A 57,671-nucleotide genomic window follows, 5' to 3' on the forward strand; every position below is an offset into this window, starting at 1 on the left:
CTGCGAGGGCTACCGCCGCCCCGACGCGGGCACCGTCCGCGTCCTGGGCCTGGACCCGGTCGCCGACGCCGCGGCGCTACGCCCCCGTATCGGCGTGATGCTCCAGTCCGGCGGCGTCTACGCGGGCGCCAGGGCGGAAGAGATGCTGCGGCACACCGCCAGCCTGCACGCGCACCCTGTCGACGTGGACCTGCTGATGGACCGGCTCGGCCTGGGCAGTTGCGGCCGTACGAACTACCGGCGGCTGTCCGGCGGACAGCAGCAGCGGCTCGCGCTGGCCATGGCCGTCGTGGGCCGCCCCGAGCTGGTCTTCCTGGACGAGCCGACGGCCGGGCTGGACCCGCAGGCCCGGCACGCCACCTGGGACCTCGTACGGGAACTGCGCACCGACGGCGTCAGCACCGTACTGACCACCCACTTCATGGACGAGGCCGAGCAGCTCGCCGACGATGTCGCGATCATCGACGGCGGCCGGGTGATCGCCCAGGGCAGCCCGGAGGAGCTGTGCAAGGGCGGCGCCGAGAACACCCTGCGCTTCACCGGACGGCCCGGCCTCGACCTGGGCGCGCTGCTCAAGGCGCTGCCCGCGGACAGCGCGGCGGCCGAGCTGACGCCCGGCACATACCGGGTGACCGGCACGATCGATCCGCAACTGCTGGCGACGGTCGCCTCCTGGTGCGCGCAGCACGGCGTGCTGCCGGACGCCATAGCGGTCGAGCGGCACACCCTGGAGGACGTCTTCCTCGAACTGACCGGCAAGGAGCTGCGTTCATGACCGCCACCGGCACGACGGACGGGGGCGGCGCGGCCGTCGCCGGCACCTTCGCCCCCCGGCCCGGCGCGGCCCCGCTGCCCCGGATGATCCGCGCGCAGGCCCTCCTGGAAACGAGGATGCTGCTGCGCAACGGCGAGCAGCTGCTGCTGACCGTCGTCATTCCGACGCTGCTGCTGGTGCTGTTCTCCGCCGTCGACATCGTCGACACGGGCGCCGGCAAGGCGGTCGACTTCCTGGCGCCAGGCATCCTGGCGCTGGCCGTGCTGTCCACCGCCTTCACCGGGCAGGCCATCGCGACCGGCTTCGAGCGCCGGTACGGGGTCCTGAAGCGACTGGCCGCGTCGCCGCTGCCGCGCTGGGCGCTGATGACGGCGAAGACCTGCTCGGTGCTGGTGACCGAGATCCTCCAGATCGTGCTGCTGACGGTGATCGCGTTCGTGCTGGGCTGGTCCCCGCACGGCAACCCGCTGTCCGTGGTGCTGCTGCTCGTCCTCGGTACGGCGGCGTTCTCCGGCCTCGGCCTGCTGATGGCGGGCACCCTCAAGGCGGAGGCGACGCTGGCGGCGGCCAACCTCGTCTTCCTGCTGCTGCTGGTGGGCGGCGGCGTGATCGTGCCGCTGGACAAGTTCCCGGACGCGGCGCAGTCGGTGCTCGGGCTGCTGCCGATCTCCGCGCTGTCGGACGGCCTGCGGGACGTCCTCCAGCACGGCGCGGGCATGCCGTGGGGTGACCTCGGCATCCTCGCGGTGTGGGCGGTGCTCGGGCTGGGCGCGGCGGCCAGGTTCTTCCGCTGGGAGTAGCGGCTCTGCCCGGTTCCGGTCCCTGGACCTGGACCTGGACCTGGAGCGGTTCTGCCCGGTACCGGCCCCTGGGCCAGCCCGGTCCGGCGCTGGGACCGGGCGTGACCTGCGGGTACGTAAGAGACCCGCGCGTTGCCCACCCCCTCGTGAAACTTTGCACAAGCCGCCGCCTACGATGGCTGCGTGCCGAACACGTGGAACCCCTTTGAGCTGATCGCGCGCCGCTGGCAGCCCAGCGCCGCCTTCGTACGGCGGGCCGCGCTGGCCACCGTCGTGATGTCCGTCGTCATCGTGGTGACCGGCGGCGCCGTCCGGCTCACCCAGTCCGGGCTGGGCTGCTCGACCTGGCCCAAGTGCACCCCCGACAGCCTGACGCCGACCTCCGCGATGGGCATCAACGGCCTCATCGAGTTCGGCAACCGCCTGCTGACGTACGTGCTGTGCGCGTTCATCGGCGTGTTCATCATCGCGGCGCGGGCGCGCGCGCCGCGGCGCCGCTCGCTCACCCGGCTCGGCTGGGCGATGTTCTGGATCGTCATGGGCAACGCCGTCTGGGGCGGCATCGTCGTCCTGACCGGCCTGAACCCGTACCTGGTCGCCGCGCACTTCCTCCTCACCACCGCCCTGCTCACGGTCTCCGTACTGGCCTGGCGGCGCGCCGCCGAGGGCGACGAGGAGCCGCGCGACCTGGTCGCCCGCCCGGTGCGCCAGCTCGCCGGGCTGCTGGTCCTGGCGACCGGCGTGCTCACCGTCGTCGGTACGGTCGTCACCGGCGCCGGGCCGCACGCGGGCGACGCCAAGAAGGTCCACCGCATCCCGGTGGACTGGCACGAGATCACCCAGTTGCACGTCGACTTCGTCTACATCGTCGTCGGCCTGTCCGTGGCCCTGTGGTTCACGCTGCGCGCCGTCAAGGCACCGGCCGCGCCGCGCCGCATGATGCTGGAGCTGTTCGGTTGCATCCTGCTCCAGGGCGTCATCGGCTACATCCAGTACTTCGCGGGCCTGCCGGAGATCGTCGTCGGCCTGCACATGCTGGTCTCGACGCTGGTGTGGATCTGCGTCCTGCGGATCCACCTGGCGCTGCGCGACCGGGGGCCCGTACCGGCCGGTGAAGGGGAGACGGCCGCGCCCGGCACCGAGGTCCCCGCCCCCGCCGCCGAGCCCGCGGGGGCCACCGGAACCGCCGGTGCCGCCGCGCCTCAGCCGGCCGCCGGCGCCTCCGCCTCCAGCCGGTAGACGCGGCGCGCGGTCCCGGACGCGACCATGGCGGTGATCCGCCCCGCGTCCGCCCGCGCGCACATGCCTTCCTCGGCCCACTCCCGTACGACCCGCTCGACGGCCCGTACGAAGAAGCGCGCGCCCGTCACGTACAGCTCGGGCAGCGCCCGCGCCCCCGTGGAGAACATCAGCTTGCCGAACGGGGCCTGCCTGAGCGTTTCCGCGGGGTCCGGCCCGGCGTCCGCGTAGACGTGCGGATGGACGGCGGCCAACTGCGCCGCACGGCGGTGGTGCGGCGGCCGGGGCAGCAGCACCAGGTCCGTGCCGATACCGGTGGTGGCCTGCATGAACCCCGCCAGCGGCAGTGGATCGGGGCAGTGCAGCTGTACGGGTACGCCGGTGGCGACCGCGCTCCACAGCAGGTGCCGCAGCAGCGCCGGCTCGGTCAGCCGCTCCCCCGGCCTGCGGTCCCGCAGCCACCGTTCGGCCGCGCGCCGCACCTCGGCCGCCTCGGGGGCGCGGCCCTCGCAGAAGGTGGTGCCGGAGGCGAAGGCGGTGGCGTCCTGGGCGGCCGCGTAGATCGCTTCGGCCGTGTAGCCGACGAAGGAGTCGACGCTGCCGGAGGTGTCCGCGATCTGCTCGGCGAGCGGTTCGAGCCGTACGACCTCGTGGGCGCGGGCCTCGGCGGCGGCGGCCAGCTCACCGGCCGTGGTCAGCTCGCTGGGGGCACCGGTCTCCAGCAGGAACGTACCGATACCGGTGCCGCGCAGCAGCAGACGGCTCGCGTGGAAGGCGCCCAGCTCCCGCCTGCGGGCGAGGTAGCGGGCGGGTGGGCAGTGCGCCTCCAGGCCCAGCAGGGGCGGGCACCAGCGGCGTACGCCGAGGCCGGTCCAGCTGTCGAAGAAGGTGGTGCCGGCCGGCGCCGGGCCGTGGCCGCCGGAGGCGGCGGCCAGATGCGCCTCGAAGGCGCCGAGCCCCAGGTCTCCGTGGAGCGCGCCGTGGCTGTGCTGGTCCACGAGCCGTGGCAGTCGGTCCATCCGCCCCTCCTCGCCGAAGCCTAAGGCGCCCGCGGCGCCGAAAGCCCACCCGGCGCGGCACGGACGCCGCCCCTGGTGGGCTCAACGGACGACGCGGTCGTCAGGTAGCGGGCCCGGCCCGGCCCCGGCTTCAGGGGTTGGCCGGGCCACCCACCTGGATGCCCGCCATCCGCGACCATTCGTACGGACCGGTGCGCACCTTGGCCGCGAGGTCGCCGTCGAATTCCTCGTGCAAAGTGACTCCGGCCCGCTCGGCCGCGGCCCGCGCGACGTCCTGCGTCCCTGCGACGAGGTTGCCCCACTGGCCGTCCGCGCCGACCAGCGCGATCCGGACGCTGCCGCGGGCGATGTGGGCGAGCTGGCCGTCGGCGCTGCCGCCGTGGGAGGCGGCGAAGGCCGCGATCTCCTTGGCCAGCCGGGCGGTCCGCCGCTCGGCCCGTTTGTCCGCCCGGCCCGGCGCGGGCTGCCCGCCGGTCTGCTGGTCCGCCGCGTCCGCCTGCTGTGTGTCTGCCATGGACAGGATGCTACCCGTCGGTAATCAGCGGGGGAAGAGCCGTCCGGGGCAGCGCGCACACGCCGCGGGCCCGCCACGAACGGATCGTGACGGGCCCGGCGATACGTCTGCGCGGAAGCGCCCTACCGCAGGAACGGGTCCACGGCGATGGCGACGAACAGCAGCGACACATAGGTGATCGACCAGTGGAACAGCCGCATCTCCTTCAGCTTGGCCCCGGTGATCCCGGCCTTGGCGCGGGCCTGGAGACCGTGCGCCTCCTTCAGCCAGAAGGCGCCGCACAGCACCGCCACCACCGTGTAGAACCAGCCGGTGTAGCCGAGCGGCTGGAGCAGCAGCGACACCAGGACCATCACCCAGCTGTACGCCACGATCTGCCGCGCCACGGCCTTGTTACCCGCGATGACCGGCAGCATCGGCACGCCGACCCGCTCGTAGTCGTCCTTGGCCTTCATCGACAGCGGCCAGTAGTGCGGCGGCGTCCAGAAGAAGATGACGAGGAAGAGGACGGCCGAGGCCCAGGAGACGGTGTTGGTCACCGCGGACCAGCCGATGAAGACCGGCATGCAGCCCGCGATGCCGCCCCAGACGATGTTCTGCGCGGTACGCCGCTTGAGGATCATCGTGTAGACGACGACGTAGAAGAGCAGGGCCCCGAGCGAGAGCATCGCCGACAGCGGGTTGACCAGGAACCAGAACCAGGCGGTCGAGCCGACCGCCAGTGCGGTCGCGAAGACCAGGCACTCGCGGGGGGAGACCATTCCGGTGACCAGCGGCCGCTGCGAGGTGCGGTCCATCAGGGCGTCGATGTCGCGGTCGATGTACATGTTGTACGCGGCCGCGCCGCCGGCGGAGAGATAGCCGCCCACGCAGGTGGCCAGCACCAGCCAGAGGTCGGGGACGCCACCGGCCGCCAGGAACATCACCGGCACCGTCGTCATGAGCAGCAGCTCGATGACGCGCGGCTTGGTCAGCGCCACGAACGCCTTGACTCGGGCCCCGAACGGACGGTGACCTGAACCCTGCGGGCTCGTTGTGAGCACCCCCGCAGGACGGGATTCGACGGCCGTCACGCACACCCCTGGAAGTAACATCAGCGGCTTGCGCCGCGAAGATAAGGCCAGCAAGCGTTCCCGGCCGTGAAGACCCGGTTAAGGCTTGCGCGTACCACGCCACTTTAGACGTTGGCCATACGACGGCCTTCGCGGGGGTGGGGTCGTGTTGAGGGGGTACCGGGGCCATTGGGGCCGTACCCCCCGATGGCTCGTTGGGCGCGCCGCGCCCCGGTCCCGGCACCCGCCCGTACCCCGCCACCACTCCGCACGGGCGCGCCTCCGCAGGCGCTTCGCCCGCCGTTCACGCCGTTCAGGAGGCGAAGGCGGGCACCGCCCGGCAGTCTGGAGTGGTGGCCGTCTCGTCCGGGGCGGGAATGTCCGGAGTCCGGATTTGGTTGCCTAAGGCGTCGAGTTTTCTCATGGTGAGCCGTCGACGCTCCGTCGAAAAGACGGCCGTAGATGCAGGGGTAGGCTCGACAACGCCCGGCGGACAAACCGTCCCCGGCATTCGACATGTGGAGAGGAGCCCTGACTCAGGGTGAGCACCAAGCCGACCACCACAGATTTCGAGTGGACCGACCTGGACCAGCGGGCCGTCGATACCGTCCGCGTCCTGGCCATGGATTCCGTGCAGAAGGTCGGTAACGGCCATCCGGGTACCGCCATGAGCCTCGCGCCGGCCGCTTACGTTCTCTTCCAGAAGCTGATGCGGCACGACCCGGCGGACGCGAAGTGGACCGGCCGCGACCGGTTCGTCCTCTCCGCGGGCCACTCCAGCCTGACCCTCTACATCCAGCTCTACCTGGCCGGCTACGGCCTGGAGCTGGACGACCTGAAGTCCTTCCGCACCTGGGGCTCCAAGACCCCCGGCCACCCGGAGTACGGCCACACGGTCGGCGTGGAGACCACGACCGGCCCGCTCGGCCAGGGTGTCGCCAACGCGGTGGGCATGGCCATGGCCGCCCGCTACGAGCGCGGTCTGTTCGACCCGGAGGCCGCCCCCGGCACCTCGCCGTTCGACCACACCGTCTGGTGCATCGCCGGTGACGGCTGCCTCCAGGAGGGCGTGTCGGCCGAGGCCTCCTCGCTCGCCGGCCACCAGAAGCTCGGCAACCTCGTACTGCTGTGGGACGACAACCACATCTCCATCGAGGGCGACACCGAGACCGCGATCTCCGAGGACACTCTCAAGCGCTACGAGTCGTACGGCTGGCACGTCCAGCGCGTCGACCAGCTCCCCAGCGGCGACCTCGACCCGGTCGGCCTGGCCCGCGCGCTGAAGGCGGCCCAGGAGGAGACCGAGCGTCCCTCCTTCATCGCGGCCCGCTCGATCATCGCCTGGCCCGCCCCGAACGCCCAGAACACCGAGGCCGCGCACGGCTCCGCGCTGGGTGACGAAGAGGTCGCGGCCACCAAGAAGGTGCTCGGCTTCGACCCGGAGAAGTCCTTCGAGGTCTCCGACGAGGTCATCGAGCACACCCGCGCCGCCTGGAAGCGCGGCAGCGAGGCGCACGCCGAGTGGGACCGCAAGCTCGCCGCCTGGCGCGAGGCCAACCCGGAGCGCGCCGCCCAGTTCGACCGCATCCAGGCGGGCGAGCTGCCGGACGGCTGGGAGAAGGCGCTGCCCGCCTTCGAGACCGGCAAGGGCGTCGCCACCCGCGCCGCCTCCGGCAAGATCCTCCAGGCGCTGGGCGCGGTCGTGCCCGAGCTGTGGGGCGGCTCCGCCGACCTCGCCGGCTCGAACAACACCACGATCGACAAGAACTCGTCGTTCCTGCCCGAGGGCAACCCGCTGCCCGAGGCCAGCCCGTACGGCCGCACGGTCCACTACGGCATCCGCGAGCATGCCATGGGCTCGACCATGAACGGCATCGCGCTGCACGGCAACACCCGCATCTACGGCGGCACCTTCCTGGTGTTCTCCGACTACATGCGCCCCGCCGTCCGGCTCGCCGCGCTCATGCAGCTGCCGGTGACCTACGTGTGGACGCACGACTCCATCGGCCTCGGCGAGGACGGCCCGACCCACCAGCCGGTCGAGCACCTGTCCGCGCTGCGCGCCATCCCGGGCCTGAACATCGTCCGCCCGGCCGACGCCAACGAGACCGCCACCGCCTGGGCCGAGATCCTGCGCCGCCACCAGAGCAAGCCGGCGCCGCATGGCCTCGCGCTCACCCGCCAGGGCGTACCGACGTACGAGGCGAACCCGGCCGCGGCCAAGGGCGGCTACGTGCTGTTCGAGGCCGAGGGCGGCGAGCCGCAGGTCATCCTGATCGGTACCGGCTCCGAGGTGCAGCTCGCCGTCGAGGCGCGCAAGGCGCTGCAGGCCGAGGGCATTCCGACGCGCGTCGTCTCGATGCCGTCCGTCGAGTGGTTCGAGGAGCAGGACCAGGGGTACCGCGACAGCGTGCTGCTGCCGACGGTCAAGGCCCGGGTCGCGGTCGAGGCCGGCATCGGCCTGACCTGGCACCGCTACGTGGGCACCCAGGGCCGCATCGTCTCGCTGGAGCACTTCGGTGCCTCGGCCGACGCCAAGGTCCTGTTCCACGAGTTCGGCTTCACCGCCGACGCGGTCGCCACGGCGGCCCGGGAATCGCTCGCAGCGGCCCAGCGCTGACGCCCGTACACGAACAAGTAGGAGATGCAAACCCCATGACAGACGCACTCAAGCGCCTCTCCGACGAAGGCGTCGCGATCTGGCTGGACGACCTGTCCCGCAAGCGGATCACGTCCGGCAACCTGGCCGAGCTGATCGACCAGCAGCACGTCGTCGGTGTCACCACCAACCCGTCGATCTTCCAGAAGGCCATCTCGCAGGGCGACGGGTACGACACCCAGCTCACCGACCTCGCGGCCCGCAAGGTGACCGTCGAGGAAGCCATCCGGATGATCACCACGGCGGACGTCCGGGACGCGGCCGACATCCTGCGCCCGGTCTTCGACGCCACCGACGGCCAGGACGGCCGGGTCTCCATCGAGGTCGACCCGCGCCTGGCGCACGACACCCGCGCCACCGTCGCCGAGGCCAAGCAGCTCGCCTGGCTGGTGGACCGCCCCAACGCGCTGATCAAGATCCCGGCCACCAAGGCGGGCCTGCCGGCGATCACCGAGACGATCGCCCGGGGCATCAGCGTCAACGTCACGCTGATCTTCTCGCTGGAGCGCTACCGCGAGGTGATGGCCGCGTACCTGGAGGGTCTGGAGAAGGCCAAGGCCGCCGGCCTGGACCTGTCCAAGATCCACTCGGTGGCGTCCTTCTTCGTGTCCCGCGTGGACACCGAGACCGACAAGCGCCTGGACGCGATCGGCACCGACGAGGCCAAGGCGCTGAAGAGCAAGGCCGCCGTCGCCAACGCCCGGCTGGCCTACCAGGCGTACGAAGAGGTCTTCTCCTCGGACCGCTGGAACGCGCTGGAGAAGGCGCACGCCAACAAGCAGCGTCCGCTGTGGGCCTCGACCGGCGTCAAGGACCCGTCGCTCAAGGACACCATGTACGTCGAGGAGCTGGTGGCGCCGAACACGGTCAACACCATGCCCGAGGCCACCCTGGAGGCCACCGCCGACCACGGCGAGATCTCCGGTGACAAGGTGCGCGGCAGCTACGAGCAGGCGCAGGCCGACCTCGACGCGCTGGCGAAGCTCGGCATCTCGTACGACGACGTCGTGCAGGTGCTGGAGGACGAGGGCGTCGAGAAGTTCGAGGCGTCCTGGAACGACCTGCTCAAGTCCACTGAGGCGGAGCTCAAGCGCCTCGCTCCTTCGGAGGGCTGACCCACCTTGTCCAGCAGCAATCCGCTGCGTGACGCCGCGGACCGACGGCTCCCGCGTATCGCGGGGCCGTCGGGCCTGGTCATCTTCGGCGTCACGGGCGATTTGTCCCGTAAAAAGCTGATGCCTGCTGTCTACGACCTGGCCAACCGCGGGCTGCTGCCGCCGGGCTTCTCCCTCATCGGCTTCGCCCGCCGCGAGTGGGAGCACCAGGACTTCGCGCAGGAGGTGTACGAGGCCGTCAAACAGCACTCCCGTACGCCCTTCCGCGAAGAGGTCTGGCAGCAGCTCGTCCAGGGCTGCCGGTTCGTCCAGGGCAACTTCGACGACGACGAGGCCTTCGAGACCCTCAAGGACACCATCGAGGAACTCGACAAGGCCCAGGGCACCGGCGGCAACTTCGCCTTCTACCTGTCCGTTCCCCCCAAGTTCTTCCCCACCGTCGTCCAGCAGCTCAAGAAGCACGGCCTGGCCGACCAGCAGGGCGACTGCTGGCGCCGCGCCGTCATCGAGAAGCCCTTCGGGCACGACCTGGCCAGCGCCAAGGAGCTGAACCGGATCGTCCACGAGGTCTTCCCGCCCGAGTCGGTCTTCCGCATCGACCACTACCTGGGCAAGGAGACGGTCCAGAACATCCTGGCGCTGCGCTTCGCCAACACCCTCTTCGAGCCGCTCTGGAACCGGTCCTACGTCGACCACGTCCAGATCACCATGGCCGAGGACATCGGCATCGGCGGCCGCGCCGGCTACTACGACGGCATCGGCGCCGCGCGCGACGTGATCCAGAACCACCTCCTCCAGTTGCTCGCGCTGACCGCCATGGAGGAGCCCGCCTCCTTCGACGCGGACGCGCTGGTCGCCGAGAAGACCAAGGTGCTCGGCGCCGTACGGCTCCCCGCCGACCTGGGCAAGGAGACCGTGCGCGCCCAGTACGCGGCCGGCTGGCAGGGCGGCGAGAAGGTCGTCGGCTATCTGGAGGAGGACGGCATCGACCCGAACTCCCGGACCGACACCTACGCCGCGATCAAGCTGGAGGTGGACAACCGCCGCTGGGCGGGCGTCCCCTTCTACCTGCGCACCGGCAAGCGCCTGGGCCGCCGCGTCACGGAGATCGCGGTCGTCTTCCAGCGCGCGCCGCACTCCCCCTTCGACCACACCGCCACCGAAGAACTGGGCGCGAACGCCCTGGTCATCCGCGTCCAGCCGGACGAGGGCGTGACCATGCGCTTCGGGTCGAAGGTGCCCGGCACCTCCATGGAGGTACGGGACGTCTCGATGGACTTCGCCTACGGCGAGTCCTTCACCGAGTCCAGCCCGGAGGCGTACGAGCGCCTGATCCTGGACGTCCTGCTCGGTGACGCCAACCTCTTCCCGCGCGTCGAGGAGGTCGAGCAGTCCTGGCGGATTCTCGACCCGATCGAGGAGTACTGGGACCAGCACGGCAAGCCCGCGCAGTACACGGCCGGAACCTGGGGACCGGACGAGGCGGACGAAATGCTCGCACGAGACGGACGGAGCTGGCGTCGGCCATGAAGATCGACCTGACGGAAACCACGGCCAGCAAAATCAACAAGGCGCTGGTCCAGGGCCGTCGTACCATCGGCACCCCCGCCATCGGCATGGTGCTCACCCTCGTCATCGTCACCGACGAGGAGAACGCCTACGACGCCCTGAAGGCCGCCAACGAGGCGTCCCGCGAGCACCCCTCGCGCACCCTCGTCGTCATCAAGCGCGTCAGCCGGTCGCCCCGCGACCGCGCCAAGGCCCGCCTGGACGCCGAGGTCCGCGTCGGCGCGGACGCCGGTACAGGTGAGACGGTCGTCCTGCGGCTCTACGGCGAGGCCATCAACCACGCCCAGTCCGTGGTCCTGCCGCTGCTGCTGCCGGATGCCCCGGTCGTCGTGTGGTGGCCGGTCAACGCCCCGGTGGACGCGGCACGCGACCCGCTCGGCGCGCTCGCCCAGCGGCGCGTCACCGACATGTACACCGCCGAGAACCCGATCCGGGAGCTGGCCGAGCGCGCTGACGCGTACTCGCCCGGCGACACGGACCTGTCGTGGACCCGCATCACGCCCTGGCGCTCGATGCTGGCCGCGGCGCTCGACCAGCTGCCCTGCAAGGTCGCCGAGGTCGAGGTCGAGGGCGAGGAGTTCAACCCCAGCGTCGAACTCCTCGGCATGTGGCTCGCCGACCGGCTGGGCGTACCCGTACGGCGGCTGCTCTCGGCCGGTCCCGGCCTGACGGCCGTCCGGATGGAGACCGACTGCGGCCCGGTCGCGCTGGACCGCGCGGACGGCTCGCTGGCCACCCTCGCCATGCAGGGCCAGCCGGACCGCAACGTCGCGCTCAAGCGGCGCGAGACCGCCGAACTGCTGGCGGAGGAGCTGCGTCGGCTCGACCCGGACGACACGTACGCCTCGACGCTGAAGTACGGCGTCGACCGGCTCGGTGAGCCGCAGCGGGCCCAGACCCCGCTGGCGGCGAAGGCGGCCGAGTCCTCCGACGAGCCGGCGGCCGCGGCGGATCAGCCGAAGACGGCGGACGCCAAGTCCGAGGCGCCGGAAGGCTCCGAGCCCTCCGACACCAAGGCCAAGGCCCCCGCCAAGAAGTCCGCTTCCAAGAAGGCGGCCTCCAAGGCGGCCTCCGAGTGAGCGCGCCGCAGGTCGTCGTCCACCGCGACAAGGAGCTGATGGCCAAGGCCGCGGCGGCCCGGCTGATCACGAAGATCGTGGACGCCCAGGCCGCCCGCGGCTCCGCCTCCGTCGTCCTGACGGGCGGCCGCAACGGCAACGGGCTGCTCGCGGCTCTCGCCGAGGCGCCCGCCCGGGACGCGGTCGACTGGTCCCGCCTCGACCTGTGGTGGGGCGACGAGCGGTTCCTCCCGGACGGCGACCCGGAGCGCAACTACACGCAGGCCCGCGAGGCCCTGCTGGACAGCGTTCCGGTGGACCCGGCGCGGGTGCACGTGATGGCCCCGTCCAACGGCCCGTACGGCAACGACGCGGACGCCGCGGCGGAGGCGTACGCGGTCGAGCTGAGCGCCGCGGCGGGCCCCGAGGACCACGGTCCCGTCCCGTCCTTCGACGTCCTCCTGCTGGGCGTCGGCCCGGACACCCACGTCGCGTCGCTCTTCCCCGAGCTGCCCGCCGTACGGGAGACGGAACGCCCGGTCGTCGCCGTGCACGGCGCCCCCAAGCCCCCGCCCACCCGCCTCTCCCTCACCCTGCCCGCGATCCGCGCGGCACGGGAGGTCTGGCTGCTCGCGGCGGGCGAGGACAAGGCGAAGGCCGCGGCGATGGCGCTCTCCGGCGCCGGGGAGATCCAGGCCCCGGCCGCGGGCGCGTACGGCCGCAGCCGCACCCTGTGGCTCCTCGACGAGGCAGCCGCCTCGCAACTGCCGCGCGGGCTGTATCCGCCGGCTTCGGCCTGACACCGCTGTACGACGGACGGCCCCGTTCCCGGGTGGGAGCGGGGCCGTCCGCCGTGGTGTCCAACTGCCCAAGAGACTTTCGCCGCCCGACGGCGGGCCGGCCACCATGGCCGACTCCCCGCCCGTACCGGGCCGCGCTCTCCCCGGCCCGACCACGGGCCCGGGCCCTCCAGACTCCGTCCTACGGCCCGCCCCCTCCCGCCGCACAGCGACCAACGGCCGGTAGGGGCAGACGTCCCCCCACCCACACCGCGAAAGCCGAACGCGTACGGAAGGGCGCGGGACCGGAGGACGAAGTCTGTAGGGCCCGGGCCCGCACCACCATCGAGCTGCCCGCAGTCGGGACAGGGTTTCGGCGCCCGACGGCGGGCCGGACTCCGTAGCCGACTGGCAGGCCGTGCCGGGTGGCGCCCCCGCAGCCCGGACACGGGACCGGCCCTCCAGACTCCGTCCTACGGCCCGCCCCCTCCCGCCGTACCGCGACCAACGGCCGGTGGGGGGGCAGGCGTCCCCCCACCCCCGTACGTGTCAGCGTGGCGCGTACGGGAGGGTGCGGGACCGGAGGACGAAGTCTGTAGGGCCCGGGCCCGCGCCACCGTGAATCGGGAAGCCGGCCCGCGAGCGGGCCCCCGCCTCAGCCCGTCACGACCGTCGTTCCTGCTCCTGGCGGACCATCGCGTTGGCGAGGTGGCCGGGGTCCTGGAGGTCACCCACCGCGACCCCCGACACGTCAGTGTCATGCGTGTCGTACCGGCCCAGGCCGTGCTCCTTGTCGCCCTGGACGGCTTCGAGGTGACGGGTCGCCACGTCGCGCTGTTCGGCCTCCGGGAGGCTCCGGAGCCATTCCCGGTTCTCCGGGGTCAGCAGGTCCAGGAACCCGGGGAGCACCTCGTCGTCGGCCGCCATCAGCGGCCTCGCATCGCGCGGTACGTGGCGACCAGGGACTTCGTCGAAGCGTCCAGGCCCTCGACCTCCGCGCCTTCGGTCAGCGCGGGCTCGACCCGCTTCGCGAGGACCTTGCCGAGTTCGACGCCCCACTGGTCGAAGGAGTCGATGTTCCAGATCGCGCCCTGGACGAAGGCCTTGTGCTCGTACAGGGCGATGAGCTGGCCGAGGACGGAGGGGGTCAGCTCCTCGGCCAGGATGGTGGTGGTGGGACGGTTGCCGTGGAAGGTCTTGTGCGGGACCAGTTCCTCGGGTACGCCCTCGGCCCGTACCTCGTCCGGGGTCTTTCCGAAGGCCAGCGCCTGGCCCTGGGCGAAGAGGTTGGCCATCAGCAGGTCGTGCTGGGCCACCAGGCCGGGGTGGAGGTCCTCGACGGGCTTGGCGAAGCCGATGAGGTCGGCGGGGATGAGCTTCGTGCCCTGGTGGAGGAGCTGGTAGTACGCGTGCTGCCCGTTGGTGCCGGGCGTGCCCCACACGACCGGGCCGGTCTGCCAGTGCACCGGGTTGCCCTCGCGGTCCACGGACTTGCCGTTGGACTCCATGTCGAGCTGCTGGAGGTACGCGGTGAACTTGGAGAGGTAGTGGCTGTACGGCAGGACCGCGTGCGACTGGGCGTCCCAGAAGTTGCCGTACCAGACGCCCAGGAGACCGAGCAGGAGCGGGACGTTCTCCTCGGCGGGAGCGCAGCGGAAGTGCTCGTCGACGAGGTGGAAGCCGGCCAGCATCTCGCGGAACCGCTCCGGGCCGATCGCGATCATGAGCGAGAGGCCGATGGCGGAGTCGTAGGAGTAGCGGCCGCCGACCCAGTCCCAGAACTCGAACATGTTGTCGGTGTCGATGCCGAAGTCGGCGACCTTCTCGGCGTTGGTCGACAGCGCGACGAAGTGCTTGGCCACCGCGTCCTCACCGGCCCGCAGGCCGGTCAGCAGCCAGTCGCGGGCGGAGGTGGCGTTGGTGATCGTCTCGATGGTGGTGAAGGTCTTCGAGGCGACGATGAAGAGCGTCTCCGCGGGGTCGAGGTCGCGGACGGCCTCGTGCAGGTCCGCGCCGTCCACGTTGGAGACGAAGCGGAACTGCATGTCGCGGTGGGTGTAGGCGCGCAGCGCCTCGTACGCCATCGCCGGGCCCAGGTCGGAGCCGCCGATGCCGATGTTGACGACCGTCTTGATGCGCTTGCCGGTGTGGCCCTTCCACTCGCCCGAGCGCACCCGGTCGGTGAAGATCTGCATCTTGCGCAGCACGGCGTGCACGGCGGGGGCGACGTTCTCGCCGTCGACCTCGACGGTGGCGGACTCGGGGGCGCGCAGCGCGGTGTGCAGCACGGCCCGGTTCTCGGTGACGTTGATCCTGTCGCCGCGGAACATCGCGTCCCGGAGTTCGGCGACGCCCCGGGCCGCGGCGAGCTCGCGCAGCAGACGCAGCGTCTCGTCGGTGACCAGGTGCTTGGAGTAGTCCAGGTGCAGGTCGCCGACCTTGAGGGTGTAGCGTCCGGCGCGCTCCGGGTCCTGGTCGAACAGCTCGCGCAGTCGCACCTCCCCGAGCTGCTCCCGGTGCTTGTTCAGCGCGGTCCACTCAGGCGTCTGGTCGAGCCTGTTGCGGCCTTCTGCGTTCATCTCGGACATCAGCCTTCTTCTTCTCGTACCGGCCCCGCCGTCTCCCAACCTAATTGATCAGGGAGCGGGATGAGGTGTCCCCCCGCTGTCGGCCGCCCCGGCGAACCGTTTCAGCACCTCCGCCGGTACCCCGCCGACCGGCCCGGTACGCGGACGGCCCGGCCAGGAGGGGGGCGTCCCCTCCGGCCGGGCCGGTCGTGGTGTGTGCTGGTCCGTCAGATCTCTCCGCGAAGCTTGGCGAGGGCCTCGGCGAGGATCGCCTCACCGTCGGCGTCGCTCCGGCGCTCCCGGACGTACGCGAGGTGCGTCTTGTACGGTTCGGTGCGCGGCGGGTCCGGCGGGTTGTCCCGGTCCTTGCCTGCCGGGAAGCCGCAGCGCGGGCAGTCCCAGGTGTCAGGAATCTGCGCGTCGCCGGCGAAGCTGGGCTGAGTCTCGTGCCCGTTCGAGCACCAGAAGGAGATGCGGATGCGCGGCGCGGACTCGCCTCGCTCGGCCTCCCCCATCGGCCCCGCCCCGACCCGACTTCCTCGGATCGCGTTGCCACTTGCCACGGTTGTAACTCCCTGCGTAATGGTGCTGCGAAGCATCGAACAGCAGTCGCGCTGCGAGCGCCCCAGTCTACGTAAGGCCCAACGCGCGTCCAGTGACAGGAGTTACACCCCCACCGAGGACGCCGCCTTCATGATAGGCCGCGTCCTCGACAGTTCGTCAGCTGTCCAGCTTCATCAGGACGCCGAGTACGACGATGCAGGCGAACCAGAGCAGGGCGATCACGATGGTGATGCGGTCCAGGTTGCGCTCCGCGACGGAGGAGCCGCCGACCGAGGACTGCATGCCGCCGCCGAACATGTCGGACAGGCCGCCGCCCTTCCCCTTGTGCATGAGCACCAGCATCATCAGCAGCAGGCTGAAGACGATGAGGGCTACCGAGAACCCGATGACCACGGCTGGACCAACTCTCTAGGACTGACGGACGGGACGTACCGAAGAAGATCGAATGGTACGGGGCCGGGCGGCGCACATGGCACCGGGCCCGGCCCCGACAGGGTACGACGGGCCTGGCCCGTCGTCATAGCTGCTACTGGTCGCGGAACCGGACGATCTTGACGAACTCGTCCACGTCCAGCGCCGCGCCGCCGATCAGGGCGCCGTCCACGTCCGGCTGCGCCATGATCGCGGCGACATTGCCGGACTTGACCGAGCCGCCGTACTGGATGCGGACCTTGTCGGCCAGCTCCTGGCTGTACAGCTCGGCGAGACGGCGGCGGATCGCGCCGCAGACCTCCTGCGCGTCCTCGGGCGTGGCGACCTCGCCGGTGCCGATGGCCCACACGGGCTCGTAGGCGATGACGATGGTCTCGGCCTGCTCGGCCGGTACGTCCTTCAGGCCGCCGTCGACCTGGGCGAGGGTGTGCGCGACCTGGTTGCCGGCCTTGCGGACGTCCAGGCCCTCGCCGACGCACAGGATCGGGGTGATGCCGTGCTTGAAGGCGGCCTTGACCTTGGCGTTGCAGATCTCTTCGTTCTCGCCGTGGTACTGGCGGCGCTCGCTGTGCCCGACGGCCACGTAGCTGCACTTGAGCTTGGCCAGCATGCCGCCGGAGATCTCCCCGGTGTACGCGCCGGAGTCCTGCGCCGAGAGGTCCTGGGCGCCGTACTTGATCTTGAGCTTGTCGCCGTCGACCAGCGTCTGCACCGAACGCAGGTCGGTGAAGGGCGGCAGGACCGCGACCTCGGTGGCCTCGTAGTCCTTGTCGGCGAGTGCGAAGGCGAGCTTCTGGACGTGCGCGATGGCCTCGAGGTGGTTGAGGTTCATCTTCCAGTTGCCCGCCATCAGCGGGGTACGGTCAGTCACGGTTCTTCAGTCCTCCAGAGCGGCGAGACCGGGAAGCGTCTTGCCTTCGAGGTATTCGAGGCTGGCGCCGCCGCCGGTCGAGATGTGGCCGAAAGCATTTTCGTCGAAGCCGAGCGAGCGCACGGCGGCGGCCGAGTCGCCGCCGCCGACGACGGTGAAGCCGTCGCAGTTCAGCAGGGCCTGCGCGATGGCGGTGGTGCCACCGGCGTAGTCGGGGTGCTCGGCGACGCCGACCGGGCCGTTCCAGAAGACGGTCTCGGCGTCGGCGATCTTCGAGGCGAACAGCTCCCGGGTCTTCGGGCCGATGTCCAGGCCCTCCTTGTCGGAGGGGATCTTGTCGGCGTCGACCGTGACGTAGTCGGCCGGGGCCTTCGTCTTCAGGTCGGGGAAGTCGGCCGAGGCCAGGATGTCGACCGGCAGCACCAGCTCGACGCCGTTCTTCTCGGCGCGCTCCATGTACTCGGTGACGGTCGGGATCTGGTCCTCCTGAAGGAGGGAGATGCCGACCTCGTAGCCCTTGGCCTTGAGGAAGGTGTACGCCATGCCGCCGCCGATCAGCAGCCGGTCGGCCTTGCCGAGCAGCTCGTCGATGACGGCGAGCTTGTCGGAGACCTTGGCGCCGCCGAGCACGACCACGTACGGGCGCTTGACGTCCTCGGTGAGCTTCTTCAGGACGGTGACCTCGGCGGCGATCAGGTCGCCCGCGGCGTGCGGCAGGCGGGCCGGCAGGTCGTAGACGGAGGCGTGCTTGCGGTGCACGGCGCCGAAGCCGTCGCCGACGTACACGTCCGCGAGGGCCGCGAGCTGGTCTGCGAAGGCGCCGCGCTCGGCGTCGTCCTTGCTGGTCTCGCCCGGGTTGAAGCGCAGGTTCTCCAGGACGGCGACCTCGCCCTCCCCGAGGCCCTCGACGACGGAGCGGGCGGAGTCGCCGACCGTGTCCGTGGCGAAGGCGACCTCGCGGCCGATCAGCTCACCCAGCCGCGCGGCGGCGGGGGCGAGGGAGAAGGCCGGGTCCGGGGCGCCCTTGGGACGGCCCAGGTGGGAGGCGACGATCACCTTGGCGCCGAGCTGGGCGAGCTTGGCGATCGTCGGCTGCACGGCGCGGATGCGGCCGTCGTCGGTGATGGTGGTGCCGTCCAGCGGCACATTGAGGTCCGCGCGGACGAAGACCCGCTTGCCGGACAGCCCTTCCTGGGCGAGATCGTCGATCGTCTTCATGCGAAGTGACTCCGTTGCGTAGGTCGGTCATGGGAGGGGGCCCGTACGGCGCTTCGGTGCGCCCTACGAGCCCCTTCCGCACATCTACGTGCCCTGGCCTTGATCAGGCAGGTGTCAGAGCTGGCCGCCGACGAAGGTGGTCAGGTCCACCAGGCGGTTGGAGTAGCCCCACTCGTTGTCGTACCAGCCGATGACCTTGACGCTCTTGCCCTGCGCCATCGTCAGGGAGGAGTCGAAGGTGCAGGAGGCCGGCCAGTTGACGATGTCCGAGGAGACGATCGGGTCCTCGGTGTACTCCAGGATGCCCTTGAGCTGGCCCTCGGACGCCTTCTGGAACGCGGCGTTGACCTCGTCCTTGGTGACCTCGCGCTCCAGCTCGATGACCAGGTCGGTCACGGAGCCGGTGGGGACCGGGACGCGCATGGCGATGCCGTCCAGCTTGCCCTCGAGCTGCGGGAGGACCAGCGCGGTGGCCTTGGCGGCACCGGTCGTGGTCGGGATGATGTTCTCCGCGGCGGCGCGGGCGCGGCGCAGGTCCGAGTGCGGGAAGTCCAGGATGCGCTGGTCGTTGGTGTACGCGTGGACCGTCGTCATCAGGCCCTTGACGATGCCGAAGTTCTCGTCGAGAACCTTGGCCATCGGCGCCACACAGTTGGTGGTGCAGGAGGCGTTGGAGATGACGTGGTGGTTGGCCGCGTCGTACTTGTCCTGGTTGACGCCCATCACGATCGTGATGTCCTCGCCCTTGGCGGGCGCGGAGATCAGGACCTTCTTGGCGCCGGCCTGGATGTGCTTCTCGGCGTCGGCCTTCTTGGTGAAGATGCCGGTCGACTCGATGACGATGTCGGCGCCCAGCTCGCCCCAGGGCAGGTTGGCGGGGTCGCGCTCGGCCATCGTCTTGAAGGTCTGCTTGCCGACCGTGATGGTGTCGTCGGTGTGGCTGACGTCGTGCTTCAGGCGACCCAGGATGGTGTCGTACTTCAGCAGGTGAACCAGGGTGGCGTTGTCGGTCAGGTCGTTGACACCGACGATCTCGATGTCCGCACCCTGCTCCAGGAGCGCGCGGAAGTAGTTGCGACCAATGCGGCCGAATCCGTTGATGCCTACGCGGATCGTCACGAACCGATCTCCTCGTTGGTGCGCCGGTGCAGTACCGGCGAGCTGTATGGGATGTCCCCGACCGCCTCCGACCCTACCCCCAATACGAGACGTACGTGACATTGACAGGGGCGGTCCGGGCCCACTCTGGGGCCACGGACCGCCCTGTTCGCCGAGAGAGGACGGGTGCGGTCAGCCGTCGAGGGCCTTGAGGGCCGCGCCGGCCAGTTCCGCCCGATCCGTGGCGGTCTGTACGTGCTCCAGGCCGAAGCCCAGCAGAACGGTGTTCCGGGTGGTCACCGCCCCGGCGGCCCGGAACAGCTCCCTGGAACGGGTCCAGTCGCCGGTGGCGGGCGGGCTGCCCGCGGGCGGGCCGGGGACGGCCCAGGGCCCGAGGGAGGTCTCGAAGCCCTCCAGCGGCTCGCCACCGGTGCCGGTGGTGAGCCTGGTGTTGTCCACGAAGACACCGCGGCCGCCGGTGCTGGGGTCGGTGATGTAGGAGAGCGCCAGCTCGACACGCTGCCCGGCGTAGGCCGACAGGTCGACGGCGACCGGCCGCCAGCCGTCCGAGGAGCCGGTGAAGCGGTGCCACGCTCCGGTGGTGCCGGTGTTGCGGCACTCGGTGCCGGTGCGGGTCAGGTAGTGCTGGAGGAAGGGGTGCGCGGCCAGGTAGTAGCCGGCCCCGCACTCGGCGGGTACGTCGGTGCGGGTGCCGCCGTTCGCGTCGGGCAGCGTCGTCCAGTCACCCTTGCCCACGGTGTGCGCCTCGACGACGGCGTTGTCGTACCCGTCCTCGGTGTCGTGGCTGAGCATGAAGCGGAGGGTGGGCCGGTCGGCCGCGGTCACGCCCGTCAGGTCCACGGCCCGGGACAGCCGCATCCAGGAGGTGTCGCGGTGCTGCGCGGCGGCGAACCAGTCACCCTCGTACGGCTGGAAGGGGGTCCGTACTCCCGGGTAATCGCCGGCTGCGGCACTGGCGAACTGGGGGAACGTGGCCGGTGGCAGCTCGTCGGAGATCACCGAGTGGGCGCCGGCGGAATCCAGCGGGTTGCCCGGCGCGTCGCCGAGCTCCACCTCCGCGCCGGCCAGCTTGCCGGTGCCCTTGAAGGCGGGCGGGTTCTTTACGGGGACGCGGCTGCCGGCACCCAGGTAGTACTGGCTGAAGTCGTCGGTCACGGCCCGGCCGACCACGGCGGTGCCGCCCGCCTGCTCACCCGCGGCGAGCAGCTTGCCGCCCTCGTTGAGGTAGTCGCGTACGGCCAGCAGGGTGGCGCCGCCCGGGCGGCCCGCTCCGGTGTACCAGACGACGTTGTCGAAGTGGCTCAGGACACCGAGCGCGTCCGGGGCGCCCTGCCGGGCGACGTCCCAGACCGCGGCGCGGTGGCCGTTGGCGGCGAGGGCCTTGGTGTACGCGGCGGTGTGCCGCGCGGGGGTGGTGCCGCCCTCCTCGGCGAGGACGAGGGTGTCGGCGCGCGGCCGCTCGGCGACGGTGTAGGTGAAAGGTTCACTCTTGGTGGTCTTGCCGCCGCGGGTACGGCCGGAGAACCAGACCTCGACCTGGTCCCCCGGGTCGGCCCCCTCGACGGACGCCCGGTACTGGTCGAAGTGGAGGTTGTCCTCGCCCCCGTAGGTCTCGCCGCCCTCCCACGCCTCCAGCTCTTCCGTGTGCCGGCGACCGCCGTTGACGCGGTAGTTCAGCTCCTTGTCACGTACGGACTTGCGGGCGGTGACGGCGACTTCCTGGTCCTCGCCGCGGGCGTAGGAGGTGGTGAAGGCGTGCGGGGTGAAGTCCGGCGCCTTCAATCCCACGGACGAGACGGGCTGGTCGGGGCGCCGGGCGCTCTCGGCGACGGAGAGCGCGAAGGGGATGTTCTTCTCGAACTCCGCCTGGACGAGCTTCTCGGAGTCGGGAAAGTTGAAGACGGACTGGCAGTCGGCGGCGTTCCACTCGTCGTTCGGGTCGGCGTTGGACACCGTCTGACAGGTCGACATCTCCGGGGTGAACATGGGAATGCCGTTGACGTTGGACGCGTGCCCGTCGGCCTCACCGTTCGTGATGTACAACTCGGAGGAGACCTGCGGGCGGTAGCCGGGAATCGCCGGCTTCTCAGGCGTGCCGGCCAGCGCCCGGTAGAGGACGTCGTCCGGGGTGGGGGTGGCCACCTGCCAGCCGACGCCGTAGAGGATCAGCTCGGCGGCGGAGTGGTAGTTGATGGCGTACCGGAAACCGATGCGCTTCTCGAAGGCGTCCAGCGCCTTGGTCTCCGGCTCGGAGGCGGCGGCCGGACCGCGGTAGGTCTCGCCTGCCGGGTTCGGGGACGAACCCTCGTTGTCGTAGCCCCACTTGTACGAGAAGTTGCGGTTGAGGTCGACGCCGTCGCCGGGGGTGATCCTGCCGTCGCCGTTGTTGTCGCGCAGGTTCTTGCGCCACAGGCGGTTCTGCGGGCTCTCGAAGGTGTGCTCGTAACCGTCCGGGTTGGCGGAGAGCACGAACCACAGCTCGGTGGTGTCGAGGATCCGGGTCAGCCGCGGGTCCTTGCCGTACCCGGCCAGGTAGTACTGCATCAGCCGGCGGGTCATCTCGGGAGTGATCCACTCCCGGGCGTGCTGGTTGGACAGGTACAGCACCGCGGGCTTGGCGCCGTCCTCGGTCGTGTCGGCGTTCCTGGTGAGCTTCAGGGCCATGATGTCGCGGCCCTTGACGGTCTTGCCGATGCTGACGACCTTCGCGAGGTTCCGGTGGTACCGCGCGGTGTCGATCATCTCCTTCATCAGCCCGTTGGCACCCATGTACGGGCGGAAGACCCCGTCCCCCTGAGCCTTGAGCTTGCGCTGCGTCTCCGCCGGAACGATTTTGCGCGTCAGCTCCACACCTTGCCGGCGCAGCCCGGCGGCCTGCTCGGCGGAGAGGTACACCTCGACCTCCGCCTTACCGGTGCTCGGCACCTGCGCGCTCAGCTCGTGGCCGTCCACCCCCGCCGTGAGCAGCAGCGGCACCTGCGCCTTGGTGACCTCGGCCGTCCAGACCCCGACCGCGTCCTGCCCCGCCGCGTCCTCCGCCCGCGCCTGCGCCTGCGCGGCGGGCACCGCCACCACCCCTCCCAGCAGCAACGCCGCTGCCGCGAGTAAGGATCTCGCCCTACGTCTCATGAGCCCCCCTTGCCGTCGTCCTTCTCGTGAATAGGCGTTCGACAGACTGGTGACGCTGCATGATCAAGTCAATACAGGGCGTGGCGAATGGCGAAGTGTGTGGCCGAGAAGCTCCCGGAGACGTCGCCCTACGGTGAACCACCGGCACCCACGCAGTTCACAGCACGTGGCCGCCCGCCAGAAAGTCCGCCGCCGCGCCCTCCCGAAGACCGACGACAACGGAAAGGGCGGACGCCTGCCCCAACCGGCCGACGGTCGCCATACGGCGGGGAGGGGGCGGGCCGTAGGACGAAGTCTGGAGGGCCGGCCCCGTGTCCGGGCCACGGCGGCGCCACCCGGCACGGCCTGCCAGTCGGCTACGGAGTCCGGCCCGCCGTCGGGCGCCGAAACTCCGCCGTACTGCGGGCGGCTCGACGGTGGCGCGGGCCCGGGCCCTCCAGACTTCGTCCTCCGGTCCCGCGCCCTCCCGTACGCGCCACGCTGACACGTACGGGGGTGGGGGGACGCCTGCCCCCCACCGGCCGTTGGTCGCGGTACGGCGGGAGGGGGGCGGGCCGTAGGACGGAGTCTGGAGGGCCGGTCCCGTGTCCGGGCTGCGGGGGCGCCACCCGGCACGGCCTGCCAGTCGGCTACGGAGTCCGGCCCGCCGTCGGGCGCCGAAACCCTGTCCCGACTGCGGGCAGCTCGATGGTGGTGCGGGCCCGGGCCCTCCAGACTTCGTCCTCCGGTCCCGCACCCTCCCGTACACGTTCGGCTTTCGCGGCGTGGATGGGGGGACGTCTGCCCCCACCGGCCGTTGGTCGCTGTACGGCGGGAGGGGGCGGGCCGTAGGACGGAGTCTGGAGGGCCGGGCCCGTGGTCGGGCCGGGGAGAGCGTGGCCCGGTACGGGCGGGGAGTCGGCCATGGTGGACGGCCCGCCGCCGGACGGCGAAACCCCTACCCGGCTTCCCGGCGCGAGACCCGCGCCATCTCAGCCGACCATGCCGTCCGCCATCTCCTCCGACAGGTTGGACTCCGTGCCGGGGATGCCCAGGTCCTGGGCGCGCTTGTCGGCCATCGCCAGGAGGCGGCGGATGCGGCCGGCGACGGCGTCCTTGGTCAGGGGCGGGTCGGCGAGGGCGCCCAGTTCTTCCAGGGACGCCTGCTTGTGGTCCATGCGCAGGCGGCCGGCCGCGGCGAGGTGTTCGGGGACCTCCTCGCCGAGAATTTCCAGGGCGCGCTGAACCCGGGCCCCCGCCGCAACCGCCGCACGCGCCGAACGGCGCAAATTCGCGTCGTCGAAGTTGGCGAGGCGGTTGGCCGTGGCGCGGACCTCGCGGCGCATCCGCCGCTCCTCCCAGGCCAGTACGGACTCATGGGCACCCAGGCGCGTCAACAGTGCGCCAATCGCATCACCGTCACGGACGACGACGCGGTCCACGCCGCGCACCTCGCGGGCCTTGGCGCCGATGCCGAGCCGGCGGGCGGCGCCGACCAGGGCGAGGGCGGCCTCGGGCCCGGGGCAGGTGACCTCCAGGGAGGAGGAGCGGCCCGGCTCGGTGAGCGAGCCGTGGGCGAGGAAGGCCCCGCGCCAGGCCGCCTCGGCGTCACAGGTGGCTCCGGAGACGACCTGCGGGGGCAGGCCGCGGATGGGCCTTCCGCGGCCGTCGACCAGGCCGGTCTGACGGGCGAGCTGGTCGCCGCCGGCGACGACCCGTACGACGTAGCGGCTGCCGCGCCGCAGGCCGCCGGGGGCCATCACCACCAGGTCGGAGGAGTGGCCGAAGATCTCCAGGATGTCCTTGCGCAACCGCCGGGCGGCGATGCCCGTGTCCAGCTCCGCCTCGATCACGATCCGCCCGCTGACCAGGTGCAGACCACCCGCGAACCGCAGGATCGACGAGACCTCCGACTTCCGGCAGCAGGTCCGGGTGACGGGGAGCCGGGAGATTTCGTCCTTCACCGCTGCCGTCATCGCCATGGGCCGATCCTTCCATGCATCCGAAAAATACGGTCGTACGCGGCGGCCAGCAGCTCCGGGTCGTGCCGGGCGGCACCCTTGTGGGTCTCCGCCGTGCCGCAGGGGCTGCCGGGCGCGGCGACCTCCGCCAGCTCGACCTCGCTGCCCACGAGCTGTTTGGCAGCGACGGTCAGGCTCTCGGTGTCGGGCACGGCGGCCCGGTCGGCCAGCACCACGTCGAAGGCGAGTTTAGGGGCGTGTCGGGCCAAAACCTCCAAATGACGCTGCGGGGAAAAGCCATCGGTTTCGCCGGGCTGGGGTGCCAGGTTCAGCGAGAGGACCTTACGGGCCTTGGTCTCCTCCAGTGCCTCGCGCAGTTCGGGCACGAGCAGGTGCGGGATGACGGAGGAGAACCAGGAACCGGGGCCGAGCACCACCCAGTCCGCGTCCCGGACCGCGGCGACGACCTCGGGTACCGCGGGCGGGTCCTCCGGGACGAGGTGCACGGACTGCACCTCGCCGGGGGTCAGCGCGACCGTGGCCTGGCCGCGGACCGTGGAGATCTCGTCCGGGCGGGTCTCGTCGTGGCCCTTGACCAGGGCCTGGAGCTCCAGGGGTACGGCGGACATGGGCAGCACCCGGCCGTGCGCGCCGAGCAGCTTGCCGACCAGGTCGAGGGCCTGGACGTGGTCGCCGAGCTGTTCCCACAGGGCGACGATGAGGAGGTTGCCGACGGCGTGGTCGTGCAGTTCGCCCTCGCTGGTGAAGCGGTGCTGGATCACCCGGGACCAGGTCTGGCCCCAGTCGTCGTCCCCGCACAGCGCGGCGAGTGCCTTGCGCAGGTCGCCGGGCGGCAGGACGCCCAGTTCGTCGCGGAGCCGCCCGCTGGAGCCGCCGTCGTCGGCGACGGTGACCACGGCGGTCAGGTCGCCGGTGATGCGGCGCAGCGCGGCGAGCGAGGCGGACAGACCCATGCCGCCGCCGAGCGCCACGACCTTGGGCGTGGCGCCCCTGCCGGAGCGGCTGCCCGGGACCAGCTTGCGGACCCGGCGCAGCCGCAGGGGACGGGCGGTCATTCGCGCCCCATGTCCCGGTGGACGACAACGGTCTCGACGCCTTCGGAGACCAGGCGGTGGGCGAGCTTCTCGGACATGGCGACGCTGCGGTGCTTGCCACCCGTACAGCCGACGGCGATGGTCACGTACCGCTTGCCCTCGCGGCGGTAGCCTTCGGCGACGATGCGCAGCAGCTCCGCGTAGCCGTCCAGGAACTCCTTGGCGCCGGGCTGGCCGAAGACGTAGCCGGAGACCTCGTCGTTCAGGCCGGTGTACGGGCGCAGCTCGGGGACCCAGTGCGGGTTGGGGATGAAGCGGCAGTCGATGACCATGTCGGCGTCGACGGGCAGGCCGTACTTGAAGCCGAAGGACATGACCGTCGCGCGCAGCTCGGGCACCTCCTCGCCGGCGAACTGGGCGTCCATCTTGGCGCGCAGCTCGTGGACGTTCAGGCTGGAGGTGTCGATGACCAGGTCGGCGTCGCCGCGCAGCTCGCGCAGCAGGTCGCGCTCGGCGGCGATGCCGTCCACGATGCGCCCGTCACCCTGGAGGGGGTGCGGGCGGCGGACGGACTCGAAGCGGCGCACCAGGGCCTCGTCGGAGGACTCCAGGAAGACGATGCGGCGCTTGACGCTCTGCGCGTCGAGGGTGGCCAGGGACTCCTTGAGGTTGTCGAAGAAGCGCCGGCCGCGGACGTCGACGACGACGGCGATGCGGGCGACGTTGCCCTGCGAGCGGGCGCCCAGCTCGACCATGGGCGGGATCAGCTCGGGCGGGATGTTGTCGACGACGAACCAGCCGAGGTCCTCCAGGCACTTGGCGGCCGTGCTGCGGCCGGCCCCGGACATCCCGGAGATGATCACCAGCTCGGGGATGGCGGCGCTCTCGCCCGCGTCGGCATCGCGCATCGTGCCCGTACTCACCTGTGCACCGTCTCTCTCGGTCGTGCGGGAAGGCCGGGTGTCCTGGGCTTCCCGCGTGTCGTGCCTGTGCTGCTCGGTACTGCTGCTCATCGTTCCTGCCCCCGTTCTGATGACAACGCGGCCGGCGGGGTCGCGTCATCCTCAATGATCTCTCCTGTGGCGGTGTTCACCGCCGGGGCGGCCGGAGCCGCTCCGGCCAGCGCCGCCGCGATCGTCTCGGCCGTCTTGCGGCCGATCCCCGGCACCTCGCAGATGTCCTCGATCCGCGCGGCGCGCAGCCGCTTGACCGAGCCGAAGTGCTTCAGCAGGGCCTGTCGGCGACTCTCGCCGAGGCCGGGGACGCTGTCCAGCGGCCCGGCCTTGAGACGCTTGCCGCGCTTGTTGCGCTGGTAGGCGATGGCGAAGCGGTGGGCCTCGTCACGGACGCGCTGGAGGAGGTAGAGGCCCTCGCTGCTGCGGGGCAGGACGACGGGGTCGTCCTCGTCGGGCACCCAGACCTCTTCGAGGCGCTTGGCCAGGCCGCAGACGGCGACGTCGTCGATGCCCAGCTCGGACAGGGCCCGCTGGGCGGCGGCGACCTGCGGCTGGCCGCCGTCCACGACGACGAGCTGCGGCGGGTACGCGAAGCGCTTGGGGCGGCCCTCCTCGTCGGTGGGGCCGGTGGCCACGGGAGCGTCCTCGTCGGCGGAGGCGGTGACGGGCCCGCCGACGGGTCCGGCGGCCGGCGGCGCGTCCCCGCCGGCGGGCGTCTCCTCGTCCCACTCCCCCGTCTGCTGCTTCTCCTGGAGGTAGCGCCGGAAGCGGCGGCCGATGACCTCGTGCATGGCCCGGACGTCGTCCTGGCCCTCGAAGGTCTTGATCTGGAAGCGGCGGTACTCGCTCTTGCGGGCCAGGCCGTCCTCGAAGACCACCATCGAGGCCACCACGTCGTCGCCCTGGAGGTGGGAGATGTCGAAGCACTCGATGCGCAGCGGCACCGAGTCCAGGCCGAGGGCCTGGGCGATCTCCTCCAGGGCGCGGGAGCGGGTGGTCAGGTCGGAGGCGCGCTTGGTCTTGTGCAGGGCCAGCGCCTGCTGGGCGTTGCGCTGGACGGTGGCCATCAGGTCCTTCTTGTCGCCGCGCTGCGGGATGCGCAGCGAGACGTTGGACCCGCGGCGGTCCGTGAGCCACTGCTGGACCGGTTCGACGGGGTCGGGCAGCGCCGGGACCAGCACTTCCTTGGGCACGGCGTCACCGCTCTCCTCGCCGTAAAGCTGCTGGAGGGCGTGCTCGACGAGGGCGGCGCTGTCCACGTTCTCGACCTTGTCGGTGACCCAGCCGCGCTGGCCGCGCACCCGGCCGCCGCGGACGTGGAAGATCTGCACGGCCGCTTCCAGCTCGTCCTCGGCGAGGGCGATCAGGTCGGCGTCGGTGGCGTCGGCGAGCACCACGGCGCTCTTCTCCATGGCCCGCCGGAGCGCGTCCACGTCGTCGCGCAGCCGGGCGGCCCGCTCGTACTCCATCTCCTCGGCCGCCTCCTGCATGGACTTCTCCAGGCGGCGGATGTACGCACCCGTACGGCCGGCCATGAAGTCGCAGAACTCCTCGGCCAGTTCGCGGTGCTCCTCGGGGGAGACGCGGCCGACGCAGGGGGCCGAGCACTTGCCGATGTAGCCGAGCAGGCAGGGGCGGCCGATCTGGGCGGAGCGCTTGAAGACACCGGCGGAGCAGGTCCGTACGGGGAAGACGCGCAGCATCAGGTCGACGGTCTCGCGGATGGCCCAGGCCTGGCCGTACGGGCCGAAGTAGCGCACGCCCTTCTTCTTGGCGCCGCGCATGACCCGGACCCTGGGGTATTCCTCGTTGAGGGTGACGGCCAGGTACGGATAGCTCTTGTCGTCGCGGTACTTGACGTTGAACCGCGGGTCGTACTCCTTGATCCAGGTGTATTCGAGCTGAAGCGCCTCGACCTCGGTGTTGACGACCGTCCACTCGACGGAGGCCGCTGTGGTGACCATCGTGCGCGTACGCGGGTGGAGGTTGGCCAGGTCCTGGAAGTAGCTGGACAGGCGCTGGCGCAGGCTCTTGGCCTTGCCGACGTAGATGACGCGGCGGTACTCGTCACGGAATCTGTAGACCCCGGGCGAGTCGGGGATCTGTCCCGGCTTGGGTCGGTAACTGCTGGGGTCTGCCATGCCGCCCACCCTACTTGGGGGCGGTGACAGCGGGCGGACCGTGGGCGGCGGAGGGCATGCACGCCGGGCATACGGCGCGGGAAGAGGCGCTGCCGTACGCGCGGGCGCGGGGCGCGCCCGGCCCGGGCGGTGGGGTTCGTCCGGGCCGGGTGCCGGGGGCGGTGATGCGGTGGTGGCCTTCCGGCCGCGGGTCCGGGGAGCCGGGTCCGGGGAGCCGGGGCGGCGGCCCCGGTGCGGCTCCCCGGGCGGGTCTCAGCGGCTGTGGCGCCGGCGCAGCGCCGCGGCGCCGGAGAGCCCGAGGGCGAGCAGGGCGGCGGTGCCCGCGACGGCCGAGGCGGCGGTCACCGGGCCGCTGCTGTCGCCCGCCGTGGCGCCGGCCGCGACGGGCTGCCCGGCCGTACCCTGCCGGGCGGCCCCGTCATCCGCGCCGGACGCCTGCGGGCCGTACCCGCCGGCGGCGCCGCGCCGGTCGTACGCGGAGCCGGGCAGCTTGTCGCCGTACGCCTTCGCCACGCGTTTCTGGTACGCGGCCACGGTGGTGCCGCCCGCGCCGATCGCCTTGCGCGCCTCGGCGTCCAGCGGGCGGACGCGGTCGCCGCGCTGCTCGTACCAGGCGTTGATCTGCGGCTCCTGGAAGACCGTGCCGCCGTCGCCGGCCGCGCTGTAGCGGGCCTCGTCGTCGCCGGTCGCGATGTTGACGACCTTCCAGGCGCCGCCGGACTCGGCGGTCCACACGGACGCCTTCTGCCCGTCGGCGGAGACCGCCGTGCTGGCCAGGAACTCCAGCCGGGAGACGGGCGCCCCCGCCTTGCCGCGGACGAAGTCGGCCGAGAGGACGTACACGGGCACGGTCCGCCCCTCGATCCGCGGCCGCGCCTTCACCGGGGCGACCGCACCGTCGCGGGCGAAGAAGCGGGAGAGCGTCGCGAGGGTGTCCGGCGCGGTGGCCGCCGTGCGGGCGGCGGTGACGGTCGACGCGGCGGGCGCGGGCGGCGGCGCGGGGGTGGCGGCCAGCGCGCCCTGCGGCGCGAGGCCGAGGAAGGCGGCGGTGAGCGCGCCGGTGGCGGCGGCCCTTATGGCGGCGCGAAGGGCCGGGGTGCAGCGCCCGGCGGCGGTGCCGGATACGGCCGGAGCTCTGTGCTCGGTCATGGCCTCAGGCTCCGATCCGGTAGAGGGAGTGGGTCCAGGAGAAGGAGTTGCCGTTGACGTAGTAGTTGTAGTCGCCCCAGTTGTAGCGGCTGTTGGAGCCCCACGGGTCTCCCCAGTACACCCAGTTCCTGGCGGTGTCGAAACCGTAGATCACGTGCATGTGTCCGCCGCCCGAGGACCACTGGATGCGGGTCTCCACGGGGCGCCCCGCGTTGATCTCGCTCTGGACGGTGCCGTAGCGCAGGTAGCCCGTGACGTACGAGCCCGGGTTGACGCCCATCCAGTCGAAGGCGTTCTGCACATTCCCGAGTGTGGCCTGGTTGTTGGGGCAGTTGCTGCCCTGCTGACGGTTGAAGGCGGCGTTGCAGAACTGGTTCTGGCTGTATCTCTTGCCGTAGAAGGTGGCGATGGTGTTGCCGGACGCGGCCCAGCACCAGTTGGTCTGCTCCTGGGCCTGCATGGGTATGTTGAGCCGGTTGGCGGCCGTCACACCCTGGGGGGCGGACGCGGCGACTGCCGTCCGGGCCGCCGTGCCGGTGGGGGCGGGCGCGGCGGTGGCGGGTGTGGCGGGTACGGCGGTCAGCGCGGCGGCCGACAGTGCCGCGGCCGACAGCCATCTGCGGCGTGCGCCGCGGGTGCGTGGTGCACAGGTCATGGCGTTCCTCTCCCGATGAGGGGGGTGGGGATGGAGGAGCGCATCCGGATGCTGGTCAGGAGCATCGGGTGTTGTCGGGAGCAGGTCAACACGCTTCAATGCGGGGTGACATGGGGGTGTGGACGTCCGGTGCCGGGTGTGAACGGCTCGTGCCCGGCGTACTGCAGCGGACAGGCAGGGACAGCGCACGGTGTGAAGTCCGGTTGTGAACGTTCACCGCGCGCGCCGGAGGGTTGGGCGATGAATCAGCACATGACACAGCAGGCACCACATACACCTCATGGAACGCCTCAGGAAACACCCCATGGGGCGTCTCAGGAAACACCTCACGCATATCGGGAAGCACACGAACGGACCCCGCACCAGGCGCATCGGGCCCACCCGGAAAGCGGCCCGGTCTCCCCCCACTTGGCCGAACTGACACAGATTTTGCGGACCGGCCCGTTCCACCTGGCCCTGCGGGCCGCTCTGGCCGCGCGCGGTCTCGCCCTGCACCGCGTCCAGCACAAGCTGGCACAGCGCGGCATCAAGGTCGGTGTGACAAGTCTGAGTTACTGGCAGCAGGGGGCGCGGCGCCCGCAACGCCCCGAGTCGCTGCGCGCCGTACGGGCCCTGGAGGAAGTCCTCGACCTGCCCGCACGCTCCCTGCACCGGCTGCTGGTCCCCGAGGGCGGGGCGCGGGCCGAGACGACGGAGCGACCCGCCGCCCGCTCCTACCGCTCGCTCTTCGACCCCTCCGACGCCCTGCACGCCCTCCTCGCCGAGCTGGAGGCGCCGGCGGACGGTGGGCTGCACACGGTCGGCCACCACGAATGGGTGCACATCGGAGCCGGCCGCGAACTGAGCGGGCGGCGCTCCCTCCAGGTGGTACGCGCCCACCGGGACGGCGTGGACCGCTACATCGCCATCCACCAGGGTGACGCGGGCTGCGACCCGTCACGGGTGACCGTCACGGCCGGCGAGAACTGCCGCCTGGGGCGGGTGCGCCGGAACGCGGCCACCGCGATGGTGGTCGCCGAGCTGCTCTTCGACGTACGGCTGCGCACCGGCGACACCCACGTCTTCGGCCACGGCTTCGAGGACGGCAGCGGCGGCCAGAGCGCGGAGTACGTACGCGGCTTCCGCTTCGCCGGCGGCCAGTACGTCCTCCAGGTGTGCTTCGACGAAGCGGCGCTGCCGGTGCGCTGCCGCCGCTTCACGCAGACCAAGGCGGGCGCGCCCCGCTCGGGCCAGCAGGAGCTGACGCTGAGCGGGCAGCACCGGGCCGTACACCTGGTGGAGCAAGGCGTACGGCCCGGGATCGTGGGGATCGGGTGGGACTGGGGGTGATCCGGGCGGGGCGCCCCCGGGGGCGCCCCCGAGTAGCGGGGAGGCGCTCTAGGAGACCGGCCCCGTTCCGGTGGCCGGGACACCCGACGCGTCGGCGTCCGCGGCCGCCGTACGGCCGTCCAGGGCGCCCGCGACCGCCGCGTTGTCCGCGACGCGCCGTTCCAGCATCGAGATCTTGCCGTCCAGCGGGCGGTCCATCCCCGGCCATACGTCGATCCTGATGCTGGCCTGGACGCGCGGCACCCGGTCGGCGACGGCCTCGGTGGCGCGCTTGACGACGTCCATGACCTCGTCCCAGTCCCCCTCGATCATCGTGTACATGGAGTCCGAGCGGTTCGGCAGCCCGGACTCCCGAATGATCTTGATCGCGTCGGCGACGTACGCCGCGCCGTTCTCCTCCACGCCCATGGGCGTCAGGGCGAAGGCAATGAGCACGGTCTTCCTCTCCTCGTAGGGAAACGGCGGCCCGTCGGCGGCGGGCCGCGGTACGGCACCGTCACCCGCTGCCGACGTGTACCGCCCGGTACTCGCGTACCACGGGAGACCGGTAGGCATCCGCGATCCGCAGCAGGTGGCGGACCTCCTCGCCGAGATCGCCCGCGCCGGGGCCCGCGAGGTTGGCCGTCTGGGCCCGCGGCGCCTCCCCGGTGCGCCGCGCGTGCAGGGCGGCGGCCAGCCAGCAGGCGGTGACGTGCGCGTCGGCCAGGTGCTCGGGAACGTCCCGCTCCCCCACGTGCCGTCGGACCCCGTCCAGCGTGTCCGGGGTGACGTAGTCCCGCAGCACGATCATCGCGTCGCGGATCTCGATGACGCGCCGGTACAGGCGTAGCTGGAGCGGCAGCACGGCGTTGCGCAGCCGGCTGCCCGGCCCCAGGACCACATCGGGGGTGACCGCCGTCAGCTCCCGCCACAGCACGGCCAGCCCCCGGTAGGACGCGCGGTCCCGCCACAGTTGCCGGGCCCCGGCCACCACGGGCAGCGCCACGCCTGCCGCGATGAACAGCGCTTCGACGCCGGTGACCGGCGAGAACAGCGGGCCGAACACCGGTGAACGGGTCCGAAGGTAGGCCAGTTTGAGCACCCACAGCAGCGACGCCAGCAGGATGCCGGTGCCGAACAGCCGCAGCCCGTACCGCAGCAGCCGGGGCGCGCCGGTACGGCCCTGGGCCCAGCAGACGAACCCGCAGGTGGTGTCGGCCGTCAGGTGGAAGGCGAAGAAGACGTACCAGTAGGCGTCCGGCACGCTCGGGATGTCCGGCGACGGCGTGATCTGGTTGCGCGCGTGCGGCGGCCCGGTCAGGTCGAGCGCGACGAGCGCCAGCATGACGGCGAGTGCGGCGCCGAACACCAGGACGGTACGGCGCTGCCGCCCCGCCGCCTGGAAGATGAACCACAGCACGGCGGCCGCGTCGACGATGCTGAACAGGTGCGTGGTCAGGTCCACCCAGTGGGCGCCCGGCACGAGGCGGGCCAGGACGGCGGTGACCGGCTCCAGGTGCATCGACATGGCCAGCGCGATCATCACGATGGCGAACCACAGAGGCCGTTGCGCCCGGTCCTTGAGGCCCTGCGGCGCCCGGGCGAGCACCACGGCCCACAGGGCCACGATGCCGGCGTTCTCCAGCCAGGCGAGGTCCGTCAGCCACGTGAGCACGGTGCCCCCGGGTGACGGGTGCCCCGCGGGCCCGTACCGGACCGCAGGCCCATGCCGGACGCCAGTCCGCCGAGCGTGCCGGACAGCAGCGTCGGCGCGGGCACCCGGCCGGCGCCCTCCAGGATCAGGCTGGCGATCATCTCCGCCTCCTGCTCCTGCCGGTCGGAGTAGCGGGTGCGGCCCAGGGCCCGCCGGATGGACGCCGGGTCCCCGATGTCGATGTGCCGGAAGAGCCGGGGGTCCTCGACGGCCATGCGGTGGTCGCAGACCAGGTGGCCGATCTCGTGGAGGATGATGTGCTCCTGGTGGAGCGGGCTGGTCTGCGCGTCGTAGAAGACGTAGTCGCCCTCCTCGGTCGCCAGCCACATGCCGGTCGGCATGCCCAGCCCGGTCGGGGTGGGCAGGGTCAGCAGCCGCAACGGGCGGTCCCGGTCGGCGGCGAGCCGGACGCACAGTTCCTGGGCGGAGAACGGCTCGGGCAGCGGTATCCCGTCGATCACGCGCCGGCAGCGGCGGCGCAGTCGCCTCCAGTGCATCGCGGGTGGCTCTCCATGGCTTGTGGGGACAGGAGGGCAGCCGACCCGGTAGCGACGCCCGGTCATGCTGCCGCCGCCGGGTGGAGACACGAGGAAACCAGCACGACGACACCCCCTCGCGCGCCATCCGTGCCACGCGTCGTGCGATCGTAGATCGTCACCCGGCCCCCTGTCAGTCCCCCGCCGCCGAGCAGTCCGTTTCCGGCCAACTGCGCTGTGTGACGGCGCCCGGCGTCCACACGGTCACCCGCCGGCCCGTCGGCCCGTCGGCTTGTCAGCCCGTCAGCCCGTCAGCCCGCGATCAGCTTCCCGCCCTCGGCCTTGACGGGGACCTCCGGCAGCGGCTTGGAGGCCGGCCCCTGGATGACCTTGCCGGTCGTCACGTCGAACCGGCTGCCGTGGCAGGGGCAGTTGCCCTGGTTCCGCTCGATCTTGTCCAGTACGCATCCCGCGTGGGTGCACTTGGCGCTGAAGCACTTGAACCGGCCCTTCTCGGGCTGCGAGACGAGCAGGCGGCTCTCGCGGTACAGCTTGGCGCCGCCGACCGGTACCTCGGCGGCGGCGCCCAGGGCGACGGGCTCGGCGGGCGTCGCGGACGACTCGTCCGAGCCACCGCCGGAGCAGGCGGCGACGCCGAAGCCCGCCGCGCCGACGAGCGCGGCCCCTCGCAGCACGGTCCGGCGGGCGGGGGGCTGGCTCATGTCGTACTCCCGGGTTTTCGGTCAGGGCGCGGCGTCACCCTGCGGCGTCGGCTCCCGACGATACCGGTACCGATCCGTCCGCTTCGGGGTGACCCGACCGGCCCCCGTCGCGGCCCTCCGGATGCCCCGGACGGCCCTTGAGCAGGTCCCGTTCGATCTCCTCCAGGCTGCGGCCCTTGGTTTCCGGCAGCAGCTTCCGTACGAAGAGGAAGGCGGCGCACGTCGTCACGGCGAAGAACAGGAAGTTCACGCCGGCGCCCCAGGCGCGCAGCAGGGTCGGGAAGACCAGCGAGACGACCATGTTGAACAGCCAGTTGAACATGACGCACAGGCTCACCGCGGCGGCCCGGATGCGCATCGGGAACAGCTCCGGCAGCATCACCCACTGCACCGGTCCCCAGGAGACGGCGAAGGACGCGATGTACAGGGCGATGCCGAACAGGGTGAGGGTGGACAGCGCCGCCCCGTACCCGAGGCCGGACAGGTTGGTGACGGCCAGCACGAGCATCGCGGCGCACATCCCGAGCGCGCCGTACAGGAGCAGCGGCTTGCGTCCCTTGCGGTCGATCAGCCGCATGGCGGGCAGCGTCATCAGCATGTTCAGCAGCCCTATGCCGACGTTGGCGAGGATCGCGCCGTCGGAGCCGAAGCCGATGTCGGTGAGCAGCGTCGGGGCGTAGTAGATGATCGTGTTGATGCCGACGAAGTTCTGGAAGAAGACCAGCAGCATCCCGGCGAGGAGGACCGGCCGCAGCCGCGGCGCCGCGAGGTCCCGGAGGGTCAGCGAGCGGCTCTCGGCGCGTTCGGTGCGCTCGGTCTCCTCGATCTCGGCCAGTTCGGCGTCGGCCGCGCCGTCCGTACCGCGCAGCCGCGTCAGCACGTGCCGCGCCTCGTCGTTGCGGCCCTTGCCGACCAGCCAGCGGGGGCTCTCCGGCTGGGTGACGATGCCGAGCGCGAGGATCGCGGCGGGCACCACGCCCAAGCCGATCATCCAGCGCCACGCCTCGGCGCCGGCGAGCAGGTAGTCGGTGACGTACGCGAGGAAGATGCCGACCGTGACCAGCAGTTGCATCAGCGAGGTCAGCCCGCCGCGCAGGTGCTTGGGCGCCAGCTCCGTCAGGTAGAGCGGTACGACGACGGAGGCGATGCCCACGCCGGTGCCGATCACGAAGCGGAAGGCGATCAGCGTCCAGGGGGTGGTGGCCAGGGAGGCGCCGAGGGTGCCGAGGATGAAGACGGCGGAGGCGGCGAGGATCAGCCGGCGCCGGCCCCAGGAGTCGGACAGCCGTCCGGACAGGCCGGCGCCCAGCATCGCGCCGACCAGCAGGCCGGAGACGACCATGCCCTCCAGGAGCGGCGTCAGCGCGATGTCGTTCTTGATGAAGAGCATGGCGCCGGAGATGACGCCGGTGTCATAGCCCCACAGAATGCCGCCGAGGGCGCCGAAGACCCAGATCAGGGCGTTCTTGATGCGTGCGGGCACGGCCGGTCACCCCTTTCGCGCGGACTGCGGGCCCGCCGTACGGGAGCCCCGCTGCGGCGCGATGTGGATCTTGCGGCCGGTGCCGGCCCGGAAGCGGGCCACCGCCTCGTCGAAGTCCTCCAGCCCGTACACGTCGCTGACCAGCGGGTCGAGGTCGAGACCGGCTTCCAGTACGTCGATGGCGGGCTGGAAGCTGTTGTGGACGGCCATCGAGCCGATGATGTCGATCTCGTGGTGGTAGACCAGGTACGGCGAGAACTTCGCGGAGCGGGCCGGGTCGGTGACGCCGAACTGGAGGAACGTACCGCCCTTGCGGACCCGGCCGAGGCCGTCCTCGATGGCCGGGATCGCGCCGGTCGCGTCGATGACCACCTCGAAGCCGGGCTCACGGCCCAACTGGTCGGCGCTGGTGACGGCGGCGTCCAGACCGAAGCTCTCGGCGAAGGCCAGCCGGTCCTTGTTGAGGTCCACGACGGACACCGAGGCGGCGCCGGCGGTGCGGACCAGCGCGGCCATCATCAGGCCCATCGTTCCGGCGCCGTAGATCAGGTAGTGCTCGCCGGGGCGGCGGGGCAGCCGGTTCAGGCCGTGCACCGCGCAGGACAGCGGCTCGATCAGGCCCGCTGCGGCCTCGGAGAAGGACTCCGGGACGAGGTGGCAGCAGCGTGCGGGGACGGCGACCAGCTCGGCGAAACCACCCGCCTGGGTGACGCCGATCGCCCGGTAGTCCTCGCAGAGGTTGGCGCGGCCGATGCGGCAGTAGTGACAGGCGCCGCACGGCATGTTCGGGTTGACCGCGACCCGGTCGCCGACGGCCGGGCTGGTGACGCCCTCGCCGACGGCCACCACGTCACCGGTCAGCTCGTGGCCGGGGACCAGCGGGTAGGGCACGGCGGGCAGCTCGCCGCCCAGGATGTGCATGTCGGTCCCGCACAGCCCGCAGGAGGAGACGCGCACGACGACCTCCGCGGGTTCCGGCCGGGGATCGGGAACCTCGGTCAGGGCGGTACGGCCCGGCTCGGTGACCACGACAGCGCGCATGGCGCCTCCTCACGTCTTCGTGCGGTGTTGCGGGTGTTGCGGGATGGAGCGGCGTGAACGTAACCCGGGGGTAAACGTTTGCGCAAGCGTTTACGTCTAGGCTGTGATGGACTACGTACCGGCAGCCGGACCTCCTCCGGCCGACGGAACAGGGCGACGGACTCGGGGAGACGGACCGGATGACGACGATGGTCGATGTGGCGCGGCAGGCGGGAGTCTCCGTGGCCACGGTCTCGCACGTGCTCAACGAGACCCGGCCGGTACGCCCCGACACCCGCGCCGCCGTCCTGAAGGCCATCGACGAGCTGGGCTACACCCACAACACGCTGGCCCGTTCCCTGGTCACCGCGCGCACCCGCTCCATAGGTCTCGCGGTCTCCGCGATCAGCAACCCGTACTTCACCGAGATCCTCCAGGGCGTCGAGGCCGGCGCCCTGGAAGCCGGCTACAGCCTCTTGATCGCCGATCCCCACGACGACCCCGCGCACGAGCAGAAGGTCGTCCGGCTGCTGCACGAACGCCGGGTGGACGGCATGATCGTCGCGCCGTCCGCCGAACCGGCGGGCATGGTCGACTACCTGACCCGGCGCAAGGTTCCGGCCGTCTTCCTCGACCGGCTCGTCGGCGACGCGTACGACCAGGTCTGCGCCGAGAACACCGCCCCCGTACGGCAGCTCGTCGAGCACCTCGCCGGCCTCGGCCACACCCGTATCGGACTGGTGGCCGGGCTGCCCGGCCTGAGCACCACCACCGAACGCGTCCAGGGCTACCGCGAGGGCCTGCGCGCCCGCGGTCTGCCCTTCGCCCCCGAACTCCTGGCCGGCGGCAACTCCGAGGCGGAGGGCGCCCAGGACGCCACCCGCCATTTGCTGGCCGCCCCCGAACCGCCCACCGCGATCATCACCGCCAACAACGCGATGACCATCGGTACCCTGCGCGCGCTGCGCGACCTGGGCCGCGACGTCCCCCGTGACATCGCCCTGGTCTGCTTCGACGACTTCTCCTGGGCCGATCTCTTCGCACCGCGCCTGACCGCGATCTCCCAGCCCAGCAAGGAGATCGGGGCCGCCGCGGTCCGGCTGCTGCTGGAGCGGCTGGAGGAACCGGACCGCCCGCCACGCACTCTCCGGCTGCCCTGTACGTACGTGCACCGCGACTCCTGCGGCTGCACCGGCGCCGGACACCGACCCACTCACCCCGTTCCTCCCCCAGAAAGGCCAGGACTGTCGTGATCGTCGTCGCCGGCGAGGCCCTGATCGACCTCGTCCCCAGCTCGTCGTCGCCGTCCGGGGACGGGCCGTTGCCCGCGCTGCTGCCGCGCCGGGGCGGCGGCCCGTACAACACCGCGCTCGCCCTCGGGCGGCTCGGCTCGCCCGCCGCGTTCTGCTCGCGGATCTCCACCGACACGTTCGGTGAGGAACTGCTGCGCGGGCTGCGGGCGGACGGCGTGGACACCTCGCTCGTCCAGCGCGGCACCGAGCCCACCACCTTGGCCGTCGCGGACATCAGCCCGGACGGCTCGGCCGGTTACGGCTTCTACGCCGACGGTACCGCCGACCGGCTGTTCACCCTTCCGGCCGAACTGCCCGCCGCGGCACGGGCGGTGTCGTTCGGCACCTGCTCACTGGTGCTGGAGCCGGGCGCGAGCGCGTACGAGGCGCTGCTGCGCCGCTCGGCGGAGCAGGGGCTCTTCACGGCGCTGGACCCCAACATCCGCGCCGGGCTGATCGCGGACCCGGACGCCTACCGCGCCCGGTTCCGCGCCTGGCTGCCGCACGTCACGCTGCTGAAGCTCTCGGAGGAGGACGCGGAGTGGCTGGCCGGTCCCGGGGGTGTCGCGGCCGCGGTGAAGGACTGGCTGGCGGCCGGTCCCGCGGCGGTCGTGCTCACGCGCGGCGGCGACGGGCTGTCCGTGCTGACGCCGGGCGGTGCGGAGATCGCGGTGCCCGGTGAGCGGGTGGCGGTCGCCGACACGATCGGCGCGGGCGACACCGTCAACGCGGCCCTGCTGCACCGTCTCGACGCGCACGGCGCCCTGTCCCCCGACGCGCTCGCCGCGCTCGCCCCCGACGCCTGGCGCGACACCCTCGGCTTCGCGGCCCGCGCGGCCGCGGTGACCTGCTCCCGGCCGGGCGCGCAGCCGCCGTACGCGACGGAGCTGGTAGGGCCGGAGTGACGGGGCGGCGGGCCTCGCAGCCGTAGCGGCGGTACCGGACGGCGGGCCTCGCAGCCGGAACAGTGGTACCGGACGGCGGGCTCCGCATCCGAAACGGTGACACGGGCGGGCCCGGCCGCCCGGGGGCCTGTGCGGCGGCGGGCGGACCGCGCTGCCCACGGCGGCCGGGCGGATCACCCGCCTCATGACGACGACGGGCCGCCGCCCCTCCCCTTACGGGTGGGACGGCGGCCCGTCGGCTCGTCCGGCGGCGGTCAGGCCCGGCGGGCCCTCGTCGCCTTCTCGGCCGCCGTCTTCTTGACCGCCGTCTTCTTGACCGCCGTCTTCTTGGCGGCCGCCTTCTTCGCCGTCGGCTTCGCGGCGACTGCCTTGGTGCCGGTCTTCGCCGAGACGGTCTTCTTCGCCGGGGCCTTCGTCGCGGCGACGGTCTTCTTCGCCGCGCGCTTCTTCGCCCCGCCGGCCGTGGCCGGCCCCGCGTCGCTGACCCGGTCGCCCAGGATGTCGCGCAGGAACTTGCCGGTGTGGCTGGCGGGGACCGCCGCGACCTCCTCCGGCGTGCCCTCGGCGACGACCAGGCCGCCGCCGTTGCCGCCCTCGGGACCCATGTCCACGATCCAGTCGGCGGTCTTGATCACGTCGAGGTTGTGCTCGATGACGATGACCGAGTTGCCCTTGTCGACCAGGCCGGACAGCACCTTGATCAGCTTGCTGATGTCGTCGAAGTGCAGACCGGTGGTCGGCTCGTCCAGGACGTAGACCGTACGGCCGGTGGAGCGCTTCTGCAGCTCGGAGGCGAGCTTGACGCGCTGCGCCTCACCGCCGGACAGCGTCGGCGCGGACTGCCCGAGCCGGACGTAGCCCAGGCCCACCTCGTCGAGCGTCTTCAGGTGCCGGGCGATGGTCGGTACGGCCTCGAAGAAGCTCAGCGCCTCCTCGATCGGCATGTCCAGCACCTCGGCGATGGACTTGCCCTTGTAGTGGACCTCCAGCGTCTCCCGGTTGTAGCGCGCGCCGTGGCAGACCTCGCACGGCACGTACACGTCCGGCAGGAAGTTCATCTCGATCTTGATCGTGCCGTCGCCCGCGCAGTTCTCGCAGCGGCCGCCCTTGACGTTGAAGGAGAAGCGCCCGGGGAGGTAGCCGCGGACCTTGGCCTCCATCGTCTCCGCGAACAGCTTGCGGATGTTGTCGAAGACGCCGGTGTACGTCGCCGGGTTGGAGCGCGGCGTACGGCCGATCGGCGACTGGTCGACGTGCACGACCTTGTCCACCAGGTCGTCGCCCGCGACCCGGACATGGCGGCCCGGCACCGACTTGGCGCCGTTCAGCTCACGCGCCAGGTGGGTGTAGAGGATGTCGTTGACGAGCGTGGACTTGCCGGAGCCGGAGACGCCGGTGACCGCGGTGAGCACGCCGAGCGGGAAGGAGACGGTGATGTCGCGGAGGTTGTTCTCCTTCGCGCCGTGCACCGTCAGCTGCCGCTCGGGGTCGGCGGGCCGCCGCACCTCGGGCGTCACGATGGCCTTTTTGCCGGACAGGTACTGCCCGGTGACCGACTCCTTGTTCGCCAGGAGTTCCTTCATCGTGCCGCTGTGCACGACCTTGCCGCCGTGCTCGCCGGCGCCCGGGCCGATGTCCACGACCCAGTCGGCGACCTTGATCGTGTCCTCGTCGTGCTCCACGACGATCAGGGTGTTGCCCATGTCGCGCAGGCGCACCAGCGTCTCGATGAGCCGGTGGTTGTCGCGCTGGTGCAGGCCGATGGACGGCTCGTCGAGCACGTACAGCACGCCGACCAGGCCGGAGCCGATCTGGGTGGCGAGCCGGATGCGCTGGGCCTCGCCGCCGGAGAGGGTGCCCGCGGCGCGGTTCAGCGAGAGGTAGTCCAGGCCGACGTCGACCAGGAACTTCAGCCGCTCGTTGACCTCCTTGAGGACCCGCTCGGCGATCTTCTTCTCGCGGGCGTCGAGCTTCATCTCCCGCAGGAAGTCGGCACAGTCGCTGATCGACATGGCCGAGACCTCGGCGATCGAGCGGCCCTTGACCGTGACGGCGAGGACGATCGGCTTCAGCCGTGTGCCCTCACAGGTCGGGCAGGGCACCTCGCGCATGTAGCCCTCGAAGCGCTCGCGGCTGCTGTCGCTCTCCGCCTCCTGGTGGCGCCGCTTGACGAACGGCACGGCGCCCTCGAACGCGGTGGTGTACGAGCGCTCGCGGCCGTAGCGGTTGCGGTAGCGCACGTCGATCTGGGTGCGGTGGCCGTTGAGGACGGCCTTCTTGGCGCGCTGCGGCAGTCCGGCCCACGGAATGTCCGTACGGAAGCCGAGGGCGTCGGCGAGCGCGCCGACCAGCCGGCCGAAGTACTCCTTGGTGTGGCCGTGCGACCAGGGGTGGACGGCGCCCTCGTCGAGGGACTTCTCCTCGTCCGGGATGATCAGCTCGGGGTCGACCTCCATGCGCGTACCGATGCCGGTGCAGTCGGGGCAGGCGCCGAAGGGCGAGTTGAAGGAGAACGAGCGGGGCTCCAGCTCCTCGAACGACAGGTCGTCGCGCGGGCAGTACAGGTGCTCCGAATACATCCGCTCGCGCTGCGGGTCGTCCTCGTCCAGGTCGACGAAGTCGAGGATGACCATGCCGCCGGACAGACCGAGCGCGGTCTCGACGGAGTCGGTCAGCCGCCGCTTGGCGCTGTCCTTGACGGTCAGGCGGTCGACGACCACCTCGATCGTGTGCTTCTCCTGCTTCTTGAGCTTCGGCGGGTCGGAGAGCTGGATCGTCTCCCCGTCCACGCGGGCACGGCTGTAGCCCTTGGTCTGGAGGTCGGAGAAGAGGTCGACGAACTCGCCCTTGCGCTCGCGCGCCAGCGGGGCCAGCACCTGGAAGCGGCTGCCCTCGGGCAGTTCCAGGACCTTGTCGACGATGGCCTGCGGCGACTGCCGGGCGATCGGGTCGCCGCACTCGGGACAGTGCGGCTTGCCGATCCGGGCGAACAGCAGGCGGAGGTAGTCGTAGACCTCGGTGATCGTGCCGACCGTGGAGCGCGGGTTGCGCGAGGTCGACTTCTGATCGATCGAGACCGCGGGGGACAGGCCCTCGATGAAGTCCACATCGGGCTTGTCCATCTGCCCGAGGAACTGCCGGGCGTAGGAGGAGAGCGACTCGACATAGCGGCGCTGCCCCTCGGCGAAGATCGTGTCGAAGGCGAGCGAGGACTTGCCCGAGCCGGAGAGCCCCGTGAAGACGATCAGGGAGTCTCGGGGCAGGTCGAGCGAGACGTTCCGGAGGTTGTGCTCGCGAGCGCCACGAACGATGAGACGGTCGGCCACGCCGGTCGGCACCTTTCTGGAGAGGGGCGGGAGGCCGCGGCCCAGCTGCGTGCGGCCCTGACGGCGGCGGTCGGGCGACCCGGTCGTCCGGGCGCCGAGCCCGGTGGGCACGGAAGCTGGGCGAGCCCCCGCCCCAGGGTATGGGGGCTGCCGCGGCGATGTCTTATTGATGCCACACACGAGCCTATAGCACGCGCATTCGAATTACGGGCTCTGTCGCACCGCTTCACCCGAACGTGTGGTCGCTGATGTCAACGCACGGCGGCTCGCGTCTCTTCCTGGCGATCACCCACAGGCCGTACCCCCCTTCACCCACGCGCGTCCGGTGGTCCCGGTTCCCTCCGGTACCGGGGCCGCGGCGGCGGGAAACCGGCATCGGGGCGAAGGTGTCCGAAGTCACGGCCGGGGTGGGCGCCGGGTGGACGCTGTTCGATTTCTGGGGCCGTGCGGCGCTCCTGGGTACCCGCGGCCGGTCCGGTGCTTTGGGATACCCGCGGCCGGACCGGCGCTTCGGGGTACCCGCGGCCGGTCGGGTGCTTCGGGGTACGTACGGCCGGTCCGGCGCCCCGGGGCGTGTGCGGTCGGCCTGGCGCCCCGGGGCGCGTGCAGCCGGTCCGGCGCTCCGGGCGCCGTGCGATCGGTCCGACACTTCAGGACTCGTGCACCGGCGACCCCGTCCGCACCACCCGTGACAGCACCTCGAACGTGTGCCGCAACAGCTCCCCCTCTTCCGCGGCGATCTCCTCGACCGGGGCACCCGCGAGCTGCCGCCGGACCACCGTCGCGTACACGGAGCGGTACCCGGCCACGGTCAGCGCCGCGGCCAGTCTCGGCCCGTACGCGTCCGGCCCGGCCCCTTCGGCCTCCGCGAACAGTCCGGCGAGCGTGCCCTGGAACTCGTCCAGCGCCTCACGCCCGCGCGCCATCAACGCCGGCGACTCCACCAGCACCCGCCACCAGTAACCGACCCCCTCCCCCACCCCGGCGAGCGGGTGCCGCCGCTCCAGCAGGTCGAGCGCGAGGCCCTGCAGCGCCTCCAGTGGCGAGCGCCCCTCGCCCCGCTCCCGTACGGCGCGCGTCACCAGCTCCACGATCTCGGGGACGCGGTCGAGGAAGAGGTCCTCCTTGCGGGGGAAGTAGTTGAAGACCGTCATCGTCGAGACCTCGGCGGCGCGGGCGACCTCGGCGACCGTGACGTGGTCGAAGCCGCGCTCGACGAACAGCCGGGTCGCTTCGCCGGAGATCCGTTCGCGGGTCCGGATCTTCTTGAGTTCGCGCAGCGAGAGCCCGCCGCCGTCCGCGGCCGCCGGCGATCCGCCGCGCCGCCCGCTCTTCTCCGTACCGTCAGCCATAACCAAAATTTTAGCCGAAACAAATTTTTAGTGACTACACTTCGCCGCATGGACACAGAGACAACCCGCTGCACGGACCCCCGCCCGGACGTGGTGATCGCGGGCGCCGGGCCCGTAGGACTGCTGCTCGCCTGCGAACTCGCCCTGCGCCGGGTGCGCGTCGTCGTCCTGGAGCGGCTGGCCGCGCCGGACGAGACGATCAAGGCGGGGGCCATCAACACGCCCAGCGCGGAAGCCTTTTACCGCCGCGGGCTGCTGCCCGCGCTCGCCGAGGTGCAGCAGGAGGCGTTCGGCCGCTTCGGCTCCTTCATGCGGCAGCGGCAGGCGGCCGGGGCGACGCCGGTCCGCGCGGCGCCGAAGTTCGCCGGGCACTTCGCGGGCATCATGCTGCCCGCCGAACTCCTGGACGCGTCCGACCCCGGCTTCGACGACGTCGGACCGGCCGGTGACATCGGGCTGGTGCCGCAACTGGCACTTGAACGGCTGCTCGCCGAACGCGCCGCCGAACTCGGCGTCGTGGTGCGCCGCGGAGTGGAACTGACCGGCTTCGACGCGGCGGACGACGGCGTGACGGTGCGTCTGCGCCCGGTCGCGGGGGCCGCCGGCGCGAGCACCCGCCAGGACGGCCGCACGGGTGGAGGAAAGGCCGACGGAGAGACAGCGGGAGAGGCGGCCGGGGAGGCAGCGGGAGAGACGCTCCGGGCCGACTGGCTGGTCGGCTGCGACGGCGGGCGCAGTACGGTCCGCAGGCTCGCGGGCTTCCCGTTCCCCGGCACCGCCCCGGAGATCACCGGCCGCCAGGCGATGGTGGAGCTGTCCGGGTCCGAGAAGCTCGGCGCGGGCTGGAACGAGACGGCGACCGGCATCTACGCCCACGGCCCGCTGCCCGGCCGCATCCTCACCGTCGAGTTCGACGGCCCGCCCGCGGACCGCGACGCCCCCATCACCCTGGAGGAGTTGCAGTCCAGCCTGCGCAGGACCTCGGGGACCGACGTCACGATCACCAAGGTGCTCACCGCCACCCGCTTCACCGACCACGCCCGTCAGGTCCCCGACTACCGCTCCGGGCGCGTCCTGCTGGCCGGCGACGCGGCGCACGTGCACTCGCCGTTCGGCGGCCAGGGGCTGAACCTGGGCATCGGGGACGCGATGAACCTGGGCTGGAAGCTGGCCGCGACGATCCACGGCCACGCCCCGGAAGGGCTGCTGGACACCTACACCGCCGAGCGGCACCCGATCGGCGCGTGGGTGCTGGAGTGGACCCGCGCCCAGGTCGCGGTGATGCGGCCGGATCCGCACGCCCGCGCGCTGCGCGAGGTGGTCCGCGACCTGATCGGCACCGTCACCGGCACCACCTACTTCGTCAAGAGGATCTCCGGTGTGTGGCAGGGCTACGACCTGCCCGGCGACCACCCGCTGACCGGCCGCAGCGCCCCCGACCTGGAACTGGCCGACGGCAGCAGGCTCGCCGGCCACCTCCGGGACGGGCAGGGGCTGCTGCTCGTCCTCACCGACGACCCGGAGACGGCCCGGCAGGCCGCGGAGTACGCCTCCGGGTACGCGGGACGGCTGCGCGTGGTGACGGGCCGCTGCCCGAGCCGTCCGGAGCTGACCGGGCTGCTGGTACGGCCGGACGGGATCACGGCTTGGGCCGCCGGTACGGACGCGTGGCAGGACGGGGAAGGAGCGGATGCCGGGGGCGGGGAGGCTGAGGTGTCCGCAGGCTTGGGTACCGCTTCGGGCCGTACGAGCGGTGCGGCTGGTGTGGCCGACGTGTTCGGTGCGGCTGGTGTGGCAACCGTCCCCCGGCCGTCGGCTGCGGAAATCCGCACGGCAGACGAACCGGGCGCCCTCGACGACGCGGTGCGGCGGTGGTTCGGTGCTCCTGACGCTGCGGCCGGATGACGGACGCGGGCTCGGCCGGTCCGGCTCCGCACCGGTCCGGCCGAGCCCGCCGAACGGCCCACACGCCTCGCGCGCCACCCGCGTACGCCCTCCCGCGTACGCCCGGATCCGTGCAGGCCGACTCCCGCAGACGCCGCCGCGGCGCTAGCTTCGGACCATGACCGACAACGTGCCCGACTCCGCGCCGGGTTTCGAACAGGACACCACCTCCGTCCGTGAGGCGACCGACCGACTGCTCGTCGACGTGGGCAAGTTGGACGACGAGGCGATCGGAGAACCGTCACTGCTGCCCGACTGGACCCGCGGGCATCTGCTGGCCCACGTGGCACGCAACGCCGACGCCCTGGTCAACCTGCTGACCTGGGCACGTACCGGCGTCCGTACCCCCATGTACGCAAGTGCCGAGGCCCGAGACGCCGACATCGCCGAAGGCGCCGACCGGCCGCTCGCCGTCCACCTGGACGACCTGCGGTCCAGCGCCGAGCGTTTCGACGCGGCAGCGGCGGCGCTGCCGCCCGCCCGTCGGCAGTACGAGCTGGAGATGCGCAACGGGGTCCTGGAACGCGCCGCCCGGCTGCCGCTCCGCCGGCTGACCGAGGTCGAGCTGCACCGTATCGACCTCGGGGTCGGTTACGGCATCGAGCAGTTGCCGACGGCCTTCGTCGACGCCGCGCTGGCGTTCCTGACGGGGAAGAAGTTCGCGGGGCACGTCGACGTACCGGCCGTGGAACTGCGTACCCCCGACGGGCGGCGGTGGCGGACCGGCCGTACGGAGCGCACGGGCAGGGTCGCCGAGGACACCGGGAACGTCCCGTACCTGGTGGTGTCCGGGTCCCCCGCCGAACTGGTCGGCTGGCTCACCGGCCGGGCCAAAGGCACCGGCCTCGACACCCGGGGCGGCCCCCTTCCGGCGCTTCCGCCGCTCTAGGGTGGAGCCATGAGTTACACGGGAGCAGTGAAGGTCGGCGGACCGGCCGACGTGCACGAACTGGCCGACCTGATGATCTCCAAGGTCGCGGTCGGCCCCATGGACAACAACGCCTACCTGCTGCGCTGCCGGGCGACCGGCGAGCAGTTGCTGATCGACGCCGCCGCCGATCCGCACACCCTGCTCAGCCTGATCGGCGACAGCGGCATCGCCTCCGTGGTGACCACCCATCAGCACGGCGACCACTGGGGCGCGCTGCGCGAGGTCGTGGACGCGACGGGGGCCCGCACGTACGCGGGCCGGTACGACGCCGAGGGCATCCCCGTACCGACGGACGTGCCCGTCGAGGACGGCGACACCCTCACGGTCGGCGAGGTGCGGCTGACCGCCCGCCACCTGGCGGGACACACGCCGGGCAGCATCGCCCTGATCTACGACGACCCGCACGGGCCCCCGCACGTCTTCACCGGCGACTGCCTCTTCCCCGGCGGCATCGGCAACACCTGGGGCGACCCGGAGCAGTTCACCAGCCTTCTCGACGACGTCTCGGCCAAGCTCTTCGACCAGTTGCCCGACGAGACCTGGGTCTACCCGGGGCACGGCTCGGACACCACACTGGGCGCGGAGCGTCCGCACCTCGCCGAGTGGCGCGCACGCGGCTGGTGACGGGGTAGGCGGTGGTGGGCGACCGGCGAGCGGTTGTCCGGTCCGCGCCGGTCTGCGGTGCGGGCCGCCCGCCCGGTCCGCAGACCGGGGCGGACGGCCGCTCCGTCAGCAGTTCACGAAGGCCCGGCGTGCGTTGTTGTAGCCGCAGCTGTCGACGCGCGCGCCGGACGGCTTCTTGAGGGTCGCCGTGTCCTTGGTGTTGTTCCACACGTAGGCGCGGCTGTTCTGGTAGCGGTGGGCCGCCGTGTCGCGCCCCTTGCCGGTGTGCACCGTCACGGTCTTCCCCGCGCCCAGGCTGTACGTACCGAAGGTGTACGTGTGCCGGGAGGCGTCGGTCAGCTTCCAGCCCTTGAGACTGACGGCTCGCGAGGTGGAGTTCTTGATCTGCACCCACTCGGCGTTGAGGCTGGCGTTGGAGCCGTTGTCGCTGCCGGGGCTGTTGTAGTAGATCTTCGTCAGGTGCACGGACCCGGCGGCGGACGCCGGGGCCGCCGTGACGAGTCCTCCGACCGCGGTGGCTATCGCGAGTGCGGCTGCGGCGGCCGCCTTGGTGTGATGACGCATGGTCCCCCCTCGGGACAGTGCGCGCCGGGCGGGCCGTGGCCGGTGGGGCGTCGGTCTCCCTCCGGGCGCGCGACCAACGATGCGCGCACTGTACGGGGTTGTGGGGTCGCGGGCGTACGCAGGGTGCCTATGTGACGTACGCATATGCCCGCACCGCGCGCAGGAGGCCCCGCGGTGCACCCGCGGGACCTCCTCGAACACGCCGGGGCGGTGTGTCCGCCCCTCAGGACAGCCGGTCAGACGTCCACGGCGTCTTTGGCATCTTCCTCCGCCCCGGCGGCCGCCGCCTCCGCACGGGCCTGCTTCTTCGAGGCCCGCAGACTCGTGAGCGTCGTGACGACGAGGACGGCGCAGATCACGCCGAGCGAGACCGGGATGCTGATCTCCGGGACGCTCACACCCGACTCGTGCAGGGCGTGCAGCACCAGCTTCACGCCGATGAACCCGAGGATGATCGACAGGCCGTAGGAGAGGTGCACCAGCTTCTTCAGCAGACCGCCGATGAGGAAGTACAGCTGCCGCAGGCCCATCAGGGCGAAGGCGTTGGCGGTGAAGACGATGTACGGGTCCTGGGTGAGGCCGAAGATCGCGGGGATCGAGTCCAGCGCGAACAGCACGTCGGTGGTGCCGATCGCCAGCATGACGATCAGCATCGGCGTCATCAGGCGCTTGCCGTTCTCGACGACGAACAGCTTGGTGCCGTGGTACCTGTCGGTCGACGGGAACCGCTTCTCGACCATCTTCAGGAAGCGGTTCTCCTCGAACTCCTCGTCCTGCTCCTCCGCCCGGGCCTCCTTGATGAGCTTCCAGGCCGTCCAGATGAGGAACGCGCCGAAGATGTAGAAAACCCACGAGAAGTTGGCGATGATCGCGGCGCCCGCGCCGATGAATCCGGCGCGCAGCACGAGGGCGATCAGCACACCGACCATCAGCACCCGCTGCTGGTAGATCGTCGGCACCGCGAACTTCGCCATGATCAGGACGAAGACGAAGAGGTTGTCGACGCTCAGCGACTTCTCGGTGATGAAGCCCGCGAAGAACTCGCCGGCCGGCTGCCCGCCGCCGAAGACGAGCAGACCGAGGCCGAAGAGGCCGGCGAGCGAGATCCACACGGCGGTCCAGATGCCGGCTTCCTTGATGGAGACCTCGTGCGGTTTACGGCCGCCGATGAAGAAATCGGCGGTGATCAGGGCGCACAGACCGATGATGGTCAGCACCCACAGGGTCAGGGAAACGTCCACTGCTCCTCCGGCAGAGTCGTACGGCACTAACAGCGTCGTCGCTGCCGGAGGTCTCTTCCACCCGGGAGCGCTGGTGCCGCGCTCCCCGAGACGGGCCGACGCCCCGGGATCTCGTCAGTGGTGCGATCCGTGATGACGGGGACGTCGCGCAGGAATACTCCCCTCCGCACCACAAGAGTAAAGGAAGGGCAAGGAATAGTAAAGAATTGGGTAAATGCGCTGGTCAGATGGCGGGTGCGGGAGGGCGAAGGGTGGTGGGTGACAGATGGCGGGTGGCGGTGAGGGCCTGGCCGGGGCGGGGCGCGGGTGTGACGGGGCGGGCTGGTCCCGCGGGTTCCGCCGCCCCGGCGGCCGGTGGTCAGCGCTCGCGGGTGCGGCTGTTGCCCTGCGACCGGCGGGCCTCCGCCAGGTCGACCAGGACCTTGCGCAGCACCCGGCTGCCGTCCGGCACGCGCGACGGCTCGTACGTCCAGGCGTGCCCGACCCAGGGGTCGGCGAGGTGGGCGTCCGGCACCGGCGTCACGCGCAGCAGGGAACGCCACAGCGGGTCCAGTACCGGCCCGTACTCCCGGGCCTCGGCCCGGTCGGCGACCATCAGCAGGTGCACGCCGACCGACGGGCCCTCGTCCGCCAGGTAGCGGAGCTGGTTGACGGCGCGGTCGTCGAAACCGTGCGGGAAGTCGTGGACGATCAGCAGTTGCTCGGCGGTGTCCAGGTCCGGCGGCAGGGCTTCCGCGGCCTGGTTGCGGACCGCCATCTGTACCAGGTCCACGCGCCGGGTCAGTTCGCCGAGCACCGCGGTCACGCCCTGCGCGCCGGCGGCCGGGGGCTCACGGAGCGCACCCGTCTCCAGCAGCGGCGCCAGAGCGGACGCCGCCGAGCCGGCCGGGTCGATGACGTGGACGGTGAGTTCGCCGACCGGGTGGGCGGCCAGCAGGCGGGCGGCGAGCGTGACGGCCGTGTCGACCGCCCGGCGCCGCACCTCGGCCGCGTCGAGCGGCGCGGTCCCGTGCGGGCCCCCGGCCATTGCGTCCAGGCCGTCGAGTCCTTCGAGACCGTCGAGGTCGAAGCTGCTCCCGAACGCGCCGTCGGCCGGTTCCGCGCCGGCGAACGTCTCCGGCCGCCCGCTGTCGATCCACAGGCCGCGGTCCATCGGCAGTCGTACGAGCATGGGGATCCGCAGGTCGGGGCACTCCGGCAGGCGCAGGTCACCGAGCCGCACCGCCGTCGGGTACTCCTCCGGCGGCCGGTAGCCCTGCCAGACCGGGCTGCTCCAGGAGGCGAAGGCCGGGGGCAGGGCTGGTTCGACGGCTTCCGCCTCGGCGGTGAGCTGGGCGAGATCACGGTCGAGCACCTCACGGGCCTGGGCCGCGAGGCGGGCGTGCTTGTCGTGCGCTGCGGCACGCGCGGCTTCGGCGGCCGCTCCCATGCGGTTGCGGGGGACGGCGTTGACGGCGTCCAGTTCCTTCGCCAGGCGGGACTGGGCGAAGTCCATGGCGCTGCGGTAGGCGGCGACCGTCCGCGCCAGGTCCTCGAACATGCCCCAGACCTGGTTGTAGAGCCGCTCTTCCGGCGTCCGGCCGGCGGCGTCACCGGCTACCGGGCCGGCGGGCTGTGCGTTGCTGGAGGGGGGCGCGGGGGGCGCGGATGTGGATGCGGATGTAGGGGTGGATACGGGTGTGGCGGGTGTGGGCGACGGTGTCGTGGGGGTGCCCTCGTGCGGCTGTCGGGGCGGGGGCGGGGTCGAGGTGTGCCGTTTTGGATGCCGGTAGTCGACGGGGCCGCGCGATTCGGCGGGGGCGGACGCTGCGGTGGGGTGGGGTGACGCGACGCTGGGGCCGGGTGACGCGACGGTGGGGCCGGGCGGCGCAGTTGGGCCGGGCGATGCTGTGGGGACCGGTACGGAACGCGCGTGGCCGCTGCGTACCGCTTCCTGGATCTCCGAGGCCAGCCCCGCGCCCGTGGCCTGCGGCAGGCCCTGGTCCTGGAGCAGTGCGGCGAGCCCGCCCGCGTACCCCTGCCCCACGGCCCGCACCTTCCAGGCGCCCTGCCTGCGGTACAGCTCCACCGCCACGACGGCGGTCTCGGCGTCGAGGTCGACGAGCGTGTAGCTGGCGAGCTCCGTACCGTCCAGGCCCGTGACGGCGACGAACGGTGCCGCCGCCGCGCCGAAGACCGCCGGGCCGCCGATGCCGACGGGCAGCGCGAGCAGCACGCTCGCCCGGTGCACGGCGGCGGGCAGGGCGTCCAGGTCCACCGCGATCCGGTGCTCGGCGGCGGCCTGCCGGGGCACCTCGACGCCGTCGCGGCGCGGCGCACCCGGATGAGCGACCGCTTCGGCGCCCGCGAGGTCGCCCCGCTCGTCGGCGAGCGTCACCGCCGCGACGACGGGCCCGCCCGCCGCGATCCTGATCTCCACACGCGTCCGGTCCAGTGGGTGGTTCTGCCCGCGGACAAGCTCGGCCGTCATCGTCGTTCCCCCGAAATGTCGTGCGCCCCGTGCTCGCCGACGGGGCCTGGTGCGTGCTTACAGGTACGGCAGGATCGCCGGGACGACGTCCTTGAACGTACGGCCGTCGGACGGTTCGCCGATCGCGGTCATCTGCCAGCCGTCGCCGGAACGGTGCACCTTGCTCATGATCTGCGCGGTGTAGTCACCGCCGCCGGTGAGGGTGTAGCGGGCGAGTTCCTGGCCGGTGGTCTCGTCGACCAGGCGGCAGAACGCGTCCTGCACCTCGGCGAAGGTCTGCCCGGTGAAGGAGTTCACGGTGAAGACGATCTGGTCGATGTGCACCGGCACCCGCGACAGGTCGACGAGGATCGCCTCGTCGTCCCCGCCCTGGCCCGCGCCGCCGACCACGTTGTCGCCGGTGTGCCGCACCGACCCGTCGTCGCTGATCAGGTGCTGGAAGAAGACGACGTCCATCGGCTGCTTGTCGGCGAAGAGCACCGCCGAGGCGTCGAGGTCGATCTCCCGGGTGCGCGATCCGAACAGGCCGCGACGGGGCGCCGAACGCCAGCCCAGCCCCATCCGTACCGCGGTCAGCGTCCCCCCGTCGGACTTCGCCAGGCTGATGCCCTGCCCCTTGGACAAGTTGACCGACACGTGCCGTCCCCTCTCGCTCTGTTCTCCCCGTCGCCGCCTCCCCGACGGCCTCCCCCGACCCTATGCACGGCCCGCCCCCGGCACGCCGCTGCCCCGCGCTTTGTGGCGTTCCTGCAACACAGCCCGCCCCGCTCGGGAAGCCCGGCCGGCCCCTCCAGCGGTGCAGGGCGGCCCCGGGCCTGTACGCCGGAGGAGAGGCAGGGCGAGGCCGAGGCGGGGCCAGGACGGGGCCCGGACCGGGCCGGGGCGAGACCAGGGCTGGCACAGCCTCAGCCCGCCCCCTGATCACCCGGTCAGTACGGCCCCGTCACCCGCAGACCGGCCACCCGGCCCCCGTCCACTCAGCCGTCCGGCCATCGGTCGCTCGGCCGTCCGCCCACCGGTCGCTCGGCCATCGGTCGCTCGGCCCCCCAGTCCCCGGCCACCCAGCCACCGCAGCCGACCTGCCAGCACAGGCCGCCTCACCGCAGCCGACCCTCACCGAAGCCACCCCGCGAGGCAATCCTCAATCATCCCCTCCCTCATCGCTCCCGCGGCGCTATCGGCTCCTCCCCGCCATCGCCCCCTCAGCGCAGCCCCGCCTCCTTCATCTGCCGCAGTTCCTTCTTCAGTTCTCCCACCTCGTCGCGCAACCGGGCGGCCACCTCGAACTGGAGCTCGGCGGCGGCGTCCCGCATCCGGTCGGTCATCTCCTCGATGAGTTCGGCCAGTTCCGCGGCCGGCCGGTCGGTGGGCGTACCGCCCTTGGCGGCCTTGCCCTTGGCAGCCTTGCCGCCCAGCGCGGGCACCGGTGCCTTGCCCTTGGCGTCCTTGCTCTCGGCCCCCTTGCGGTAGCCGGTGCCCAGCAGCTCCTGGGTGTCGATCTCCTCGCGCGCGAGGGTCGCGACGATGTCGCCGATCTTCTTGCGGAGGGGCTGCGGGTCGATGCCCTTCTCCTTGTTGTACGCGAGCTGCTTCTCCCGGCGGCGGTTGGTCTCGTCGATGGCCCTCCGCATCGCCGGGGTGATCTTGTCCGCGTACATGTGGACCTGGCCGGAGACGTTTCGGGCGGCCCGGCCGATGGTCTGGATGAGGGAGGTGCCTGAGCGGAGGAAGCCCTCCTTGTCGGCGTCCAGGATCGCCACGAGCGACACCTCGGGCAGGTCGAGGCCCTCCCGCAGCAGGTTGATGCCGACCAGGACGTCGTACTCGCCGGCCCGCAGCTCCCGCAGCAGCTCCACACGCCGCAGGGTGTCCACGTCGCTGTGCAGGTAGCGGACCTGGATGCCCAGTTCGACGAAGTAGTCCGTGAGGTCCTCGGCCATCTTCTTGGTGAGGGTGGTGACCAGGACCCGCTCGTCCTTCTCCGTACGCGTACGGATCTCGTGCACCAGGTCGTCGATCTGACCCTCGGTGGACTTGACGATCACCTCGGGGTCGACCAGGCCGGTCGGGCGGATGATCTGTTCCACATAGCCGTCGGAGCGCGAGAGCTCGTACGAGCCGGGGGTCGCCGACAGGTAGACGGTCTGGCCGACGCGCCCCAGGAACTCCTCCCACTTCAGCGGCCGGTTGTCGAGGGCGGACGGCAGCCGGAAGCCGTGCTCGACCAGGGTCCGCTTGCGGGAGGCGTCGCCCTCGTACATCGCGCCGATCTGTGGCACGGTGACGTGCGACTCGTCGATGACCAGGAGGAAGTCGTCCGGGAAGTAGTCCAGGAGGGTGTTCGGCGCGGTGCCGGGGGCGCGGTCGTCCATGTGCATCGAGTAGTTCTCGATGCCGGAGCAGGAGCCGACCTGGCGCATCATCTCGATGTCGTAGGTCGTCCGCATCCGCAGCCGCTGGGCCTCCAGGTGCTTGCCCTGCTTCTCCATCGTGGCGAGGCTCTCGGCCAGCTCCGCCTCGATCCCGGCGATGGCCTTCTCCATGCGCTCGGGGCCCGCGACGTAGTGGCTGGCGGGGAAGACGTACAGATGCTCGTCCTCGCTGATGACCTCGCCGGTCAGCGGGTGGAGCGTGGACAGCGCCTCGATCTCGTCGCCGAACATCTCGATGCGGACGGCCAGCTCCTCGTAGACCGGGAAGATCTCGATGGTGTCGCCGCGGACGCGGAACGTGCCACGGGTGAAGGCCATGTCGTTGCGGGTGTACTGGATGTCGACGAAGCGGCGCAGCAGCTGGTCGCGGTCGATCTCGTCGCCGACCTTGAGCGGCACCATGCGGTCCACGTACTCCTGGGGCGTGCCCAGGCCGTAGATGCAGGAGACCGAGGCGACCACGATCACGTCACGCCGGGTGAGCAGGGAGTTCGTCGCGGAGTGGCGCAGCCGCTCGACCTCCTCGTTGATCGAGGAGTCCTTCTCGATGTAGGTGTCCGACTGCGGGACGTACGCCTCGGGCTGGTAGTAGTCGTAGTACGAGACGAAGTACTCGACGGCGTTGTTGGGCAGCAGCTCGCGGAACTCGTTGGCGAGCTGCGCCGCGAGGGTCTTGTTGGGCGCCATGACGAGGGTGGGCCGCTGCAGCTTCTCGATCATCCACGCGGTGGTCGCCGACTTGCCGGTACCGGTCGCGCCGAGCAGGACGACGTCCTTCTCACCACCGCTGACCCGCTGCGCCAGCTCGGCGATGGCCGCCGGCTGGTCGCCGCTGGGCTGATAGGGGCTGACGACCTCGAAGGGCGCCACCGTGCGTTCGATCTTGGATACGGGCCGCATGGAACCAACCGTACGACTCCCCACTGACAACCGGCCGGAAAACGCTCCGACCAGCGGTTCCGCAGACGGCGGCGGTGCACGGCGCCGGGCCGCGCAGCCGGGCCGCGGCGGGCACAAGCCCAGAACCGGCCAGCGGGGCCGGGCGGGCTTTCCCCGGCCTGCGGGCGGGCCGGCCGGGGCTTCGCACCCCGGGCCGGGTCCGGCACGTACAGACGTTGCGTGCTGTGTGCGGAGATCACGGGACGGAGGCGTTCAAACACGGAGCACAGGACACTTCTCGTTCAATTTCTGTCCATCAGACGCCTGTCTTCCGGTACATCGCGACTGCGACTCTCGGCGCGTCCCACCTCGGATCCACCGCGTTCCCCGTAGGGGTTCCGGCTCCGTCCCCGGCCGTCCGAAGCCGGGCCGGCGGCCGCGTACCCGGCTCCGGACCGGCCCGCCCGGTCCCGGCACGCGCCAGCCTCCACGTCGTCACTAGGAGTTCGCATGCGTATCCGTCCTGTCGCCACTGTCGCCGGCGCGCTCGTGGGCCTGACCGCCTCCCTGCTCCCCGCCACCGGCGCGCAGGCCGCCGACGGCCGCCACAGAGTGGAGATCGTCGCCCACCGGGGAGCTTCCGCCCACGCGCCCGAGAACACCCTCGCCGCCGTCGACGCGGCCGCCGACCTCGGGGTCACCTGGGTGGAGAACGACGTCCAGCGCACCAAGGACGGCGAGCTGGTCATCGTGCACGACACGTCGCTCGCCCGGACGACCGACGCCGAACAGGTCTTCCCGGACCGTGCGCCGTGGAACGTCGCCGACTTCACGCTCGCGGAGATCGAGCAGTTGGACGCCGGCAGTTGGTTCGGCCCGAAGTTCGCCGGCGAGCGGGTACCGACACTGGAGGACTACATGGACGCGGTGGAGGACAACGGCCAGAAGCTGCTGATGGAGATCAAGGCACCCGAGCTCTACCCCGGCATCGAACGGCAGATTCTCAAGGAGCTGCGCGAGGACGGCTGGCTGGACCGCCAGCACGTCAAGCACCGGCTGATCGTGCAGAGCTTCAACGCCGGCTCGGTCAAGAAGGTCCACAGCCTGCGCTCCGACGTCAAGACGGGCTTCCTCGGTACGCCCGCCGTCGCCGAGCTGCCCAAGTACGCGGCCTTCGCCGACCAGATCAACCCCCAGTACAAGTCCATCGACGCCGGTTACGTCGCGGCCGTGCACAAGGTGAAGGGACCGCACGGACGGCCGTTGGAGGTCTTCACCTGGACCGTTGACGACGCCGCAAGCGCCGTCAAGGCCGCCGGTCAGGGCGTGAACGGCATCATCAGCAACAAGCCGGACATCGTCCGTGATGCCCTGGAGGGCGAGGACCGCTAAGGCGAAAACCGCTGGGACGGGGAACGCCAGGACGGCGACCGGCCCCGGCATCGCTGTCGCTGTCGCTGTCGCTGTCGGCAACGCCCCCGGACCTGGCCCCGGGGGTGTTGTCAGTGGCAGGCCATAGGCTGATGCCGTGACGAACGCAGAGCGTGATCAGCAGGTCGACTGGGCCTGGCGCGTGCTGGACACGCCCATCGGCCCGCTGCTGCTCGCGGCGACCCGCGAGGGGCTCGCGCTGGTGGGCTTCCACGCCGACGAGCGCACCACCCACCGGGCGCTGGGCCGCCTCCGGCAGGCGTTCGGCCGGGAGCCACTGCCGGAGATACCCCACCTGGCCACGGCGGCCGACGAGCTGACCCGGTATTTCGACGGCGGTCTGCACACCTTCACCGTCCCTCTGGACTGGTCCCTGTCCTCGGGGTCCTCGGGCTTCAACGAGCGGGTGCTGCGGGTGCTGGCCACCGACGTCGCGTACGGCACCGTGGTCGGCTACCAGGATCTCGCCGACCGGGTCGGTGAACCAGGAGCCGCCCGTGCGGTGGGAGCGGCCATGGGCTCCAACCCGCTCCCGGTCGTCGTGCCCTGCCACCGGGTGGTGGCCAGCGACGGCGGCATCGGGGGTTTCGGCGGCGGTCTGGAGACCAAGCGCCGGCTGCTGGCTCTGGAGGGTGTCCTCCCGCAGCCTCTCTTCTGACGGCCCCCGGGGCTTCGTCCTCGTACCGCTGCCCTCGTCCCCGTACCGCTGTCCTCCCGGTTACGCCGACGGCCTCGCACTCCGGTTCCCTCGGCTTCCCCGCGCCCACCGTCCTCTCGCTCCGCCCGAACGAAAGACGCGTATACGCCATGTCCCGCCAGGTGGCCCTGCTCCGCGGCATCAACGTCGGAGGCAACAAGAAGTTCCCCATGGCACGGCAGCGTGAGCTGTTCGCGTCGCTGGGCCACACGGACGTGACGGTCCTCCTGCAGACCGGCAACATCGTCTTCGCCGACCCGGGCACGCCACCCGCGGAGACCGCGCGCCGCATCGAGGCGCGGATCGCCGACGACCTGGGCTTCCCCGTTCCGGTGATGGTCCGCACGCGCGACGAGCTGGCCGCCACCGTCGCGGCCAATCCCTTCCCGCAGGCGGAGGCGGAGCCGAAGACCCTGCATGTGACGTTCCTGTCCGACATCCCCGCCGACGTGGCCCCGCTGGCGGCGCTGCATTCCGACGCTTAC

Annotated in this window: 47 protein-coding genes (2 of these 47 running past the window's edge); 17 read left to right on the forward strand and 30 right to left on the reverse strand. The window is 71.5% G+C overall.

Annotated elements, in window-relative coordinates; translation table 11 throughout:
* The 3 genes from AB0A97_RS00655 to AB0A97_RS00665 form a co-directional block, all read left to right on the forward strand.
* On the forward strand, positions 1–775 hold the 3' portion of the coding sequence (locus tag AB0A97_RS00655; protein ID WP_361142480.1) for an ABC transporter ATP-binding protein. Its footprint begins 188 nt before the window's first position; only the last 775 of its 963 coding nucleotides appear in the window; its start codon lies off the left edge, out of view; the stop codon is at positions 773–775.
* Positions 772–1,575 carry an ABC transporter permease gene (locus AB0A97_RS00660; protein ID WP_361142483.1) on the forward strand — a complete coding sequence of 268 codons (804 nt, stop codon included), beginning with the start codon at positions 772–774 and terminating at the stop codon, positions 1,573–1,575. Before AB0A97_RS00655 ends, AB0A97_RS00660 begins: the two co-directional genes overlap by 4 nt.
* Positions 1,576–1,758: 183 nt before the next feature.
* Positions 1,759–2,814 (forward strand): COX15/CtaA family protein, encoded by a 1,056-nt coding sequence (locus AB0A97_RS00665; protein ID WP_361142486.1) that lies wholly within the window; start codon positions 1,759–1,761, stop codon positions 2,812–2,814.
* Here the strand turns inward: AB0A97_RS00665 and AB0A97_RS00670 are convergent.
* The 3 genes from AB0A97_RS00670 to AB0A97_RS00680 all read right to left on the reverse strand — a co-directional run bounded on the left by AB0A97_RS00670 (position 2,778) and on the right by AB0A97_RS00680 (position 5,420).
* Positions 2,778–3,833 (reverse strand): amidohydrolase, encoded by a 1,056-nt coding sequence (locus tag AB0A97_RS00670; protein ID WP_361142489.1) that lies wholly within the window; start codon positions 3,831–3,833, stop codon positions 2,778–2,780. The genes AB0A97_RS00665 and AB0A97_RS00670 overlap by 37 nt on opposite strands.
* A gap of 130 nt (positions 3,834–3,963) precedes the next feature.
* A complete protein-coding gene (locus tag AB0A97_RS00675; RefSeq protein ID WP_361142492.1) occupies positions 3,964–4,347 on the reverse strand; it encodes a hypothetical protein in 384 nt (127 codons plus the stop codon).
* Positions 4,348–4,469: 122 nt separating this feature from the next.
* Positions 4,470–5,420 carry a heme o synthase gene (locus tag AB0A97_RS00680; RefSeq protein WP_361142495.1) on the reverse strand — a complete coding sequence of 317 codons (951 nt, stop codon included), beginning with the start codon at positions 5,418–5,420 and terminating at the stop codon, positions 4,470–4,472.
* 520 nt (positions 5,421–5,940) lie between these two features.
* On the opposite strand from AB0A97_RS00680, the gene tkt reads away from it, so the two are divergent.
* Genes tkt through pgl form a run of 5 tightly spaced genes read left to right on the forward strand, consistent with a single transcriptional unit; the run spans position 5,941 to position 12,600 of the window.
* Positions 5,941–8,019: a transketolase gene (tkt, locus tag AB0A97_RS00685; RefSeq protein ID WP_361142497.1), complete on the forward strand. Its 2,079-nt coding sequence runs from the start codon at positions 5,941–5,943 to the stop codon at positions 8,017–8,019.
* Between the two features lie 35 nt (positions 8,020–8,054).
* The gene (tal, locus tag AB0A97_RS00690) at positions 8,055–9,173 is read left to right on the forward strand and encodes a transaldolase (protein WP_361142500.1); all 1,119 of its coding nucleotides are present in this window, start codon (positions 8,055–8,057) and stop codon (positions 9,171–9,173) included.
* A 6-nt stretch (positions 9,174–9,179) separates the two neighbouring features.
* Positions 9,180–10,703 (forward strand): glucose-6-phosphate dehydrogenase, encoded by a 1,524-nt coding sequence (zwf, locus tag AB0A97_RS00695; protein WP_361142503.1) that lies wholly within the window; start codon positions 9,180–9,182, stop codon positions 10,701–10,703.
* On the forward strand, positions 10,700–11,821 hold the full coding sequence (gene opcA, locus AB0A97_RS00700) for a glucose-6-phosphate dehydrogenase assembly protein OpcA (RefSeq protein ID WP_361142506.1): 1,122 nt from the start codon (positions 10,700–10,702) through the stop codon (positions 11,819–11,821). Before zwf ends, opcA begins: the two co-directional genes overlap by 4 nt.
* A complete protein-coding gene (pgl, locus tag AB0A97_RS00705) occupies positions 11,818–12,600 on the forward strand; it encodes a 6-phosphogluconolactonase (protein ID WP_206501903.1) in 783 nt (260 codons plus the stop codon). The genes opcA and pgl overlap by 4 nt, the downstream gene beginning before the upstream one ends.
* A 642-nt stretch (positions 12,601–13,242) precedes the next feature.
* Here the strand turns inward: pgl and AB0A97_RS00710 are convergent.
* From AB0A97_RS00710 to AB0A97_RS00775, 14 genes are all read right to left on the reverse strand, one after another.
* Complete coding sequence (locus tag AB0A97_RS00710) at positions 13,243–13,506, reverse strand: hypothetical protein (protein WP_361142509.1); 264 nt, start codon at positions 13,504–13,506, stop codon at positions 13,243–13,245.
* On the reverse strand, positions 13,506–15,158 hold the full coding sequence (gene pgi, locus AB0A97_RS00715; protein WP_361145107.1) for a glucose-6-phosphate isomerase: 1,653 nt from the start codon (positions 15,156–15,158) through the stop codon (positions 13,506–13,508). The genes AB0A97_RS00710 and pgi overlap by 1 nt, the downstream gene beginning before the upstream one ends.
* 215 nt (positions 15,159–15,373) lie before the next feature.
* Positions 15,374–15,709 carry an RNA polymerase-binding protein RbpA gene (locus tag AB0A97_RS00720; RefSeq protein WP_003986538.1) on the reverse strand — a complete coding sequence of 112 codons (336 nt, stop codon included), beginning with the start codon at positions 15,707–15,709 and terminating at the stop codon, positions 15,374–15,376.
* A gap of 157 nt (positions 15,710–15,866) precedes the next feature.
* Positions 15,867–16,103, reverse strand: coding sequence for a preprotein translocase subunit SecG (gene secG, locus AB0A97_RS00725; protein ID WP_003986537.1), 237 nt, complete (start codon positions 16,101–16,103; stop codon positions 15,867–15,869).
* 133 nt (positions 16,104–16,236) lie between these two features.
* Positions 16,237–17,013 carry a triose-phosphate isomerase gene (tpiA, locus tag AB0A97_RS00730; RefSeq protein WP_361142512.1) on the reverse strand — a complete coding sequence of 259 codons (777 nt, stop codon included), beginning with the start codon at positions 17,011–17,013 and terminating at the stop codon, positions 16,237–16,239.
* A gap of 6 nt (positions 17,014–17,019) precedes the next feature.
* Positions 17,020–18,231, reverse strand: a complete 1,212-nt coding sequence (locus tag AB0A97_RS00735) for a phosphoglycerate kinase (protein ID WP_361142515.1) — start codon at positions 18,229–18,231, stop codon at positions 17,020–17,022.
* A gap of 114 nt (positions 18,232–18,345) precedes the next feature.
* Positions 18,346–19,350 carry a type I glyceraldehyde-3-phosphate dehydrogenase gene (gene gap, locus AB0A97_RS00740; RefSeq protein WP_361142518.1) on the reverse strand — a complete coding sequence of 335 codons (1,005 nt, stop codon included), beginning with the start codon at positions 19,348–19,350 and terminating at the stop codon, positions 18,346–18,348.
* A 171-nt stretch (positions 19,351–19,521) separates the two neighbouring features.
* Positions 19,522–22,479 (reverse strand): M14 family zinc carboxypeptidase, encoded by a 2,958-nt coding sequence (locus AB0A97_RS00745; RefSeq protein ID WP_361142520.1) that lies wholly within the window; start codon positions 22,477–22,479, stop codon positions 19,522–19,524.
* A gap of 971 nt (positions 22,480–23,450) precedes the next feature.
* Positions 23,451–24,440: a DNA-binding protein WhiA gene (gene whiA, locus AB0A97_RS00750; protein WP_003987139.1), complete on the reverse strand. Its 990-nt coding sequence runs from the start codon at positions 24,438–24,440 to the stop codon at positions 23,451–23,453.
* Positions 24,431–25,495, reverse strand: coding sequence for a uridine diphosphate-N-acetylglucosamine-binding protein YvcK (gene yvcK / locus AB0A97_RS00755; protein ID WP_361142523.1), 1,065 nt, complete (start codon positions 25,493–25,495; stop codon positions 24,431–24,433). Before yvcK ends, whiA begins: the two co-directional genes overlap by 10 nt.
* Positions 25,492–26,487, reverse strand: coding sequence for an RNase adapter RapZ (gene rapZ, locus AB0A97_RS00760; RefSeq protein ID WP_361142526.1), 996 nt, complete (start codon positions 26,485–26,487; stop codon positions 25,492–25,494). Before rapZ ends, yvcK begins: the two co-directional genes overlap by 4 nt.
* Positions 26,484–28,571, reverse strand: coding sequence for an excinuclease ABC subunit UvrC (gene uvrC, locus AB0A97_RS00765; protein WP_361142529.1), 2,088 nt, complete (start codon positions 28,569–28,571; stop codon positions 26,484–26,486). The genes rapZ and uvrC overlap by 4 nt, the downstream gene beginning before the upstream one ends.
* 252 nt (positions 28,572–28,823) lie before the next feature.
* A complete protein-coding gene (locus tag AB0A97_RS00770) occupies positions 28,824–29,720 on the reverse strand; it encodes a hypothetical protein (protein ID WP_361142532.1) in 897 nt (298 codons plus the stop codon).
* Positions 29,721–29,724: 4 nt separating this feature from the next.
* Positions 29,725–30,375, reverse strand: a complete 651-nt coding sequence (locus AB0A97_RS00775) for a papain-like cysteine protease family protein (protein WP_361142535.1) — start codon at positions 30,373–30,375, stop codon at positions 29,725–29,727.
* A 408-nt stretch (positions 30,376–30,783) separates the two neighbouring features.
* Here AB0A97_RS00775 and AB0A97_RS00780 point away from each other — a divergent pair, with 408 nt between their 5' ends.
* Positions 30,784–31,704, forward strand: coding sequence for a hypothetical protein (locus AB0A97_RS00780; protein WP_361142538.1), 921 nt, complete (start codon positions 30,784–30,786; stop codon positions 31,702–31,704).
* 48 nt (positions 31,705–31,752) lie between these two features.
* Here AB0A97_RS00780 and AB0A97_RS00785 read toward each other — a convergent pair whose 3' ends face one another.
* From AB0A97_RS00785 to AB0A97_RS00810, 6 genes are all read right to left on the reverse strand, one after another.
* On the reverse strand, positions 31,753–32,139 hold the full coding sequence (locus AB0A97_RS00785; RefSeq protein ID WP_361142541.1) for an MTH1187 family thiamine-binding protein: 387 nt from the start codon (positions 32,137–32,139) through the stop codon (positions 31,753–31,755).
* Between the two features lie 61 nt (positions 32,140–32,200).
* Complete coding sequence (locus AB0A97_RS00790; protein WP_361142544.1) at positions 32,201–33,358, reverse strand: MAB_1171c family putative transporter; 1,158 nt, start codon at positions 33,356–33,358, stop codon at positions 32,201–32,203.
* On the reverse strand, positions 33,343–33,894 hold the full coding sequence (locus AB0A97_RS00795) for a hypothetical protein (protein WP_361142547.1): 552 nt from the start codon (positions 33,892–33,894) through the stop codon (positions 33,343–33,345). The genes AB0A97_RS00790 and AB0A97_RS00795 overlap by 16 nt, the downstream gene beginning before the upstream one ends.
* A gap of 290 nt (positions 33,895–34,184) precedes the next feature.
* Entirely contained in the window at positions 34,185–34,595 is a 411-nt protein-coding gene (locus AB0A97_RS00800; RefSeq protein ID WP_361142550.1) for a Rieske 2Fe-2S domain-containing protein, read from the reverse strand.
* A 34-nt stretch (positions 34,596–34,629) separates the two neighbouring features.
* A complete protein-coding gene (locus tag AB0A97_RS00805; RefSeq protein WP_361142553.1) occupies positions 34,630–36,078 on the reverse strand; it encodes a sugar porter family MFS transporter in 1,449 nt (482 codons plus the stop codon).
* A 6-nt stretch (positions 36,079–36,084) separates the two neighbouring features.
* On the reverse strand, positions 36,085–37,119 hold the full coding sequence (locus tag AB0A97_RS00810; RefSeq protein WP_361142556.1) for a zinc-dependent alcohol dehydrogenase family protein: 1,035 nt from the start codon (positions 37,117–37,119) through the stop codon (positions 36,085–36,087).
* Positions 37,120–37,298: 179 nt separating this feature from the next.
* Between AB0A97_RS00810 and AB0A97_RS00815 the strand changes: the two genes are divergently transcribed.
* The gene (locus AB0A97_RS00815; protein ID WP_361142559.1) at positions 37,299–38,351 is read left to right on the forward strand and encodes a LacI family DNA-binding transcriptional regulator; all 1,053 of its coding nucleotides are present in this window, start codon (positions 37,299–37,301) and stop codon (positions 38,349–38,351) included.
* The gene (locus AB0A97_RS00820) at positions 38,348–39,295 is read left to right on the forward strand and encodes a carbohydrate kinase (RefSeq protein ID WP_361142562.1); all 948 of its coding nucleotides are present in this window, start codon (positions 38,348–38,350) and stop codon (positions 39,293–39,295) included. Before AB0A97_RS00815 ends, AB0A97_RS00820 begins: the two co-directional genes overlap by 4 nt.
* 254 nt (positions 39,296–39,549) lie before the next feature.
* On the opposite strand, the gene uvrA is transcribed toward AB0A97_RS00820, so the two are convergent.
* Positions 39,550–42,621, reverse strand: a complete 3,072-nt coding sequence (gene uvrA / locus AB0A97_RS00825) for an excinuclease ABC subunit UvrA (protein ID WP_361142565.1) — start codon at positions 42,619–42,621, stop codon at positions 39,550–39,552.
* A gap of 650 nt (positions 42,622–43,271) precedes the next feature.
* Positions 43,272–43,973, reverse strand: a complete 702-nt coding sequence (locus AB0A97_RS00830; protein ID WP_361142568.1) for a TetR/AcrR family transcriptional regulator — start codon at positions 43,971–43,973, stop codon at positions 43,272–43,274.
* 48 nt (positions 43,974–44,021) lie between these two features.
* On the opposite strand from AB0A97_RS00830, the gene AB0A97_RS00835 reads away from it, so the two are divergent.
* The 3 genes from AB0A97_RS00835 to AB0A97_RS00845 all read left to right on the forward strand — a co-directional run bounded on the left by AB0A97_RS00835 (position 44,022) and on the right by AB0A97_RS00845 (position 47,472).
* The gene (locus AB0A97_RS00835) at positions 44,022–45,878 is read left to right on the forward strand and encodes an FAD-dependent monooxygenase (RefSeq protein WP_361142571.1); all 1,857 of its coding nucleotides are present in this window, start codon (positions 44,022–44,024) and stop codon (positions 45,876–45,878) included.
* Between the two features lie 157 nt (positions 45,879–46,035).
* Complete coding sequence (locus tag AB0A97_RS00840) at positions 46,036–46,806, forward strand: maleylpyruvate isomerase family mycothiol-dependent enzyme (protein ID WP_361142574.1); 771 nt, start codon at positions 46,036–46,038, stop codon at positions 46,804–46,806.
* Between the two features lie 9 nt (positions 46,807–46,815).
* The gene (locus AB0A97_RS00845) at positions 46,816–47,472 is read left to right on the forward strand and encodes an MBL fold metallo-hydrolase (protein ID WP_361142577.1); all 657 of its coding nucleotides are present in this window, start codon (positions 46,816–46,818) and stop codon (positions 47,470–47,472) included.
* Positions 47,473–47,577: 105 nt separating this feature from the next.
* On the opposite strand, the gene AB0A97_RS00850 is transcribed toward AB0A97_RS00845, so the two are convergent.
* The 5 genes from AB0A97_RS00850 to uvrB form a co-directional block, all read right to left on the reverse strand.
* The gene (locus AB0A97_RS00850) at positions 47,578–48,036 is read right to left on the reverse strand and encodes a lamin tail domain-containing protein (protein WP_361142580.1); all 459 of its coding nucleotides are present in this window, start codon (positions 48,034–48,036) and stop codon (positions 47,578–47,580) included.
* 236 nt (positions 48,037–48,272) lie between these two features.
* The gene (locus AB0A97_RS00855) at positions 48,273–49,277 is read right to left on the reverse strand and encodes a TerC family protein (protein ID WP_361142581.1); all 1,005 of its coding nucleotides are present in this window, start codon (positions 49,275–49,277) and stop codon (positions 48,273–48,275) included.
* Between the two features lie 358 nt (positions 49,278–49,635).
* Positions 49,636–51,747 carry a TerD family protein gene (locus tag AB0A97_RS00860; RefSeq protein WP_361142583.1) on the reverse strand — a complete coding sequence of 704 codons (2,112 nt, stop codon included), beginning with the start codon at positions 51,745–51,747 and terminating at the stop codon, positions 49,636–49,638.
* Positions 51,748–51,804: 57 nt separating this feature from the next.
* Positions 51,805–52,383, reverse strand: coding sequence for a TerD family protein (locus AB0A97_RS00865; RefSeq protein WP_361142586.1), 579 nt, complete (start codon positions 52,381–52,383; stop codon positions 51,805–51,807).
* 566 nt (positions 52,384–52,949) lie between these two features.
* The gene (uvrB, locus tag AB0A97_RS00870) at positions 52,950–55,079 is read right to left on the reverse strand and encodes an excinuclease ABC subunit UvrB (RefSeq protein WP_361142589.1); all 2,130 of its coding nucleotides are present in this window, start codon (positions 55,077–55,079) and stop codon (positions 52,950–52,952) included.
* Between the two features lie 489 nt (positions 55,080–55,568).
* Between uvrB and AB0A97_RS00875 the strand changes: the two genes are divergently transcribed.
* The 3 genes from AB0A97_RS00875 to AB0A97_RS00885 all read left to right on the forward strand — a co-directional run.
* The gene (locus AB0A97_RS00875) at positions 55,569–56,450 is read left to right on the forward strand and encodes a glycerophosphodiester phosphodiesterase family protein (RefSeq protein WP_361142592.1); all 882 of its coding nucleotides are present in this window, start codon (positions 55,569–55,571) and stop codon (positions 56,448–56,450) included.
* Positions 56,451–56,586: 136 nt separating this feature from the next.
* The gene (locus tag AB0A97_RS00880; RefSeq protein ID WP_361142595.1) at positions 56,587–57,147 is read left to right on the forward strand and encodes a methylated-DNA--[protein]-cysteine S-methyltransferase; all 561 of its coding nucleotides are present in this window, start codon (positions 56,587–56,589) and stop codon (positions 57,145–57,147) included.
* Between the two features lie 149 nt (positions 57,148–57,296).
* Positions 57,297–57,671, forward strand: the 5' portion of a protein-coding gene (locus AB0A97_RS00885) for a DUF1697 domain-containing protein (RefSeq protein WP_361142597.1). It continues 168 nt past the right edge of the window; only the first 375 of its 543 coding nucleotides appear in the window; it begins with the start codon at positions 57,297–57,299; its stop codon lies beyond the right edge, outside the window.

It is taken from the genome of Streptomyces sp. NPDC045470, from assembly GCF_040646595.1.
GTDB lineage: Bacteria > Actinomycetota > Actinomycetes > Streptomycetales > Streptomycetaceae > Streptomyces.

What these genes read in the sequence shown, in the direction of transcription:
- AB0A97_RS00660 (WP_361142483.1), top strand. Translation starts at nt 772, where the DNA reads ATGACCGCCACCGGCACGACGGACGGGGGCGGCGCGGCCGTCGCCGGC.
- AB0A97_RS00670 (WP_361142489.1), bottom strand. Translation starts at nt 3,833, where the DNA reads ATGGACCGACTGCCACGGCTCGTGGACCAGCACAGCCACGGCGCGCTC.
- AB0A97_RS00675 (WP_361142492.1), bottom strand. Translation starts at nt 4,347, where the DNA reads ATGGCAGACACACAGCAGGCGGACGCGGCGGACCAGCAGACCGGCGGG.
- tal (WP_361142500.1), top strand. Translation starts at nt 8,055, where the DNA reads ATGACAGACGCACTCAAGCGCCTCTCCGACGAAGGCGTCGCGATCTGG.
- opcA (WP_361142506.1), top strand. Translation starts at nt 10,700, where the DNA reads ATGAAGATCGACCTGACGGAAACCACGGCCAGCAAAATCAACAAGGCG.
- AB0A97_RS00710 (WP_361142509.1), bottom strand. Translation starts at nt 13,506, where the DNA reads ATGGCGGCCGACGACGAGGTGCTCCCCGGGTTCCTGGACCTGCTGACC.
- pgi (WP_361145107.1), bottom strand. Translation starts at nt 15,158, where the DNA reads ATGAACGCAGAAGGCCGCAACAGGCTCGACCAGACGCCTGAGTGGACC.
- AB0A97_RS00735 (WP_361142515.1), bottom strand. Translation starts at nt 18,231, where the DNA reads ATGAAGACGATCGACGATCTCGCCCAGGAAGGGCTGTCCGGCAAGCGG.
- AB0A97_RS00745 (WP_361142520.1), bottom strand. Translation starts at nt 22,479, where the DNA reads ATGAGACGTAGGGCGAGATCCTTACTCGCGGCAGCGGCGTTGCTGCTG.
- whiA (WP_003987139.1), bottom strand. Translation starts at nt 24,440, where the DNA reads ATGGCGATGACGGCAGCGGTGAAGGACGAAATCTCCCGGCTCCCCGTC.
- yvcK (WP_361142523.1), bottom strand. Translation starts at nt 25,495, where the DNA reads ATGACCGCCCGTCCCCTGCGGCTGCGCCGGGTCCGCAAGCTGGTCCCG.
- rapZ (WP_361142526.1), bottom strand. Translation starts at nt 26,487, where the DNA reads ATGAGCAGCAGTACCGAGCAGCACAGGCACGACACGCGGGAAGCCCAG.
- uvrC (WP_361142529.1), bottom strand. Translation starts at nt 28,571, where the DNA reads ATGGCAGACCCCAGCAGTTACCGACCCAAGCCGGGACAGATCCCCGAC.
- AB0A97_RS00770 (WP_361142532.1), bottom strand. Translation starts at nt 29,720, where the DNA reads ATGACCGAGCACAGAGCTCCGGCCGTATCCGGCACCGCCGCCGGGCGC.
- AB0A97_RS00775 (WP_361142535.1), bottom strand. Translation starts at nt 30,375, where the DNA reads ATGACCTGTGCACCACGCACCCGCGGCGCACGCCGCAGATGGCTGTCG.
- AB0A97_RS00795 (WP_361142547.1), bottom strand. Translation starts at nt 33,894, where the DNA reads ATGCACTGGAGGCGACTGCGCCGCCGCTGCCGGCGCGTGATCGACGGG.
- AB0A97_RS00800 (WP_361142550.1), bottom strand. Translation starts at nt 34,595, where the DNA reads ATGAGCCAGCCCCCCGCCCGCCGGACCGTGCTGCGAGGGGCCGCGCTC.
- AB0A97_RS00810 (WP_361142556.1), bottom strand. Translation starts at nt 37,119, where the DNA reads ATGCGCGCTGTCGTGGTCACCGAGCCGGGCCGTACCGCCCTGACCGAG.
- AB0A97_RS00815 (WP_361142559.1), top strand. Translation starts at nt 37,299, where the DNA reads ATGACGACGATGGTCGATGTGGCGCGGCAGGCGGGAGTCTCCGTGGCC.
- AB0A97_RS00830 (WP_361142568.1), bottom strand. Translation starts at nt 43,973, where the DNA reads ATGGCTGACGGTACGGAGAAGAGCGGGCGGCGCGGCGGATCGCCGGCG.
- AB0A97_RS00835 (WP_361142571.1), top strand. Translation starts at nt 44,022, where the DNA reads ATGGACACAGAGACAACCCGCTGCACGGACCCCCGCCCGGACGTGGTG.
- AB0A97_RS00840 (WP_361142574.1), top strand. Translation starts at nt 46,036, where the DNA reads ATGACCGACAACGTGCCCGACTCCGCGCCGGGTTTCGAACAGGACACC.
- AB0A97_RS00845 (WP_361142577.1), top strand. Translation starts at nt 46,816, where the DNA reads ATGAGTTACACGGGAGCAGTGAAGGTCGGCGGACCGGCCGACGTGCAC.
- AB0A97_RS00850 (WP_361142580.1), bottom strand. Translation starts at nt 48,036, where the DNA reads ATGCGTCATCACACCAAGGCGGCCGCCGCAGCCGCACTCGCGATAGCC.
- AB0A97_RS00860 (WP_361142583.1), bottom strand. Translation starts at nt 51,747, where the DNA reads ATGACGGCCGAGCTTGTCCGCGGGCAGAACCACCCACTGGACCGGACG.
- uvrB (WP_361142589.1), bottom strand. Translation starts at nt 55,079, where the DNA reads ATGCGGCCCGTATCCAAGATCGAACGCACGGTGGCGCCCTTCGAGGTC.
- AB0A97_RS00875 (WP_361142592.1), top strand. Translation starts at nt 55,569, where the DNA reads ATGCGTATCCGTCCTGTCGCCACTGTCGCCGGCGCGCTCGTGGGCCTG.